Below are 44,130 nucleotides of genomic sequence, written 5' to 3'. Positions count from 1 at the left end.
GAAGGTCTGCGCTTCGCTATCCGCGAAGGTGGCCGTACTGTGGGCGCTGGCGTCGTGGCCAAGATCATTGCTTAATTCATAAGCAGAAAAGGAACTTGCCATGTCCAAGCAAAAAATCCGCATCCGCCTGAAGGCGTTTGACTACAAGCTGATCGATCAGTCCGCTGCCGAGATCGTTGACACCGCCAAGCGCACAGGCGCCATCGTCAAGGGTCCCGTGCCCCTGCCGACACGCATGAAGCGTTTCGACATCCTGCGCTCGCCGCACGTCAACAAGACCAGTCGCGACCAGCTGGAAATCCGCACGCACCAGCGTCTGATGGACATCGTGGACCCAACGGACAAGACCGTGGACGCCCTGATGAAGCTCGACCTGCCAGCCGGCGTGGACGTCGAAATCAAGCTGCAGTGATGTAGCAATGGCTGCTGTGGGGCGGGCTTGCCTGCCTTGCAGTGACTGAAATAACGCGAACTTGCTTGAAAAAGCAGTTCGCGTTATACTTTAGGGCTTCGCTCGATTTGCGCCCGTTAAACGGTGTGCGTCAGCGGAGTTTTATTAACCTTCTTTCATACACGCAAGCGAGAGCCTGCGAAAACGCCGTAGCCAATTGAAGTTGCGGCGGTGAGAGTTTTGGAGAAAACCAATGAGTCTGAGCAACTCCCTCGGGTTGCTGGGTCGCAAAGTGGGCATGATGCGTCTGTTCACCGATGATGGGGACGCAGTGCCTGTCACGGTGGTGGATGTGTCCAACAACCGCGTTACCCAGGTCAAAACCCAAGAGAACGATGGCTACGTGGCCCTGCAGGTCACGTTCGGTTCGCGCAAAGCATCGCGCGTGACCAAGCCAGAAGCCGGCCACCTTGCCAAGGCAGGTGTGGAAGCCGGTGAAATCATCCAGGAATTCCGCGTGACCGCAGAAACCGCTGGCAAGTATGCCGCTGGTGCTGCAGTGCCTGTGGCTGATGTTTTTGCTGTCGGCCAGAAGGTGGACGTGCAAGGCACCTCCATCGGTAAGGGCTACGCCGGTACCATCAAGCGTCACAACATGAGCTCGCAGCGCGCGTCGCACGGTAACAGCCGTTCGCACAACGTGCCTGGCTCGATCGGTATGGCACAAGACCCAGGTCGCGTGTTCCCCGGCAAGCGCATGACGGGCCACCTCGGCGATGTCACCAAGACCACGCAAAACCTCGATGTCATTCGCATCGACGAAGCGCGTCAACTGCTCTTGATCAAGGGTGCAATCCCGGGCTCCAAGGGTGGGTTCGTGACCGTGCGTCCCGCAGTCAAGGCCAAACCTTCTAAAGGAGCGAACTAATGCAGCTCGAACTCCTGAATGACCAAGGCCAGGGCGCATCCAAGTTGGATGTTCCTGAAACCGTGTTCGGTCGTGAATACAACGAAGATCTGGTGCACCAGATCGTGGTGGCCTATCAGGCCAACGCACGCCAAGGCACTCGCGCCCAGAAGGACCGCGAGCAAGTCCGTCACTCGACCAAGAAGCCTTTCAAGCAAAAGGGTACGGGTAACGCACGTGCAGGTATGACTTCCTCGCCTCTGTGGCGTGGGGGTGGTCGGATTTTCCCGAACATGCCTGACGAAAATTTCACGCAGAAGATCAACAAGAAGATGTACCGCGCCGGTATGTCTGCCATCTTGTCGCAGCTGGCCCGCGAAGGCCGTCTGGCTGTGGTCGATTCGCTCAAGCTTGACTCGCCTAAGACCAAGGTCCTGGCTGACAAGTTCAAGGCGATGAACCTGCAATCGGTGATGGTGATTGCCGACGAAGTGGACGAAAACCTGTACCTGGCTTCGCGCAATCTGGTGAACGTGCTCGTCGTTGAGCCCCGTTACGCTGATCCCGTGTCGCTGGTGCGTTTCAAGAAAGTGCTCGTCACCAAGGGTGCAATCGACAAACTCAAGGAGATGTTCGCATGAGCACACTCAAGTTTGACGAAGGTCGTCTGATGCAAGTGCTGGTCGCTCCCATCGTGTCCGAAAAGGCCACCATGGTTGCCGAGAAGTCCAATGCAGTGACGTTCAAGGTGCTGCAGAACGCTACCAAGCCCGAAATCAAGGCCGCTGTGGAATTGATGTTCAAGGTGGAAGTCAAGGGCGTTTCTGTGGTGAACACCAAAGGCAAGACCAAGCGTTTCGGCAAGACCGTCGGCCGCCGCGACAACGTTCGCAAGGCATACGTCACGCTGCAGCCAGGTCAAGAGCTGAACCTCTCCGGGGAGGCCGCGTAATCATGGCTGTCGTTAAGATGAAACCTACCTCGCCCGGCCAACGTGCTGTGGTGAAGGTCACGCGTGACCACCTGTACAAGGGTGAAGCGTACGCCCCCCTGCTGGAGCCACAATTCCAGAAGGCCGGTCGTAACAACAACGGTCACATCACCACCCGTCACAAGGGCGGTGGTCACAAGCACCACTACCGTGTGGTGGACTTCAAGCGCAACAAGGACGGTATTCCGGCCAAGGTTGAGCGCATTGAGTACGATCCCAACCGTACGGCCCACATCGCTCTGGTGTGCTATGCCGACGGCGAGCGTCGCTACATCATCGCTCCCCGCAACCTGGAAGTGGGCGCAACCCTGCTGTCCGGTTCGGAAGCTCCGATCCGCGCAGGCAACACGCTGCCTATCCGCAATATCCCCGTGGGTTCGACCATCCACTGCATCGAGCTCAAGCCCGGTGCCGGTGCTCAGATCGCCCGCTCGGCTGGTGCTTCGGCAACGCTGCTGGCCCGCGAAGGCGTTTACGCTCAAGTGCGTATGCGCTCTGGCGAAGTGCGCAAGATTCACATCGAATGCCGCGCCACCATCGGTGAAGTGGCCAACGAAGAGCACAGCCTGCGCCAACTGGGCAAGGCCGGCGTGAAGCGCTGGATGGGTATTCGCCCTACGGTTCGTGGCGTGGCCATGAACCCTGTGGATCACCCTCACGGTGGTGGCGAAGGCCGCACCGGCGAAGGCCGCCATGCAGTCGATCCTTGGGGCAATCTCACCAAGGGTTATCGCACCCGTAACAACAAGCGCACACAGATCATGATCGTGTCGCGTCGCAAGAAGTAAGGGGTAACAGATGACTCGCTCTCTCAAAAAGGGTCCATTTGTTGACCATCACTTGCTGGCCAAGGTCGAAAAGGCCGTTGCCACCAAGGACAAGAAACCAGTCAAGACCTGGTCGCGTCGCTCCATGGTTCTGCCCGAGTTCATCGGTCTGACCATTGCCGTGCACAACGGCAAGCAACACGTGCCGGTCTATGTCACCGACCAGATGGTGGGCCACAAGCTGGGCGAATTCGCCCTGACGCGCACCTTCAAGGGTCACCCCGCTGACAAAAAAGCGAAGAAGTAAGGAACGACCATGTCTGAAACACGTGCAGTCCTCCGGGGCGTCCGTCTGTCGGTCGACAAGGGCCGTCTGGTCGCCGACCTGATCCGCGGCAAGAAAGTGGACCAGGCTCTGAACATCCTGAACTTCACGCAGAAAAAAGCTGCGGGAATCGTCAAGAAGGTTCTGGAGTCGGCCATCGCCAACGCCGAACACAACGATGGCGCTGACATCGACGAACTGAAGGTCAAGACCATCTACGTCGAACAAGGCACCACGCTCAAGCGCTTCACCGCGCGCGCCAAAGGCCGCGGCAACCGCATCAGCAAGCCCACGTGCCATGTGTACGTGACGGTTGGCAACTAAAGGCTCGGGAAGACTATGGGACAGAAAATCCATCCTACCGGCTTCCGCCTTGCGGTCAGCCGCAACTGGTCCAGCCGTTGGTACGCCAGCAACCGCGATTTCGCGGGCATGCTGGCCGAAGACATCAAGGTGCGCGAGTACCTGAAGGCCAAGCTCAAGAACGCGGCTGTGTCGCGCATCCTGATCGAGCGTCCTGCCAAGAACGCCCGCATCACCATTTACTCGGCACGTCCTGGTGTGGTGATCGGCAAGAAGGGTGAAGACATCGAGAACCTGAAGAAGGAACTCGCTGCTCGCCTGGGCGTGCCGGTCGCAGTGAACATCGAAGAAGTGCGTAAGCCTGAAATCGATGCCAAGCTGATCGCCGACAGCATCACGCAACAGCTCGAAAAGCGCATCATGTTCCGCCGCGCCATGAAGCGCGCCATGCAGAACGCCATGCGTCTGGGTGCCCAGGGCATCAAGATCATGTCGTCCGGTCGTCTGAACGGTATCGAAATCGCTCGCTGCGAGTGGTACCGTGAAGGCCGCGTGCCACTTCACACGCTGCGTGCGGACATCGACTACGGTACCTCTGAAGCCAAGACCACCTACGGTGTGATCGGCGTCAAGGTCTGGGTCTACAAGGGTGACACGCTGGGCCGCAATGACCTGCCCGCCGTGGAAACGCCTCGTCCAGACGAAGAGCGCCGCCCACGCGGCCCACGCCGTGATGGCCGCCCAGGTGGCGATCGTCCAGGCGCAGGCCGTGGCCCACGTCGTCCTGTCGGTGGTAACGCCGCTCCGGCCGACGGCAGCGACAAGCCAGCGGAAGCTGGTGGCGCTGATAACACCGCCGTTAAGCGCGTACGCAAAGTCGCCGCGCCCGCTACAGCAGCGGACGGTAAAGGAGAATAAAGATGCTGCAACCTGCTCGCCGTAAATACCGCAAGGAGCAAAAGGGCCGTAACACTGGCGTCGCAACACGGGGTGCCTCCGTTGCGTTCGGTGATTTCGGTCTGAAGTGCACCGATCGTGGCCGTCTGACGGCCCGCCAGATCGAAGCTGCACGCCGTGCGATTTCCCGTCACGTCAAGCGTGGCGGCCGTATCTGGATCCGTGTGTTCCCGGACAAGCCAATCTCTACCAAGCCCGCAGAAGTGCGTATGGGTAACGGTAAGGGCAACCCCGAGTACTACGTGGCCGAAATCCAGCCCGGCAAGATCGTGTTCGAGATCGTCGGCGTGCCCGAAGAACTGGCCCGCGAAGCGTTCCGCCTGGCTGCTGCCAAGCTGCCGCTGCGCACCACGTTCGTCAGCCGTCACCTTGGCGCGTAATTCAGGAGACCATGAAAATGACCAAAGCTACTGAACTGCGCCAAAAAGACGTTGCCGGCATCGAAGCCGAAATCAAGGCCCTGCAAAAGGCCCATTTCGGCCTGCGCATGCAAAAGGCTACGCAGCAACTGGGTAACACCAACACGCTGCGCACCACCCGCCGTGATATCGCACGTGCCAAGACCATCCTTGCTGAAAAGCAAGCCGCCAAGTAAGGAGCCCATATGACGGAACCTAAAAAATCCCTCAAGCGCACCTTGATTGGCAAGGTGGTCAGCGACAAGCGTCAAAAGACTGTGACCGTGCTCGTCGAGCGTCGTGTGAAGCACGAGCTCTACGGCAAGATCGTTGCGAAGTCGAGCAAGTACCACGCCCATGATGAAAAGGGCGAGTACAAGCTGGGCGACGTGATCGAAATCACCGAGAGCCGTCCGCTCTCCAAGACCAAGAACTGGGTGGCTACCCGTTTGGTGCAAAAGGCTGGCCTGCTGTAAGCAGCAGCCCATGCCTGCTCTGTGGGCGCAAGCCCCTGGGCAGCAAAGCCCTTCAAAACGACCCACAATGTGGGTCGTTTTGCTTTGTGGGCCTCCCTTTTGTGCACACGCTACACAGTGCCCAAGAGAAGCTTGGCGAGGCACGGCGTTCTCGGGTTCCAACACCCCATCCCAACATCCCTAGGAGAAAACAATGATCAAAGTCGGTGACACCCTGCCCGCAGCCACGCTGATGGAATATTCCGAAGTCGAGGGCGAAGGCTGCAGCATTGGGCCAAATCCCGTAGCGGTGGACAAGGCCACGGCAGGCAAGACGATTGCCCTGTTTGCATTGCCTGGCGCCTTCACCCCCACCTGCTCGGCCAAGCATGTTCCCGGCTATGTGGAGAAGGTTGCCGAGTTCAAGGCGGCTGGTGTGGATGAGATCTGGTGCGTGAGCGTGAACGACGCTTTTGTGATGGGCGCCTGGGCGCGTGACCAGAAGACCGATGGCAAGGTGCGCATGCTGGGCGACGGCAGCGCCGCCTTCGCGCAAGCCACGGGCCTGACTCTGGACCTGACCTCCAAGGGCATGGGCCTGCGCAGCAACCGCTATTCGATGCTGGTGCGCGATGGCAAGGTGGTGACGCTCAACGTCGAAGCGCCAGGCAAGTTTGAAGTGAGCGATGCCGACACGCTGCTGGCGCAGGCCAAGGCGTGACATATCACGTTCACTGCTATTGAATAGATAGCTGCCGGCGCATGTAAATCATGCGCTGGCGCCTCAAATGATCAAAAAATATCGACCTTGAGGTAATGCGCCCCCGGTATGGGGTTGTGGTAGTAGGGCGGGATTTCCTCGAAGCCCAGATCGGTATACAGCGCGCGGGCCGACTCCATATCGTCCAGGGTGTCGAGCAATACGCAGGCGTAACCGGCCTGCCGCGCCCGGTCCAGCATGGCCTCGGCCAGTTCGCGGCCCAGGCCAAAGCCCCGAAATGCCTTGCGCACATACAGCCGCTTCATTTCACTGGCGTTGGGGTAATCGGCGTTGTCCAGCGGGCGCAGGGCACAACAGCCGGCCAGGGCGCCTTCCACTTCTGCGACCAGCAGGGCGCCACGGGGTTCGGCGTAGTCGCCAGGCAACTGCGCCAGTTCGGACTCAAAGTCCTGAAAACACAAATCGACGCCCAGCGTGCAGGCGTACTCGCGAAAGATGTCTCTGACCGCGTCCCACTCCGCAGGCGAGGAGGGGGTTCTCAGGGAGATGGAGGGCTTGTCCAAAGCGCAGGGCGTGCAAACGAGGGAGTCGCCAGTGTAGCGACTTCGGTCAGAACGCCGGTGCTGCCAGTGACGACACCCACCAGGCCAGGCCCCCGCTCAGGGCCAGCACCACCAATGCCATGATGCGGCTCAGGGTGTCGTCCCGCGAAGGCGCCGCCGCCTCGGGCAGCGTCTTGTCGCCGTCCAGCATGGGGCGAATGAGCTGCTGCTTGCGCACGCGCACATAAAAGATGATGGCCAGCACGTGCACTGCCACCAGCCCCAGCACCAGAAACTGCCCGATGTCCTTGTGGTAGCTCGTAGCCAGACCCACGACGGCGTTCGAGACATATTGGGTCAACGGTCCGGCAAAGGCGATCTCGTCGTCGCTCAGCAAACCCGTGCCCACCTGGGCTGCCAGCACGGCCAGCAGCACGAACACCGACAACGCGCCCAGCGGGCTGTGTCCGATGCCGTCCTCAGGATGTGGCGCGCCACGCAGGTACCGCAGCAGCCGTGCCGGCGAGTACAGGAATGCCGAAAAGCGCGACCAGCGGCCCCCCACCAACCCCCAGACAGTGCGGAACACGAGCAATGCCAGCACCGTGTAGCCCAGACGGAAGTGCCAGACCATGGCATTGCCCCCCACATTGGCGGTGATGACCAGTGCCACGATGCTGACCGCCAGGGCCCAATGAAAAATGCGGGTTGGTAGGTCCCAGATGCGTACGGTGTGCTGCGTCATGGTGGTCGAAGGCGGTGCGCCGAAGTGAGGGATGGATGAAGAGATATGCGGCATTGTGCGACAGGGCGGCCGGACCTGTAACCTCCCAGCCACAGCACAACTGCGCTCAAACCGGCATACTGCGCAGGCTTGGAAGGCACCATTCTGTTCCACCCACGAAAAAGGAAGTTCCGATGAAAGCATTTGCTGCGTTGACCCTGGCGGCTGCGGCCCTGACCCTGTCCGCCCCCGCCTCCGCCCAATTTGCCAAAGCCGAAGATGCCATCAAATACCGCCAGAGTGCGCTGTTTGTGATGGGCCAGCACTTCGGCCGCCTGGGCGCCATGGCCAACGGCCGTGTGCCTTTCGACGCCAAGGTGGCGCAAGAGAACGCCGATATCGTGGCCCACATGGCAAAGCTGCCATGGGCAGGTTTTGGCCCGGGCACCGACAAGGGCGCACCCACCAAGGCACTGCCAGAAATCTGGACCGAGCAAGCCAAGTTCAAGGACCATGCCGAGAAGCTCGAAGCAGAGGCCGTGAAACTTGCCGCTGCGGCCAAGACGGGTAACCTCGACAATCTCAAGACCGCTTTCGGCGCTACGGCGGGCACCTGCAAGGCCTGCCACGACAGCTTCCGCGCGAAGTGACGGAAACAGCGGGAGAAGCTTGTTGCTCTGCTTTTTGTAGCAATTCAGGCATGAGTCACTAACGCAAAAGGCCAATTTCTTCCGAAATTGGCCTTTTTTGTGCCCGGGGCGGGCTGTGGTCCATGGTGGGGCGTTGTATTCGCCCTGCTTCTCAGGTTTCCGCCAACAGCTTCTCGATCAGCTGGTGCAGCTCCGGGAAATTGGGGGCGCCCACATAGGTCTTCACGATCTCGCCCCGCTTGTTCACGATGAACGTGGAGGGCGTCAGGCGCACATCGCCCCAGGCCTTGGCCACACTGCCGGTGTTGTCGATGGCCACCTGGAAAGGCAGCTTGCGTGTCTCTGCAAAGTTCACCACGTAGCTGGGTGGGTCGTAGCTCATGGCCACAGCCAGGGTATCAAAGCCTTTGCTGTTGTACTTGTTGTAAGTCGCGACGATCTCTGGCATCTCGGCCACACAGGTCGTGCAGCTCGTGGCCCAGAAGTTGACCAGTGTGACCTTGCCTTTCAGGTCGGCGGTGGATTTGCTGGAGCCGTCCAGCAGCACGAAGGTCGATGCAGGCGCTTCGGCGCGGCCCGTGTCCAGGTACACATAGGCGCCCACAGCGGCAAACGCTGCCACCGCCACACCTGCTGCCCAATGCTTGATCGCCATGACTTCACCACCCATCCCAAAAAAACACGGGGCCTGTGCCCCACCCCACATTGTGCCGGAGCCGCCCGCTCGCGGCGCAAGCGGCGCCCGCAACACCAGGGCTGGACTCGACTTTCCCGCAAAAGTTCGCTGCAGAACGCAGGGCAGAGCCGACATCGGGGACTCTGCCGATAATGCCCCGATGAAATGGACATTGACCGGGGCCGCCGCCCTGCTGATTGCGGGCTGCAGCCCCGCACTGAATTGGCGCACCGTGCCGCTGCCCGAGGCGGACCTGACCATCACCCTGCCGTGCAAGCCCGACCACGCCACCCGCACCGTGGAGCTGGCCGGTGCGCCGGTAGAGCTGTCCATGGTGGGCTGCGATGCCGATGGCGCAACCTTTGCCGTATCCCATGCCGCGTTGGCCGACCCTGCCCAGGTGGGCGCAGCACTCACCCACTGGCGGGCTGCCATGCTGGCGCGCCTGGGGGCGGGGGCTGTAGCAGGGGCCCAAGACGTTTCCTATACGCCGCGCGGCACCTTGCCCCTGCCGCAGTCGGTGCGTACCGTGGCCCAGGGTCAGCGCCCCGACGGCACCGCGGTCACGGCGCAGGCCGTGTGGTTTGCACGCGCGGCAGGGCCGCAGGTGCGGCTGTACCACGCCGTCGTCTACAGCGCCAAGCCCCGACCAGAAGTGGCCGACCAATTCTTCGCCGGCCTGGCGCTGCCATGAGCGGCGGCGTGTTGCCACGGCGGGCGGCCGTCATCGTCTTTCTGGCGTTTGCCTTTGCCTACTTTCTGTCCGCGCTGGTGCGTGCTGTCACGGCCACCCTGGCGCCCACGCTGGCCCAGGAGTTCTCGCTGCAGGCGCGGGACCTGGGGCTGCTGGCGGGCGGGTACTTTCTGGGCTTCTCTGCCACGCAGCTGCCTTTGGGCACCTGGCTGGACCGCCACGGCCCCAAGAAGGTCGCGCTGGGGTTCCTGGGCGTGGCCGTGGTGGGCAGCCTCGTGTTCTCAGCGGCCACGGGGTTCTCAGGGTTGCTCGCCGGGCGGGTCTTGTGTGGTGCGGGCGTCAGCGCCTGCCTGATGGCGCCGCTCACGGGCTATCGCCGCTGGCTGGAGCCGGTGGCGCAGATGCGGGCGAACTCGTGGATGCTGATGACGGGCTCGCTGGGCATGGTGGCCTCCACGCTGCCAGTGCAATGGGCGTTGCCGCTGGTGGGCTGGCGGCCACTGTTCTGGGGGCTGGCGGTATTGATCGCGTTGTCGATGGTGGTGATTGCTTTGTGGGTGCCGGTCTGGGGGTCGGCGGGGCAGTCCAAGGCAGCGCCCAACGCCGCAGAGGCCGTGCCCCAGGGCTATGGCGTGGTGTGGCGCCACCCCTACTTCCAGCGCCTCGCGCCGCTGGGGTTCTTCTGCTACGGCGGCATGGTGGCCATGCAGACGTTGTGGGCAGGGCCGTGGATGCAGCGCGTGGCGGGCTACACCGCCCTGGAGTCGGCGACGGGCCTGTTCTGGATCAACGTCTCCATGTTGTGCACCTTCTGGACCTGGGGCATGGTCAACCCCTGGCTGCTGCGCAAGGGGTTTGGTGCCGACCGCCTGATGGCCATGGGCCTGCCGCTGTGCCTGGTGGTGTTGCTGGGCATCATCCTGGCGGGGCCCCAGGCCGGGGGCGGCGCCTGGGCCTTGTTCTGTGTGTCTTGCACCTTTGTGTCGCTGTCGCAGCCTGCCGTGGCCATGGCGTTTCCGCAGGCGCTGGCAGGGCGTGCACTGTCGGCCTACAACCTCGTGATTTTTGCGGGCGTGTTTGTGGTGCAGTGGGGGATCGGCCTGGCGGTGGACGCCTTTGCGGCTGCCGGACTGGCCACGGTGCAGGCCTTTCAGGCGGCCATGGCGGTGTACCTGGCGTGCAACGCCGGCGCCTATGCGTGGTTCGTGTTGCGAGGGCGGCGCCATAATGTGCTGACAACCCCCACACCATGAACACTTGCGCAACCATCGATGCAACCACCGGCGGCCTCTTCATGACCTGCCCTTCGTTGATACCCGCGTGGCGTAAGTCGTGACCATGAGCCCCACCAGCATCCTCATCATTGCCCACGCCCCACTGGCCCACGCGCTGCGTGAATGTGCGCTGCACGTGTTTGCCGACTGCGGCAGCAGCGTGGCTGCGCTCGACGTGCAGCCCAACCAGCCCCCCGAAGAATCGCTGGCCCAGGCTCGCATCATGCTGGACCAGTTGGGCACCGACACCACCCTGGTGCTGACCGATGTGTTCGGCGCCACGCCCTGCAACGTGGCGCAGCGCCTGGTAGACGGCGTGCGCTCGCGCCTGGTGACGGGCGTCAACCTGCCGATGCTGTTGCGCGCCGTGAGTTACCGGGCTGAGCCGCTCGATTCCGTGGTGACCCGCGCCGTGGTGGGGGGCACCCAAGGGGTGATGCAGGTGGCCATTTCCGCGCCGCAGAACCAGAACCGCCGTAACCGACATGATCAAGACTCGTACGACCATCAGCAATAAACTGGGCTTGCACGCCCGCGCTTCGGCCAAGCTCACCAAGCTGGCCGGCAGCTTCCCGTGTGACGTTTTCATGAGCAAGGGAGAGCGCCGCATCAACGCCAAGAGCATCATGGGCGTGATGATGCTGGCCGCCGGCCTGGGCTCCGAGGTGGAGCTGGAAACCAACGGCGACCGCGAACAGGAGGCCATGGACGCTCTGCTGGCGCTCATCGCCGACAAATTTGGCGAGGGTGAGTGAACCTGCCAGCTCCGCCCGAGTTCTGACCCCGTTGAACCTTTGATGACACCACCATGACCTTCTCCGTCCACGGCCTCGCAGTCGCACGCGGCATTGCCATTGGCCGGGCCGTGCTGGTGGCGTCCAGCCGCGTGGATGTGGCGCATTACTTTGTCGAGCCCGCGCAGGTCGAAGGCGAAATCGAGCGCGTACGCCAGGGCCGCAATGCCGTGGTCGAGGAGCTGCAGCGCCTGCAGACCGACATGCCGGCCGACGCGCCGCACGAGCTGACCGCGCTGCTGGACGTGCACCTGATGCTGCTGCAGGACGAAGCTCTCACGGGCGGCGTCAAACACTGGATCACCGAGCGCCTGTACAACGCCGAGTGGGCGCTCACCACCCAGCTTGAGGTGATTGCGCGCCAGTTCGACGAGATGGAGGACGAGTACTTGCGCGAGCGCAAGGCGGACCTGGAGCAGGTGGTTGAACGCATCCTGCGCTACATGAAAGGCGTGGCCAGCCCGGTGGCACCACCGGCCAGCAGCCCGCGCCGCAAGACACAGCAAGATTTGCTGCTGGACGACACGGTGGATGTGCCCCTGGTGCTGGTGGCGCACGACCTCTCGCCCGCCGACATGCTGCAGTTCAAACAAAGCGTGTTCGCGGGCTTTGTGACGGACGTGGGCGGCAAGACCAGCCACACCGCCATCGTCGCGCGCAGCATGGACATCCCCGCCGTGGTGGGCGCGCGTGCCGCCAGCCAGCTGGTGCGCCAGGACGACTGGGTCATCATCGACGGCGATGCGGGCGTGGTCATCGTCGATCCCTCGCCCATCATCCTGGCCGAATACGGATTTCGCCAGCGCCAGGTCGAACTGGAGCGCGAACGCCTGGCGCGCCTGCGCCACACGCCTGCCATCACCATCGACGGCCACAAGATCGAGCTGCTGGCCAACATCGAGCAGCCCGGTGACGCCGCCGCCGCCGTGCGCGCAGGCGCCGTGGGCGTGGGGCTGTTCCGCAGCGAATTTCTGTTCATGGGCAAAAGCGGCAACCTGCCCGGCGAGGACGAGCAGTACCGCGCCTACTGTGAGGCCATCGACGGCATGCAGGGCTTGCCAGTCACCATCCGCACCATTGATGTGGGCGCGGACAAGCCGCTGGACAACAAGGCCCACAAGGACAGCTACCTGAACCCGGCCCTGGGCCTGCGCGCCATTCGCTGGAGCCTGGCCGACCCGGCCATGTTCCGCACCCAGCTGCGCGCCGTGCTGCGGGCCGCTGCACATGGCAAGGTGAACCTGCTGTTTCCGATGCTCGCGCACACGCACGAGATCCAGCAAACCCTGGCCCAGGTGGACCTGGCCCGAGGCGAGCTGGATGCGCGTGGCGAGCCCTACGGTCCGGTGCAGCTGGGCGCGATGATCGAGGTACCTGCCGCCGCACTCATGGTGCGCACCTTCCTCAAGTATTTCGATTTCCTCTCGATCGGCACCAACGACCTGATCCAGTACACCCTGGCCATCGACCGCGCCGACGAGGCCGTGGCCCACCTGTACGACCCGCTGCACCCCGCGGTGTTGCGCTTGGTGAGCGATGTGATCGCCGAGGGCGAACGCCAGGGCAAGAGCGTGTGCGTGTGTGGCGAAACTGCCGGTGACGTGACCATGACCCGCCTGTTGCTAGGTTTGGGCTTGCGCAGCTTTTCGATGCACCCTGCACAGATCCTGGCCGTCAAGCAGGAGGTGTTGCGCGCCGACACGCGCAAGCTCGCACCGTGGGCGCAGCAGGTGCTGGAAGGCGACGAACCTGCCGTGCTGTTGACAGCCTGAGGGTTTGCGGGATCGTTGGCTACTATCAAAATTGATAGCTGCCAAGGCATATTTTTCCAGCGCTACTGGCCAATTGGGCTGATTTTTTCCGTCAGCGTGCCCGCATCCCCATCACGGCCGCGCTGATGATCATTGCGGTGGCGAGTGCAATGCTCCAGGTGAAGGCGCGCCCACTCACCAGAATCAGCAGCGCGGTGGACGCCAGTGGCGTGATGTAGCTCAGGATGCCGATGTGCCGGGCGTCCCCCAGTTTGAGCGCCCTGTCCCACATAAAAAACGACGCCCCCAGCGGCCCCAGGCCCAACACTGCGAGCAGCCCCCAGTCGCGCGGCTGCAGCGCCACAGCGGGCTCCAGCAGCACATGGCACAGCAGCGACAGCACGCCGGACACCAGTCCGAACAGGCCGATGGCCGTGGTCGGGAACGCTGCCACGCGTTTGGTCAGCAGCGAATAGGTGGCCCAGATGAGAGCCGCCGCCAGAGCGGGCAGGTAGCCCCAGGCCAGCGTGCCACTCAGCTCGCGTCCACCCGCAATCGCAATGGCTGCGCCCCCAAAACCCAGCAGCGCCGCCAGCACATGCGGCAGGCGCAGCGCCACACCGGGCAGCACCACCGGCGAGAGCACCACGATGAACAGCGGCCAGAGGTAGTTGACCAGGTTGGCCTCCACCGGCGGGGCATGGCGCAGCGCGATGAACAGCAGGAAGTGGTACGCAAACAGACCGTACACGCCCAGCGCCAGCGTGCGCAGCGGGATGCGCCACTGCGATGGGTCACGCAGCACAAACGGCCAGGCCGGCACGCTGCCAATGATGAGCGCAACACCCGTGAGCAGGAAGGGCGGAATGTGGGTGAGTGACACCCCCAGTGAGGCGAGAGAGGCCCACAGCGCAATGGCGCCCAGGGCGTAGAAGTTGGCTTGCATGGCACCGAGCTTACGCCCGCCCGCCCTCGAAAATCGTCGCGCAACGCTGGTGTACCGTCGCGCGCCAAGGTTGTTGGATGGTCTTCAGCGGTCTGCCTGCGTCATCTGTGATGCTCAGCTCGGCGCAGCGCAGCCGTAAGGGCCGAGGGCGAGCGGTAGCCCGTGCGCCGCGCCACCTCCGCCACTGCCATGCCAGTGCCCCGCAGCAGCCGCGCCTGTGCCAGGCGCTGGCCCCGTAGCCAGGCCATGGCACCCACGCCGTGGTCGTCCCGGCAGCGAGCGGCAAACTGGCTGGGGCTCAGGTGCACCTGCGCCGCCAGGTCGGCCACGGTCAGTTCACGGTGCCACTGCTGCGCCGCCCATTGCTGCAGTGCGGGCCAGTCGATGGTGCGGCGGCGAGTGGGGCCGGGCATGGAAAGGTGGGAACGGGGGCTGCCGAGCCAGGCCTCCAGCAACAGCGCAGAGCCGTAGGTTTGTGCCAGCGGGCGGTCTTGTTGCAGTGCGCTCGCCAGATAGTGCGCCAGTGGTAGTGCATCGGCGGGTGGTTTGGTCGAGCGGCGTTGGCCGGTACAGCGCGCCCAGTCGGGGTGTGCGCTGTCGAGCACCAGGCACAGGCTGCCACGGGACGATTCAAAGTCGTGCCGATCACCCGGGGCAATCACACAGCCGCCGCCGGGTGCCACGCTCACGCAACGGCCAGCCACCTCCAGGTCCAGGGCCCCGGAGAGTCCCAGTAGGATTTGGAAATGGTCATGGCTGTGACTGCCCGGCGACGCGCCGTAGCGGCGCAGGGAGAGTTGGTCTGGAGTGTCCATGGAGGCGGTTCGATTCCGGATTTTGCTGCAAATGGAGTTCAGGCTCAGATTGGTGTCGGCGGCATGCCCTTCGCCAGACCTGCCATTTAGTGCTTCGCGGTTTGAATTTATGTTGCTAGAGTGAATTCGAACATTGAGCAACAAGGAATTCATATGGTTTCAAATGCAGGTGTGGTGCCGCCTGCAGAGCTTGCAGGGGGCAGTCCCGACGAGTTGTTGTCGTGCCTGCTCATCGTGGCCAAGGCCCATGGCTTGCCGTCTACCCCCGAGGCGGTGATGGCAGGCCTGCCTGCGGAGCAGCACCGGCTCACGCCCGGTCTGTTTGCGCGTGCGGCGCGTCGGGCGCACATGAGCAGCCGGATGGTGCGCGAGCCCCTGGCGCGGGTCAAGGATGTTTTGTTGCCGGCGGTTTTGCTGCTGCAGGGCGAGCGCGCCTGCGTGCTGCTGGGCTGGAGCGAGGGGCGCAGCGAGGCGCTGGTGGTGTTGCCCGAGCTGGGCGATGCGCCCATCCAGGTGTCGCGTGCGGCGCTGGAAGCGGACTATCTGGGGACCACGGTGTATGTACGCCCGTCCCAAAGGTTCGATGCGCGGGCGCCGCAGGTGAAGGCGGGGCGGCATGGGCACTGGTTCTGGTCCGTGCTGGCAGAAAACCATGGCCTGTACCGCGATGTGCTGCTGGCCGCGCTGCTGGCCAACCTGTTCGCCCTGGGTATGCCCATATTCACGATGAACGTGTACGACCGCGTGGTGCCCAACAACGCGGTCGATACCCTATGGGTGCTGGCGCTGGGTCTGTCCATCATGCTGGTGGGCGACCTGGTGCTCCGCACCCTGCGGGGCCGGTTTGTGGACCTGGCCAGCAGCCGTGCAGACGTGAAGCTGTCGGCTCACATCATGGAGAAGGTGCTGGGCACGCGCATGGAGCAGCGGCCCGCGTCGGCGGGGTCGTTTGCTTCGAACCTGCGGTCTTTCGAGTCGGTACGGGACTTCATCAGCTCGGCCTCTGTGGTGGCGTTCATCGACCTGCCCTTTGCGTTGATCTTTGTCGTTGTGATTGGCTGGATTTCCTGGCCCATGCTGGTCCCGCTGCTGATCGGGGCCCTGGTGATGCTGCTCTATGCCCTGGCGGTGCAGGGGCGCATGCACGAGCTGTCTGAAACCACCTACCGCGCGGGGGCACAGCGCAACGCCACGCTCGTGGAGGCGCTGGTGGGCTTCGAGACCGTGAAGGCGCTGGGCGCCGAGGCGCCGCTGCAGCGCAAGTGGGAGCGAAGCACGGCGCTGCTGGCGCGGGTAGGTGTGCAGCTGCGCCTGCTCTCGGCCACGGCCAGCAACAGCTCGGCCTTTCTGCAGCAGCTCATCAACCTGGTGATCGTGATCCTGGGCGTGTACATGATTGGCGAGCGCCAGCTGACCATGGGCGGTTTGATTGCCTGCACGATGCTGGCCTCGCGCGCCATGGCGCCGGTGGGGCAGGTAGCGGGACTGCTGGTGCAGTACCACACGGCATCTACTGCGCTGACCTCGCTCAACGAAATGATGAAGCGCGAGGTGGACAGGCCGGAGGGGGCCAATTTCATCAGCCGGGGGCGGCTGCAGGGGGGCATCGAGTTCCGCGACGTGAGCTTTACCTACCCGGGCCAGCAGTCGGCGTCGCTGCGCAATGTGACGCTGAACATCAAACCCGGGGAGCGTGTGGCCATCCTGGGGCGCATCGGCTCGGGCAAGACCACGCTGCAGAAGCTGATCCTGGGGTTGTACCGGCCCACGTCGGGTGCTGTGCTCATCGACGGGATCGACCTGCGCCAGCTGGACCCCGCCGAGCTGCGGCGGCAGATGGGCTATGTGCAGCAGGATGTGATGCTGTTCTATGGCTCGCTGCGCGACAACATTACGCTGGGGGCGCCTCTGGCCGATGACGAGGCGGTAGTGCGCGCGGCCGAGATCGGGGGCATCCTGCCGCTCATCAATGCCCACCCGCAGGGGTTCGACATGCTGGTGGGAGAGCGCGGGGAGTCGCTATCTGGGGGGCAGCGCCAGGGCGTTTCCATTGCCCGCGCCGTGATCAACGATCCGGCCGTTCTGCTGCTGGATGAGCCCACATCGTCCATGGACCATTCGAGCGAAGAAGACATAAAGCGCCGCTTGGCCGATTTCTCCAAGGGTCGCACGTTGGTGCTCATCAGCCACCGCACATCGCTGCTGGAGCTGGTGGACCGCATCATCGTGATGGATGCTGGCCGTGTAGTGGCCGACGGGCCCAAGGAGCAGGTGGTGCAGGCCCTGCGGCAGGGTCGCATCGGAAAGGCGGTGTGATATGGCGGAGCTCAACGAGAAAGCCTTCCACCAGATTGGCCGTGCCGTCAAGACGGGCGGGGTGGCCAGCGACTCCATCTTCGGCCGCATGGTCAAGCGGCTCACGCCTGCAGGGACCGCTGAGTCGCTGGACTGGGCTGATGATGCCGATTGGGCGCGCCTGCAGCAGGAGCCACTGCGCGCGCGCGCGCTGTTGCGGCTCGCAGTTCTGTTTCTGCTGCTGCTGGTGCTCTGGGCCGCGTATGCCGAGTTGGACGAGGTGACGCGGGGCGACGGCAAGGTGGTGCCAACCAGCCAGGTGCAGGTGATCCAGAGCGTGGATGGCGGCATCGTGGAGGAGTTGCCCGTGCGCGAGGGGCAGGTCGTGGAGGCCGGCCAGCTGCTGCTGCGGGTGGATTCCACCCGCTTCATGTCCACCATGCTTGAAAGCCGGGCCAGCCTGCTGGCCCTCCAGGCCAAAGCCTTGCGCCTGCAGGCGCTGACGCAAGGGGGCAGCTTCATCCCGCCGCCCGAGCTTCTGCGTGATGCGCCGGATATCGTGGCGCAGGAGATGCGCTTGTACCGATCGCGGCGTGAAGAGATCAGCGCACAGGTGTCCATTTCGCAGAACCAGCTGATGCAGCGGCAGCAGGAACTCAATGAAGTGCGCGCGCGCAAGGAGCAGGCCGAACGGGGGCTGGAGCTCATGCTGAAGGAACTCAATGCCACCAAACCCATGGTGGCCACGGGTGCCGTTTCTGAAGTGGAGGTGCTGAGGCTCGACCGCGAAGTGGCAAGGCTGCGCGGTGACCGCGAGCAGGCGGATGCGCAGATTTCAAGGGTCCAGGCGGCCATCCAGGAGGCCACCAGGCGCATCGAGGAGGTGCAGCTCACGGCGCGCAACCAGATGAGTGCGGAGCTGTCGGAGACTATGAGCAAGCTCTCGAGCATGTCGGAAGGCGGCCGCGCGCTGGCCGACAAGGTCAAGCACGCCGACATCCGCTCGCCTGTGCGTGGCACGGTCAAGCGCCTTTTGGTCAATACCGTGGGGGGGGTGGTGCAGCCGGGCAAGGAGGTGGTGGAAATCGTGCCATCGGATGACGCGCTGATCCTGGAGGCACAGGTGAGTCCCCGCGATATTGCTTTTTTGCACCCGGGTCAGGAGGCCATGGTCAAGTTCACTGCCTACGATTTCTCTATATATGGAGGGCTGGTGGCTGATGTGGTGAATATCAGTGCCGATTCGGTGGTTGATGAAAAGGGCAACGCCAACTACTTGGTGCGTGTGCGCACGCGCAAGGCCAGTCTCGGGCCGAATCTGCCCATCATTCCCGGGATGGTGGCGCAGGTGGACATTTTGACAGGCAAGAAGACCGTATTGGCCTATCTTCTCAAGCCCGTGCTGCGAGCCAAGGCCAACGCCTTGTCGGAGAGGTGAAATCCATGCGCCACTACTTGGCCAGCGATACAGTACAGCCGTCGGACCGCTGGTGTACGGCGTTCCCTTTTGGGATTTTTTTTGGTAAAGCGGACAGGCCTGCGCTGATGGAGGTTTTACGAAAGGCTGATGGAGCGCCAACCATAGCTTGGCTGAGCACAGAGTATTCCGATTGGCCAGAGCTGCTTCGGGCCGTGCTTGTACAAGCACCCTCCACCCGCGTGGTGGTTGTGTCCGGCATGCCTGACGACCGAGAAGGCTTGCGTGCTATCAATGAGGGAGCTAGGGCGTATTGCCACCTCTTTGCCGTCCCCGAAATGCTGATGGAGGTGGCCGTGGTAGTCCAGCATGGCGGTCTGTGGGTGGGGCCGACGCTGGTGGCACGACTGGCGGCCGCCACCTGGAGCCTGACGGCCTCGCAGGCCTCGCTGCCGTGTCAGGAAGATCTGCAGCGGTTGCTTTCCTCTCGCGAGCTGGAGGTGGCCCAGGCTGTCGCCCGCGGGCTCTCGAACAAGGAAATTGCCGAGAGGCTCTTTATTTCTGAGCGGACGGTAAAGGCCCATCTCGGATCCGCCTTTGAAAAGCTCCATGTGCGTGACCGCGTGCAACTGGTGCTCCGCCTCAATCAAGGGGCCAATGGCCATGTCTGATAAAAACATCCATCCTTTGAGTTCTTCGGACGCGGGGCTGGCCCGCGTCACGGAGGACCTGATCGAATTGTTGATCGCACGGGGCGTCATCCGTTTCACGGACTTGCCACTGGCTGCGCAGAACAAGTTGCTGGAGCGCAAGGAGACCCGTGCGCGGCTTGGTAATAGTCTGGATCTATTGGGCGACGATTCGGGCAACGAAACAATTTGAGCGCCCAGGGGCGTCGAGCTCCAAATGTGGACCTAAGTCCAATGGTGAGCCACAGACCCCGACGGTAGCCTTCACAGCTATCAGTCACATGCCGTTCTTCTGGGCGAAAAGGCGCAGAAGTTTCTGGCTCACCGGAGCACTCTCATGTCTCAAATCGCCACAGTCGTAGCCGTGAACGGCACAGCATTTGCGGTCGATGCCAACGGCAATCGCCGCGCCCTCAAAGCGGGGGACGTTCTGCAAAAAGGAGAAGTCGTCCAGACCCCAGCTGGCTCCAGGGTGGAGCTGCTGATGGACGATGGCAAGGTGCTTGCCGTGGCACCTGAGCAGAACATCAAGCTCGATGAAAGTGTCACGCAGACGGCCGAACGCCCTACAGCGCAGGACGCTAGCGTAGCCCAGGGCACCATTGATACGGTGATCCAAGCGCTAGAGCGTGGTGGTGACCTGAACGAGCAACTGGAAGCTACGGCTGCGGGTCTCGGTGGCGGTGGTGGCGAAGGAGAGGGCAGTAGCTTTGTGCAGCTGCTGCGCATCTTCGAAGGGGTTGATCCCCTGTCCTATCTCTACAGCTTCACGCCCCAGTCGGCCCCGGACATCGATGTCAACCCGCTGGCGGTACTTGCACTTGATGCGTCACCACCGGCGCCAGCACCAGCGCCCGCACCAGCCCCCGCTCCTTTGCCTCCTGCTCCGCCTCCGGCCCCGAATCCGCCGGTGCCGGCGCCTCCTCCGCCTCCGGCTCCCCCGCCACCCGGCCCTCCTCCTGTCTCTCCCCCTCCTCCTCCGCCCGATCCGGTGCGGGTGAGCCTGAGCATCACACTCGAAGAAGAATCCGTCCCTTCCGGTCGCGAGAGCCGCAGTGTGAACGGTGTGATCGGCAACGACGAGGACGAGGGCCTTTACAGCTACCAGCAAGGCATGTTTGACTTGGGTGGCGGTAGCATTTCCTCGATCAGCGTGCCGGGTTTTGCTCCTGTGTTTGTCACAACAGCAGGCGTGACCATCTATTTCAACGCGCAGGGAGAGCCCATTCCCCAGGGCGACCCAACGCCCCCGGCGGTCCTGCTGGTCATCACCTCCAGCGGTGGCTACACATTGACGGTTGTTGGCCCGCTACAGCATGCACCAGGCGGCGGTGAAAACTTCCTGGCGCTGCCCACGGTGACGATCAATGGCGTCACGGGCGAAGGTGGTGCGTTCACGGCCGAGGTGGGCATGTCCGTGCAGGATGACATCCCTGTGATCGACTCCCACACCGACGGTATCCCGACGCTCATGACGTCTGACCGTGGCGTGAACCATGCCAACAACACCGGGTCCGAAGGGACGGAAAACAACCCACAGGGTCCCGACGCGGACACCGACAGCAATACCTTCAATGGCACGGCGTTCGTGGTGTCGTTTGGTGCTGATGGCCCCAAGCTGCACCCCGGTGGTAGCGGTGGGGAAGAGGGTCAAAGCGAGAAGACTCCCGACGGCTACGCTTTCGCCTTCCAGATTGGCAACGGTGGCGCTACGGGGCTCTACGCCACCGGCACCAATACCGAGATCATGTTGAGTGCAACGGGCAACCCTGGCGAAGTGGTCGGTCGTGATGGCAGTGGCAACGTAATTCTCACTCTGCAGATGGATCCGCAGACGGGCGCTGTGGTCATGACCCAGACGGGGGCCATTCGCCATGCCGCGCCCGATGGCGTGGAGGGCGGGCTGGACGAGCTGCAGGCCATTGGCAAGGGCGTGCTTTCCGTAGTGCTGGCCGCCACGGACAACGACGACGACACCGTGATGGCTCAGCTCGACTTGGGCGGGCGGTTGCTGTTTGGCGACGACGTGCCTGTTTATCGCTATGACAACGATGGGGAAGAGTTGCCTGACGAAGGCGACGAAACGCAGTACCTGCGCACAGGATTGGAGCCTAGCCTTTCACTGGAGGCGGAGGAAGAGTCCGTGCGCGTCGATGGCGACAAGATCGGCAACGACGAGAACGACCTACCTCTGACCTCCACGGCCAACGGCGGTCTCACCCAGATCAACGGTGCCATCAACTGGGGTGCCGACGGTTTCGGCCAGCTTACCGGCGTGCGTGTGGGCAGCGGCGAAGGTGCCAGCGTGGTACCTGTCGGCCAGACCGTCTGGTTTGGCGCCGATGGCTCCGTGATTCCTTCAGGCCCCGGCGGTGCTCGGCCCGAAGGTGCCGCAGCCAGCCTGCTGGTGGAAGCCTCGGGCAGCTACACCCTGACCGTGCTGGCCACCATGAACCACGCGGCGGGTGGGGAAGTGGTGCAAGGGGAGGATTGGCTCAACCTTGAAACCGTGCGCCTGATGGGCGAAGACGGTGACGGCGACCCCATCACCGTGGCCTTGGAGACCCGGGTGCAGGACGATGTGCCGGTGCATGTGAAGGTCCTGGGTGTTCCTGTGCCACTGGTTGCTCTGCTGGAAGAAGAGTCCGCATCGAACGGTGAGGGCGGCGTGATAGGCAACGACGAAACTGGGTTCTTCGACCCATTGAGCGCCTCCACGGGCAACCAGTCCATGACCGGTGTCGTGCGCTGGGGGGCCGACCAGTTTGGTGGGGTGGTGGCCGTGCGGATTGCGGGCCAGGAATATGCCGTGGGCAACGCGGGCGCCACGGTGTACCTGGACCGCGACGGCCAGCCCATTGCCGACGGCGACACCACAACGCCCCGCTCTGTGGCGCTGGAGATCGACGGTGCTTCCGGCGGTTACAGCCTGACGGTGATTGGCCCCCTGAACCACGAAGCGGGTTGGGGCGAAAACCTGCTGCTGCTCCCCACGGTGACTTTCGTAGGTGTGGATGGCGACGGTGACCGCATCGGGGTGGACCTCTACGCCAAAATTCAGGACGACGTGCCCGAACACGCCAAGGTGGACGGCAAGGTTGTCAAACTCAGTGTCCTGGTCGAGGAAGAGTCGGTGCCTGTGTCGGGCGGCGGCACGCTGGGCAACAACGAAACCGAGAACCCTGACCTGAGCTATGTGAAGTCGGACGCCACGGGCTTCCAGGGCGCAGTGAAGTGGGGGGCTGACCAGTTCGGCGGCCTCACGGGCATCAAGGTGCAGAACGGGTTCTTCTCCGAAAACAGCTACAGCCCGGTGGGTGGCGTGGTGACGGTGTACTTCGACCAGAACGGCAAGGCGCTGGCGGCGGGCGCCACCAGCGGCGCAGCAGTGCTGACGGTGAACGCAGAAACCGGGGCCTACCAGTTCGAGGTGCTGTCGGCACTCAAGCATTCCTCGCAGGGCGAGGATCTGCTGAACCTGCCCAAGATCACTTTCGTGGGCCAGGACGGCGATGGCGACACCATTGGTGTGGAACTCAATGCGTCGATCAAGGACGATGTGCCCATCGTGACGGTGTCCGAAGCAGTGCCTGTGGCGGCACATGGTTTCACGGTCGAGTACAAGGGGGGCGAGGCGGGCTACAACAACAGCTTTGGCTACTACTTCAAGAACCCCGATGGCATGATCGACCTCTCCAAAGGCGGCATGGTGCTCTGGGACAACGTCAAGACCGAGGGCAATGCGGCGGTGTCGCTGCCCACAGGGGTCACTGCGGACCAGATCGGCTTCTTCATCATCCCCAACGGGGATGGCCGCAACGGTGCCTTGGGCGATGCGCAGACCGTGTCGTTCCAGCAGGTCAATGGAAAGTGGACGGCCTTTGTGAATGGTGTTGCCCTGTCGGGCGATGGCGCGCCGGTCTATTTCTCGGACCAGCGGCTCAACAGCGACGGCCAGTCGCATGTACAGCAGACCCCCTCCGGAACGTCGGCTGGCCAGGGCAGCAAAGGCAACTTCAACTGGGAAGACCTCAAGATTACCTCCACCAGTTCGGACAAGGACTATGACGACGTCAACCTGAACCTGAACTGGAACGTGCCGCTGTTGGTGAAGGATGCCGAGGCCGACGCAGGCACCAGCTCTGACACGGATGGCAAGGCGCTCTCGGGCAGTTTCCAGTTCAGTTTCGGGGCGGACGGCGCTGCCGCCACGGGCAGCAAGACTTTTGGCCTGAGCGTGGGCGCCCAGGGGCAGGCCTCTGCCCTGAAAGACACCGCAACGGGTTCTACCGTGCTGGTGAAGATGGAGGGCGGCGCAGCCGTGGGCTACATCCTCATCGGTGGCGTACAGACCAATGTGTTCAAGGTCGCAGTGGCAGGCGATGCGGCCAACAACGGCCAGGTGACGGTGGAGCAGTTCCGCGCGGTGGTGCACCCCACCAACGATCCGCACGAGATCGTCAACATCGGCGGTGGCGTGATCCAGCTGACGGCGCAGGCCAAGGACGGCGACGGCGACAAGTCCAATGTGGCCACCTACGACATTGGTCGGCAGATCAACTTCCAGGACACCGGGCCGGTGGCTGCGGACGATGCCCGCAATCTGGTGGCCACAGCCGGTGCCACGGGTACCACAAGCCATGCGCTTGGCAGCGTGCTCAGCAACGATTCCTATGAGGCCAAGGCCGACGGCGGTGCTGCCAGCGTGGTGTTCACCCGCGCTGGAGGCGACCGGTCGTACGATACCACCGACCTCACCGGTCCTTCGATGGATGCCACGGGCACCATGGGTGCGCTCAAGATTGCGACCGACGGTACCGTGTCCTACACCCTTGACAACCTCAAGGCCATGGCCCTGGGCGCCGGGGCGACGCTGACCGACCAGTTCAACTACCAGATGAAGGATGCTGACGGCGACACCGATGTGGCCAACGTGCGGGTTACGGTGCAAGGCGTTAACGATGCGCCCGAGTTCGTGACCGGCAACGACCAGACGACCCAGATATGGATCGACAAGGACGGCGATGGCAACAAGGACGAAGGCGAAGTGTCGCGCTACTCCGGGGCGAATGCTGACCAGATTGCAGTGAGCGTCCAGGAAGACGCCCTGGCGCAGGGCAATCGCGATAACCCCGGTCAGAGCACCACGGATTCCGCCGGTTTTGGCGTGGCGGACCCGGACATCGGGGACACCGTGTCGGTGCGCTTTGACACCACGGGCCCCTTGCCTGTGGTGACCTCCGGCGGTGTGGCCATCCAGTGGGTGCCCAATGCCGCTGGCACCGAACTTGTGGGCAAGGTGGGCGACACCACCATCATCAAAGTGACTATTGGCGGCAGCTACGACAGTGGCTACACCAGCAATGTAGTTCTGCTGGGCCCGGTCGATCACGCCCGCCCGGCCGCTGGGGCGAGCACCGACGGCGATGTGAAGGAGCTGAACTTCACCGTCATCGCCAACGACCGGCCCGCCAACCCGGCTACCGGCCTCACGGATTCCATGGCCCTCAAGGTCTCGCTGGAGGATGATGCACCCGTTGCGAAGCTGGTGGAGGGAACCTCACAGGCCGTTGTGCTGACAGCGATGCTGGAGGAAGAGGCCGCCTTGCGCGATGGCGTGAAGATTGGCAACGACGAACGCGATGCCAGCGATTTCGTCAACGGAGCCCAGTTGGAGGCATCGACCGGCGTGCGTGTCATGAACGGGGCCGTCAGCTGGGGGGCGGATGGCTTCGGCAAGGTCACGGGCGTGCAGTTTGGTGGCGTTACCGTGGCCGTGGATGGTGTCTCTGGCGGCAAGGTGTATTTCAATGCAGCCGGCCAGGCGCAAACCGGCGCGATGGGGGCAGCCGCCGTGCTGGAGGTCAAGGCCAACGGTGAATACACACTCACGGTGACCGGTGCACTGACCCACTCTGCGCAGGGAGAGGACACGTTGAACCTGGGCCGTGTGCAGATCGTGGGCGAAGACCGCGACGGCGACTCCATCGGTGTGGAGCTTGCCGCCAGCGTCAAGGACGATATCCCCGTCATCACCACGGTAGAGCCCGACCCCGTGCCAGGCATCACTGTGCAACTGGTGGGCAGCGACGCTGGGTACAACAACACATGGGGCTACTACATCAAAAATGCCAGTGGCGAGCCCACCACTGGCATGGTGGTGTGGGATAACGTGAAGAACCAGCCGGTGACCAGCGTCACCCTGCCGCCTGGCGTGTTGCCCGGCCAGGTGGGTTTCTTCATGATTCCCAATGGCGACAGCCTCAATGGCTCGCTGGGCAACAGCACCCCGGTCAGCTTCTCCAAGGACGGCGGTGGCCAGTGGGTGGCGAATGTAGGGGGCTCGCCGCTCTCGGGCCAGGGGGCTCCCGCGCTGTTCGACAACAGCACGCTCAATCTCGACGGCCTGTCGCATGTGAACACGGTGGCCATGGGCCCTGTCACCGGCAACCAGAACTGGGAAGACATCTACGGTGGGGGTGACCGCGATTACAACGATGTCATGCTCAATGTCTCCATGCCGCTGCTGGTGGACGACAGCTTCCTGGATGTCGATGCGGAGTCCGACCTTGGGGCCACACGCTTCACTGTGAGCTATGGAGCAGATGGTGCTGCAACGCTGAACGGCAAAACGTATGGCCTGGTGCTCAATGGTGGCGAGGGCAGTCCATCGGGCTTCCGCGATACCGCGCTGTTCTCCAATGGCCAGCCCTCGGATGTGCTGCTCAAGAATGGCCCCGGCGGCTCGGTGATCGGCTATGTGGTGGTGGACGGCGTGGAGAAAACCGTCTTCAAACTGTCGATTGATGCCGCCACTGGCGAGGTGACCTTTGACCAGCAGCGCACCGTGGTGCATTCCACGCCGGGTGACTCGAACGAGGTGCAGGCGGGCATGGCGGGCAAGATTGGCCTGCAGCTCACCGCCGTTGACGGCGATGGCGACAAGGTCGATGCCAGCATCGATGTGGGCCGGATGCTGTTCATTGCCGATGATGGCCCGGTGGCCTTGGACGATACCGACGGAACGCAGTGGGTGGTGGACCGCTCCGTGGCCACCGGCAATGTGATATCCGGTGCGGGTACTACCTCGGGCGCTGCTGGCAAGGATGTGCATGAAGGCATGCAGGACGGCGCCAAGGCAGAAGTGGTCCAGGTGCGCGCCGGTGCCGAAGGTGCGGTGTGGACCCCTGGCACGGCTGTCGCCAGCGGCGGCAGCGCCGCGGTGGCCGGCCAGTACGGCACACTCACCATGGAATCCGACGGGGATTACACCTACACTGGCCACCAGACGACCATCCATCTGGGTGGTGGGGCGGCGGTGCCTGCCGGGACCGATGCCTTCGACTACGGCAAGCCATACACCACGAATCTGGGTGAGCAACTGATCACCAGCCCCACCCCAGCGCAGACCGGTGGTGCCGTGGTCACCAGCCAGGGCAATGGTGCGGGCGTGGACGATCCGACCGAGCCCGTGCCGGGCGACGTGGGTGCGAGCACGCCCGAGCAGGTCGGGTACTCGCCTTCTCAGGGCTCCGAGGCCCTGTCGGTGGACCTGGGCAAGATGGCCGTGCGGGCCGTGGTGGACATCTCCAACCTGTTCCAGAACGAATCGGGCCAGACGGGCAACAGTGGCGAAACCGGCCGCTGGGAGGCTTTCGACGCCGCCGGCAACAAGGTGGGCGAAGGGATGATCGGTGGCGTGCTGTTCAACAACGGCGCCAATGGCAGCGACCCGGTGCACCAGGGGCAGGTGGAGATCGAGGTGCTGGGGGCCGATGGCAACCCGATTGCCTTCCAGAACGTGGTGTTCTCTGGGGTGGACTACCTGGCGGGTGACAAGGGCAGCGATAGCTCCGACTATTTCGTCAAGGCGGTCAGCTTTGAGGAATATGTGGAGACCGGCTCCAAGGACCAGTTCAGCTACCAGATGGAGGACGGCGACGGCGACACCGACAGTGCCACGCTGACCATCGACACGGGTCACCAGCTGAGCGACCAGGGCCTGGGCATGGTCTACGAAGACGGCCTTGCCACGGGCAATGTGGACAGCAGCCCGCACACCACCGACACGGCAGGCACGCTGGGCATGGGCAGCGCCACCTACACCCTGGGTGTGCCGGTGCAGAAGATCACCTCGGCAGGCGACGAAGTGCGCTGGACGGTGTCGGGCGAGGGCAAGACGCTGACGGGGGTGGCAGGGGCGGGCGCGGATGTGCGCACGGTGGCCGTGGCCACTATCGACGATAGCGGCCAGTACAAGCTGGAGCTGAAGGGCCAGGTGGACCACGCCTACACCGAAAGTGGTGAAGAGAATCTGTACCTGCAACTGGTTGCCAACAAGACCGAAGGTGGCGAGACCGAGGTGCAGGGCTTCAACGTCAAGATCCAGGACGATGCGCCGGTCTACCTGGGGGGCACGCAAGACACGCTGGTCGCCAACAGCGGTGTGGGCGAGGTCGTCGCTGACCTGGGCGCCCGCGTCGGGGCCGATGTGGTGGGGGCGGATGTGAACATGGCCGCCACCACGACGGCGTCTGTGGGCGGCTCGTCGCTGCGCTATGTGTCTCTGTCCTACATGCAAGGGGGCTCGGTGCAGTCCACGGTGATGACGGTGGGGGGCAACAAGGTGTACTACCAGGCCACCTCCGACGGCACCGTCAAGGCCGTGTACGAAGACTGCGGCGAGATCAAGACGGCCTTCACTGTCGATGGTGTGGTCAATGCCGATGGCACCACGAGTTATGTCACCAATATGATGGCTGTGGCTGACAAAGTGCAGGTGGGAGCAACGGAAGTTCCTGGCGGCACAACAACGGTGACCAAGACGGTGACCTTTGGCGATAGCACTCAGGACAAGGTGTACAAGCCTGACAACTACACACAGTCGTCTGCCGGGGGCAAAGATGACGCGGCGCGGTATGTGGATTCCGCCACGGGCGTCTACATGCAGATTTCCGCCGAGAAGGACAAGACCATCGTCAACGAGGTCGAAAGGCAGCGGGATGGTGATTGGGAGGTGAAGAAAGACGACACCACCTTTGGCCCCTCCACCAGCGGCGAGGACGTCAACTGGTCCTCCACGGGCGGCGGCAACGGTGGTGGGGGCTTTGGTGTGGGAGACAACTACATCGGCAATAAGAGTTACGTAGGCGCAGAGGAAGACTCTCAGTCCGATGCCGTCAAGGAAGGAGATGGTGCCGGAGAGCGGTTGGTCATCGAATTCTTCAAGTCCGATGGCACCCGTATGAATGTGGCCTCTGCGGGCTTCGAGCTGGATCACCTGGGCAAGAAGGAAACCGCCATCGTCACCGCTGCCAACACAACCACGCCGGTGGGGTCGCCGATGGACATCCAGGGGACGACCTCTGGCAACAACACGAACAGCGGGAATGCCAGCGCGGAAACGCCCGTGGGCGTGGACCCCAGCGGCACAACGACCTTCAACACGGTGCAGTTCGCTGCCAAGGACGGGACGGAGTACCGCGTTACGGACGCCATGACCTTGACCTACACCGAAACCGTGACCAAGCCCCCGGTCATTACGCCGGTCTACGCTGACCAGGTATGGATCAACTTCCAGGCTGTGGTGGTGGATGGCGATGGCGACAAATTGGCCAAGCCGATCGACGTGAAGGTGGTGATTGATACTGACACCAAACTCGATGGCGACAAGGTGGTGTTGTCTGATGCGGTGAATGGCGGGCTGGCCGTCAAGGGCGGCGACGCTTCCGAAACCATTGTGGGCAGCGCTGGCCACGACACGGTGCTGGCTGGCAAGGGCGATGATGTGGTCAAGGGCGGCGATGGCGATGACAAGCTCGACGGCCAGGCAGGCAACGATACGCTGGATGGCGGCAAGGGGATCGATACCCTGGTGGGGGGCAAAGGCAGCGACACGCTCACTGGTGGTGATGACGACGACACCATTAAGATCAACTTGGCGGACAGCACCCCGGGCGGCGCCGACAAGGATGTCGTCAAGGACCTGATCGAAGGCGACAAGATCGAAGTGGCCGACCTGCTGGCGGACGATGGCGGCGACCTGCTGGCGAGCCTGCCACCTGCGGCCGACGCTGCGGGTGACACCACCGTCACGCTCGACAGCAACGGGCCTGCGGGCGGCGGCGCGTCGCAGACGGTGGTGGTGCAAGACACCACGCCAGCAGCCTTGGCAGTGGACTTGGCCTTGGGGGTGCCCAGCGTGGCGACCATTGAGGTCAAGCCGAACGACGACTGACCATGCCCCGCGCCTGGGACGGTGTTCCAGGCGGCCTTCGGCCGCTGTGGCCCTTGCCTCCAGGCCCTTGCGCTTCGCAGCGTGAGGGCCTTTTCTATTGAGTTTTCAATAAGAATGGCCGTTTCCGCCCATGGGAGTAAAAGAGTTTGCGATCAGTTTTAAACAATTGATGGGTGTTGACTCCGGGCCCCGATGGTGTACGAACACGTTCGCGGTGGACGGGGCGAGCGCCCCGTCCAGTGCCTTGCCGTTTAGCGGATGCCCGGTCCGGTGGCGCCGTCAAAGCCCAGCGACGCCAGAAGGGGCAGATCGTCCCGCGACTCCACCCCAAGGGCGATGACCTGGATGCCAATCGCGTGAGCGATGTTGCACAGGCCCCGCAGGAACTCCTGGTTGCCCAGGTTGTCGCCAATGCCGCGCACGTAGCTGGGGTGGACCTTGATGTAGTCCAGCCCCAGGTCGGCGAGCTTGTTGCCCTCGGTGAAGCGTTGGCCGAAATACTCGATGCCCACGCGGCAACCCAGTTGCTGCAAGGTGTGCGCCAGCTCCTTGAAGGCATCGAAGGCGCGGAACACGCCGTACTCTGGCACCTCGAACAGCAAGCGCGCGCACATGTCGGGGTAGGTGTGCAGCATCTGGGTGAGTTCGTTGCGGAAGCGGAAGTCCGCGATGGTCTCTGCGGAGAGGTTGACCGCAATGTCTCCGGCCGAGCTGCGCAGGTGCTCGATGGCCAGGCGCACCACACGCAGGTCGATGGGGGCCGTGAGGTTGAGGTGGGCCGCCATGGGCATGAAGTCGCCCGCCGACAGCAGGGCGCCCGAGGCATCGGCCACTAGGCGGATCACGCCTTCCTGGTGGATGGCGCCGTCCCCGCTGCCATTCACCACGGGGTAGAAAGCCAGTTGTAGCCGGCCGCCGCTGACCGCCTCGGTCAGCAGGGTACGCCACTGTTCGGCAGGCCGCGCGTCGGCGGCGTGTTCGCCCTCATCAACATACATGCTGTTGGGCCCGAGGGACGCCGCACGGGCCAGCGCCTCGTCGGCTCGGCTGAAGAGTTCGCCCAGGGGCTCCTGCCTGCGGTATCCCACCGCGCCGATGTGGAACAAATCCGGCACCAACGCCGACCAGTGGGGAAGCCACAGGGAGGACAGGCTGGCGAAGATGTCCTGCGCGGCCTCTTGCGGCGACGGTGTGGAGGGGCACAACACCCCGAACTCGCCGCCCTTGAGCCGACCGGCGCGCTGGCCGGGCTTGCCCTCGCCGCTCTTGTACAGCACGGTGCCCAGGTGCTTGAGCAGCGCGTCGGCCTTCTGGTGCCCCAGTTGGGTGTTCAGCCCTTCGAGATCGGTCAGTTGAAGGATCACCAAGCTGCCCGCTGAGAGGAATTGCTCCCCTTCCAGCGCCTCATGAAGGTGCGACAGGAAGTAGTCCCTGCTAGAGAGCCCGGTCACCGCATCGCGATTGACCTTCTTGCGCAAGCCGTCCAGGCGCGCAGCCTCTTCGCCGAACATCGACCGCAGGCGCGTGACCATGTCGTTCATGCCACGCGCGACACTGCGCAGCTCCGGCGTGTTCGGCTCGGCAATCTTGATGAAGCGCCGGTCCGCGATGGCCTCGGCCTGCGCCACCACATCGCGCAAGGGCTTGGTGATGCGCTTGACGGCCAGGGTGCCAACGCCACCTGCAACGACACTGCCGAGGACAAACCAGGCCAGCAGCTCCAGGGTGCCCGTCCACAGGCTTTGGTAAGCGTACTGGTCGTGGCTGGCGAGGGTGAGGGTGCCGTATTGTTTCCAGCCGTCCTGGATCTGGGCCCGGCCGGGCTCGGCATTCATGGGGATCAGCCGCGCAAACCAGCCCGGCGCGCCCTGCAATGTGCCGGAGAAGCTGCGCTCGACCAATGTCTGGCCGGTGGGCGACACAATGCGGATGAAGCGGTAGTGCCCGGCGTCGAATTGCGCGGCCACCTGCAGTTCGACAGTCACGGGGTCTTTGTCCAGCTGCGACAGGGCCAGAGCCAGCGAGGTTGCGTTGTCGATGTTCTTGACCTGCAGCTGCTGCTGCAGGTAGTGCCGGGCAGACAGCACACTGACCAGCATGCTGCCCCCAAACGCAAGCGCCATGACCAGTCCGATGGCGAGCCAGAGTTGTTTGGTGAGTGACATGGTGCTGTATCTCCGAGAAATGGCGCAGCGCTCAGAAGCCTTCTTGCCGCATGCGTTCGAGGACATCGCGCCAGCGCGACAGGCGGGCCGTCGGGTCTGCCGAGGAGGAGGTGGCGCCGGAGACCCAGAGGCCTTCGTTGTTGAAGCTGAAGACGGGTGAAAGATCGGCCCTGGACGATGCGGGCCGGATGTTGGTGATCAGGTTGTCTAGCACCATGGGCTCGTCCGCAGGGTTGGCGTAGTAGCCCAGCACCATGTGTGCTTCGCTTTTGGTGCTGCCGGCGCCACCGATCCGGGCGCGCACATAGATCATGCGTAGCTTCGCGTTGGGCACGCCCATGTGCAGCAGTGTGATGTACTTGGCGATAGAGAAATCTTCGCAGTCACCGGCATTTCTTCCCATGAACTCCAGGGGCGTCGCCCAGTAGTCATCCTGCTGCCAGACGGCAATATCGCTCTCAAAAAGCATGCGCCGATTGAAGAAATTGTTGACATGGGCAAGCTTCTCGGGCTCGCTCAGGTGGCTTCCCTCGGTCATCATGGCCCGCCAGGCAATGACGAGATCCGCACCTTTTGCGCCATAACGTTGCAATGCCAGCGCCTGGATCTTGTCGAGGTCGGGGGCACTGAAAACCACCCCCAGCGCCAGGGCGATGGTGAACGCCACCAGCACCCGAAGTTGCGCAGTGACCCGGGGTACGTTTTGGAAAAGTGACGGCAGGAAGGGCATGAAACGCGGAAAACGCGGCGGCTACCTTGCTGAAAAGTACCTTGACAGGCCCGCAGTGGCTATTTTGTAAAAAAAAACTGTGCGAGTTTCAAGGTAAATGTTACGTTTCGATTCTGCATCACAAACGATTCGGAGTCGCCATGAAACTGCCTCTTACCCTGATCACTGCCGCTGTTGTTGTCAGCACGAGTGCTTCTGCGCAAGCACTTCCCGAAGGACTTGTTGATGCGGCCAGAAAGGCCGTGACAAGCAATCCGGATGTGCAAGCGCGCTGGTTCGGTTTTCGAGCTGCCGATTCAGAGCGCGGAGTTGCGCGAGCTGGCTTTTTGCCGCAGCTTGATGCGATTGCCAGTACAGGGAGAGAAAGCCGTGTACGTCCGTCAGGGAGCACTGGTTCGTATCAACATACAGGTTCGGCATTGACGCTCAATCAGATGTTGTTTGACGGGTTTTTCACCAGCAACGAAGTCAAGCGTCTGGGGCACGCGAAGTTGACGCGCTACTACGAGTTGGTTGAAGCGTCTGAGACCGCTGCGCTGGAGGCTGTGCGGGCATATGCCGATGTCGCGCGTTACCGCGAGTTGGTCGAGCAGGCGAAGCAAAACTATGTTGAGCACAAGCTGACGACCAACCAGATTGATGAGCGTACTTCGGCTGGAGTGGGTCGTCGAGTTGATCTGGAGCAGGCGACAGGCCGCTTGGCGTTGGCCGAGTCGAATCTCCTGACAGAGGTATCGAACCTGCACGATGTCAGCGCGCGCTACCAGCGGTTAGTTGGTGAGCTGCCCCCTGGCGCATTGGCGCCCTTGCCTGAAGGCTTCAAGCTCTCACAACTTCCTCAAAAAACGGAGGAGGTGATCAGTTTGGCGCTGAACAACAACCCCACCATAAATGCCGCCATTGAGAATATGTTGGCCAGTGAGGCCGGTATTGCGTCGCAGAAGGCGGGCTTCATGCCGCGTCTCGATTTCAGAGCGCGTCAATCGTGGGACCGCAATTTGATTGGGGAGCAGGGACGATCGCGCGATAGCGCGGTGGAACTTGTGCTCACCTATAATTTTTATCGTGGCGGAGCCGACAAGGCGCGCGAGCAGCAGGCTGTGGAGAACAAGTTCCAGGCGCGTGAACTCAAGGAAAAAGCCTGCCGGGATGTGCGCCAGACCACGGCGATTGCGTTCAACGATGTAAAGCGGTTGGTCGAACAGATGACTTATCTGGACCAACATAGGCTATCGACTGAAAAAGCTCGAGAAGCCTATCGTCAGCAGTTCGATCTGGGGCAGCGCACCTTGCTTGATTTGCTCGACACCCAGAACGAAGCGTTCCAAGCCAGCAGGGCTTACATCAATGCCCGGTACGATCAAGTGGTAGCCCAGGCGCGTACATTGAGTGCAATGGGGCAGTTGTTGCCTGCACTGAACGTGACGCGCGCCGATATGCCTTCGCCCGGAGATGCCGGGCAGGTGCGCAGTGGTATTGACCCTGCCGAATTGTGCCCGGCGGAGGCTCCGGTATCTATAGCTGTCGATAAGATCAAAGCCGTGGCGGATACGCCTATTCGGCCACGTGCAGCAACGCCATCGCCATCTCCGGCATCAACAGCCACACCGGAAAAGACGGCTAGGCCTACTGCAAATCGATAGTGGGTTGCATTCGCACCTGGTGGGAGTAGGCGTGCACACCAGGGGCGGTAAGAGTGTTCAAACCCCAGCGGCGTGCGCCTGTTGGTCCGCGTGGTAGCTGGATCGCACCATGGCGCCCACAGCCGCGTGGCTGAAGCCCATCTTGTAGGCCTCTTCCTCGAACATCTTGAAGGTGTCGGGGTGCACGTATCGGCGCACGGGCAGGTGGCTGTTGCTGGGGGCCAGGTACTGGCCGATGGTCAGCATGTCGATGTGGTGTTCGCGCATGTCGCGCATCACCTGCAGGATCTCTTCGTCTGTCTCGCCCAGGCCGACCATGATGCCGCTCTTGGTGGGCACGTTGGGGTGTAAGGCCTTGAACTTCTTGAGCAGGCTCAGGCTGAACTGGTAGTCGGAGCCTGGGCGCGCTTCCTTGTACAGGCGGGGTGCGGTTTCCAGGTTGTGGTTCATCACATCGGGTGGCGCGGACTTCAGGATTTCCAGGGCGCGGTCATCGCGGCCGCGGAAGTCGGGTACCAGGATTTCAATTTGCGTCTGGGGAGACAGCTCGCGGATGTTCTGGATGCATTCCACAAAGTGGCCGCTGCCGCCGTCGCGCAGGTCGTCGCGGTCCACGCTGGTGATCACCACGTACTTGAGCTTGAGCGCGGCAATGGTCTTTGCCAGGTTCAGCGGCTCGTCCTTGTCCAGCGGGTCGGGGCGGCCATGGCCCACATCGCAGAACGGGCAGCGGCGCGTGCACTTGTCGCCCATGATCATGAACGTGGCCGTACCCTTGCCAAAGCATTCGCCAATATTGGGGCAGGAGGCTTCTTCGCACACCGTGTGCAGCTTGTGTTCGCGCAGGATCTCCTTGATCTCGTAGAAGCGCGTGGTGGGGCTGCCCGCCTTCACTCGGATCCATTCGGGCTTTTTGAGCACTTCGCCCTGTTCCACCTTGATCGGAATGCGCGACAGCTTGGCCGCAGCCTTTTGCTTGGCCAGCGGGTTGTAGGCTTCGATGGATTGCGCTTCGCGGACGACTTCAGGGGTGCTCATGGCTGTAGGCAGAGTTCAGGGCGCCAACCGGATGCTGAGCTGCTGGCCCAGCACCTGCGCGGCTTCTTCCCAAGTGGTGTGGACCCCGATTGTAGAAAGGTCCACCGTTTTCAATCCTGCGTAACCGCAAGGGTTGATGCGGCCGTAGGGCTCCAGGTCCATGTTCACGTTCAGCGCCACGCCGTGGTAGGTGCAGTGGCGGCTGACCTTGATGCCCAGGGCTGCGATCTTGCCCAGGCCTTCGAAGCCGGGCGTGGGCGCCTCCGAGCCCGTTCGTTTTTGGGGGCGCTGGGGCAGCATGGAGTGGCTGTGCGGATCATCCAGGCGCACGTAAATGCCGGGTGCGCCGGCAACCCGGTGACCCGTGATGCCGAAGTGCGCCAGCGCGCGGATCACGGACTCTTCGACGCGGTAGACGTATTCCTTGACGAAATAGCCTGCGCGTTGCAGGTCGATCAGCGGGTACGCCACCACCTGGCCCGGGCCGTGGAAGGTCACTTGTCCGCCCCGGTTGGTCGCTATCACGGGGATATCGCCCGGGTGAAGGACATGATCGCTTTTGCCCGCAATGCCTTGCGTGTAAAGCGGCGCATGCTCACAAATCCAAAGCTTATCCGGGTCAGAGGGCGTACGTGTGGTCGTGTAGTCCTGCATGGCCTGCACAGTGCTGGAGTAGTCCACGCGGCCCAGCAGGCGGATGTCAATCGTCATGGTGCAACTTGCAAGGGAGCGGCTACAGCACCACTTTCACCAGCGGATGCGATGACAGTGCACGGTACAGGTCGTCCAGCTGCTCGCGGCTGGTCGCCGTGATGGTGATGGTTACACCGAGGTAATTGCCTGCGCGACTGTCACGCAGTTCAATGGTGGTGGCGTCGAAGGTGGGGTCAAACTGGCGGGCCAGTTCGGTCACCGCGTGCACGAAGCCGTCCACCTTGGCGCCCATGACTTTGATCGGGAACTTGGAGGGGTATTCGATCAGCGAGTCTTTGCGTGGATCTGTTGCCTGCGTATCGAGGCCGTTGGCGGGCGGCGGATTGGAGGATGTCATGGTGGATCGCGGTGGTAGGGATGCTGCAGTTTCAATAGCTAGGCATGCACTGTCATTGTGCGCCACGGGCTGATGAGGGTGTCTGAATTGTGTGTTTGGCGTGCGCCAGATCGGTGCATTGCGCGAGGTTTTTGGAGCGCAAAAGCCGTTGGCGCATCACCACAACAGAGCAGGCGCACACGAAGCCCACAGGCGTGTTTGCGGGTTTTCGTCTGCTGCCATGGGTTTTTACTTATAATTAGAGGCTTTGTAAAAGTTGCGGTCTGTAACGCGGGCGTCATTCATCAATGAAAACAATCCCGCCAGAGACTGAAACTGAGGCTGAAGAATCTGACTTCAAGCCCCTGACGGCCCAAGAGGCGCAGCAGTGGCGCAGTCGCCATCCGCCCCTGTCGGTGTGGAGGGTGGTGGCAGGTCAGGCGCTGGTTGGAATGCTGGTGGCCCTGGTGGCTTGGGTTCTGACGGGCAGGGCGGTGGTGGGCTGGTCAGCAGCCTATGGCGCCCTGGCAGTGGTGGCCCCGGCTGCACTGTTTGCTCGTGGTGTGTTGCGTCACAAGGCGTTATCCAACCCGCGGGCCGCCATGGTGGGGTTCTTTGGGTGGGAAATCGCCAAGATCATGCTGACGGTGGCGCTGCTGGCGGCGGCACCTCGGCTGGTGCCGGGATTGAACTGGATTGCCTTGCTGGTTGGCATGGTGGTCGCAATGAAAACGTACTGGGTGGCACTTTTGGTGCGGCCTGGTGTCCGAAAAACCGATTGATAGAGAGAAGAGTTGTCCGATGGCCGCAGAAGCGCACGCTCCGACTGCAAGTGAATACATCGTTCACCACCTGCAGCATCTTCAAAACGTCAACCAGACCAAGATTGTTGATTTCACCGTCATCAACTACGACTCGATCATCGTAGGTTTGGTTCTGGGTGCGTTGACCCTTTTGATTCTGTGGTCAGCTGCCCGTAAGGCGACCTCTGGCGTGCCTGGCCGCTTCCAAGCGGCGGTCGAGATGCTGGTCGAGATGGTGGACAACCAAGCCAAGGCGAACATCCACAACGCTGAAAGCCGCAAGTTCATTGCACCCCTGGGTCTGACGGTGTTCGTGTGGATCTTTTTGATGAACTTCATGGACATGCTGCCCGTGGACTTGCTGCCTGCCATCTGGGCGCAGATCTATGGCGCCGCTGGCCACGATCCTCACCACGCGTATCTGCGTGTCGTGCCCACGGCCGACCTGTCCACCACGCTGGGTCTCGCTTTTGCCGTGCTGATCCTGCGCTTCTGGTACAGCGTCAAGATCAAGGGCGCCGGCGGCTGGGCGCATGAATTGGTGTCGGCTCCATTTGGCACCAGCAAGAATCCCATCTTCGCCCTGATTCTGGGCGTGGTGAATCTGCTCATGCAGATCATTGAATATGTCGCCAACACCGTGTCCCACGGCATGCGGTTGTTTGGCAACATGTACGCTGGCGAACTGGTGTTCATGCTCATCGCCCTCATGGGCGGAGCTGCGGCCCTGTCGCTGTCGGGTGTGCTGCTGCCTGTGGGCCACGTCATCGCTGGCACCATCTGGACGCTGTTCCACATTTTGGTGATCTCGCTGCAAGCGTTCATTTTCATGATGCTGGCGCTGATTTACCTCGGTCAGGCGCACAACGCGCACTAAGTTTCCCTTTCGTTTTTTCTTTCCTTAACTTTTCTTTTTTAACTCAGGAGTCATCATGGAAAACATTCTCGGTCTCGTCGCTCTGGCTTGTGGTCTGATCGTTGGTCTGGGCGCTATCGGCGCTTCCATCGGCATCGCGCTGATGGGTGGCAAGTTCCTCGAATCTTCGGCACGTCAGCCTGAGCTGATCAACGAACTGCAAACCAAGATGTTCATCTTGGCCGGTCTGATCGACGCTGCGTTCCTGATCGGTGTGGCTATCGCCCTGCTGTTCGCTTTCGCCAACCCCTTCGTTTCCACGCTCTTGGCCAACCTGCCCAAGTAATTCCCGTTCAACGCCACTTTAGAAAGGTGTTGCCGTGAGTATCAATGCGACCCTGTTCGTTCAGGCCATCGTCTTCCTGATCCTCGTGTGGTTCACGATGAAATTCGTGTGGCCTCCGATCGCGAAGGCGCTGGATGAACGAGCCCAGAAAATCGCCGATGGCCTCGCCGCTGCCGACCGTGCCAAATCCGAACTGACCGCTGCCAACCAGCGCGTTGAAAAGGAATTGTCACAGGCGCGCAACGAGACGGCCTCGCGTCTTGCGGACGCCGACCGTCGTGCCCAGGCCATCATCGAAGAAGCCAAGGCCCGTGCCACAGAGGAAGGCAACAAGATTGTTGCTGCTGCCCGCGCTGAAGCCGAGCAGCAGACGGTCCAAGCCCGCGAAGCCCTGCGTGAGCAGGTGGCAGCGCTGGCCGTCAAGGGTGCTGAGCAGATTCTCCGCAAGGAAGTCAATGCTGGCGTCCATGCCGACCTGCTCAACCGCCTGAAGACCGAGCTGTAAGGGGACACACATGGCTGAACTCGCCACCATTGCACGCCCTTACGCCGATGCCTTGTTCAAGGCTGCCACTGCGGGTGCGGGCGTCGATCTGGGCGGCACTGCTGCCTGGATGGACGAACTGGCGGCGATTGCCGCCAACCCCCAGCTGCGTCAGTTGGCGGACAACCCCAAGGTGACGGCAGACCAAGTGTTCGCCGTATTCACCGGGGTCGCTCGCTCGGCCCTGCCGGATATGGCCAAAAATTTCCTGCGCACAGTCATCGACAACGGACGCATTGATGCGCTCCCGGAAGTGGCTGCGCAGTTTCGTGCCCTCGTGAATCGTCGCAACGGATCCTCGGATGCCGTGGTGTACAGCGCATTTCCGATGGACAGTGCTGCACTGTCCGAGGTCAGCGCGGCGCTGGAAAAGCGCTTCGGCCGCAAGCTCAATCTCGCTGTACAGCTGGATGAGTCCCTGATCGGTGGTATTCGCGTAGTGGTGGGTGACGAGGTGCTGGACACTTCGGTCAAGGCCCGTCTTGAACAAATGAAAGCGGCCCTCATCGCGTAATGCGCGACGAGGACAGCGAACCAAAGAAAGAAGGAAAGAGTCATGCAACTCAATCCCGCAGAAATTTCTGAACTCATCAAGAGCCGCATCGAAGGTCTGGCAGCCAGCAGCGATATCCGTAACCAGGGCACCGTGGTGTCCGTGTCAGACGGTATCGTGCGCGTTCATGGCCTGTCGGACGTGATGCAGGGCGAAATGCTCGAGTTCCCCGCCACCAAGGACGGTCAGCCTTCCTACGGTCTGGCGCTGAATCTTGAGCGCGACTCCGTGGGCGCCGTGATTCTGGGCGAGTACGAGCACATCTCCGAAGGCGATACCGTCAAGTGCACGGGCCGCATTCTGGAAGTGCCCGTTGGTCCCGAACTGATCGGCCGCGTGGTGAACGCCCTGGGTCAGCCTATCGACGGCAAGGGCCCTATTAACGCCAAGCTCACCGACGTGATTGAAAAGGTCGCTCCTGGCGTGATCGCCCGCAAATCGGTGGATCAGCCCCTGCAGACCGGCCTGAAGTCCATCGATTCGATGGTGCCCGTGGGCCGTGGCCAGCGCGAGCTGATCATTGGCGACCGCCAGACCGGCAAGACCGCTGTGGCCATCGACGCCATCATCGCCCAGAAGGGCCAGGGCGTGACGTGTATCTACGTCGCCATTGGTCAGAAGGCTTCTTCGATCAAGAACGTGGTGCGCGCTCTGGAACAAGCCGGTGCCATGGAGTACACGATTGTGGTGGCCGCATCGGCTTCCGAATCGGCCGCTATGCAGTACGTGTCTGCCTACTCTGGCTGCACGATGGGCGAGTACTTCCGCGATCGTGGCGAAGACGCCCTGATCGTGTACGACGACCTGTCCAAGCAAGCCGTTGCCTACCGCCAAGTGTCGCTGCTGCTGCGCCGCCCACCAGGCCGCGAAGCCTACCCTGGCGACGTGTTCTATCTCCACAGCCGTCTGCTTGAGCGCGCAGCCCGTGTGAACGCCGATTACGTTGAAGCCTTCACCAAGGGTGAAGTCAAGGGCAAGACGGGTTCGCTGACGGCACTGCCCATCATCGAAACGCAAGCCGGCGACGTGTCCGCTTTCGTGCCTACCAACGTGATTTCGATCACCGACGGTCAGATCTTCCTGGAAACCAGCCTGTTCAACGCCGGTATCCGCCCCGCCATCAACGCCGGTATCTCGGTGTCGCGCGTCGGTGGTGCTGCCCAGACCAAGCTGGTGAAGAACCTGTCCGGTGGTATCCGTACCGACCTGGCCCAGTACCGTGAACTGGCTGCCTTCGCGCAGTTTGCTTCCGATCTGGATGAAGCCACCCGCAAGCAGCTGGACCGTGGTGCCCGCGTGACCGAATTGCTCAAGCAAGCACAGTACAGCCCACTGTCCATCTCGTTGATGGCTTCCACGCTGTTCGCTGTGAACAAGGGTTTCATGGACGACATCGACGTCAAGAAGGTGCTCGACTTCGAACACGGCCTGCACCAGTTCCTGAAGACCAGCCACGCCGCTTTGCTGGCCAAGCTGGAGCAGGCCAAGGCCATGGACAAGGACGCAGAAGCCGAATTGACCGCAGCGATCGCCGCGTTCAAGAAGTCGTTCGCTTAAACCGGACGAGGAGCCATCATGGCAGCAGGCAAGGAAATACGCGGCAAGATCAAATCGGTGGAAAACACCAAGAAGATCACCAAAGCCATGGAAATGGTGGCTGCATCCAAAATGCGCAAGGCGCAGGACCGGATGCGGGCTGCCCGCCCATACAGCGAGAAGATCCGCAACATTGCAGCCAACCTCGGCAAGGCCAATCCAGAGTACGTGCATCCGTTCATGAAAGTGAACGATGCCAAGACCGCTGGCGTCATCGTCATCACCACAGACAAGGGTCTGTGCGGCGGCATGAACACCAACGTGTTGCGTGCCGTGACGACCAAGCTGCGTGAATTGCAAGGTGCTGGCGTCTCGACCGAAGCCGTGGCGATTGGCAACAAGGGCCTGGGTTTCCTGAACCGTGTGGGCGCCAAGGTGGTTTCGCACGTGACGGGTCTGGGCGACACCCCCCACTTGGACAAGCTGATTGGCCCGGTGAAGGTGCTGCTCGATGCATACGCAGAAGGCAAGATCAACGCGGTGTACCTGAGCTACACCAAGTTCATCAACACCATGAAGCAGGAATCGGTGGTGGAGCAGCTGCTCCCCCTGTCCTCCGAGCGGATGCAGGCTGAGAAGACGGAACACGGCTGGGACTACATCTATGAGCCCGATGCGCAAAGCGTCATCGACGAGCTGCTGGTCCGTTATGTCGAGTCCCTAATCTACCAGGCGGTTGCGGAAAACATGGCGTCCGAGCAGTCGGCACGCATGGTGGCCATGAAGGCCGCCACCGACAACGCCGGCAGCGTCATTGGCGAGTTGAAGCTGGTCTACAACAAGACGCGCCAGGCAGCGATCACGAAAGAACTTTCGGAAATCGTGGCTGGCGCCGCTGCTGTGTAAGCAGCTCAACAAACTACTTTATTGGAGCGAAAAATGGCTCAAGTGCAAGGCAAGATTGTTCAATGTATCGGCGCTGTGGTGGACGTTGAGTTCCCCCGCGACCAGATGCCCAAGATTTATGACGCCCTGAAGCTCGAAGGCTCGTCGCTGACGCTGGAAGTGCAACAGCAGCTGGGCGACGGCGTGGTGCGTACCATTGCCCTGGGTTCGTCCGACGGCCTGCGCCGCGGCATCATGGTGACCAACACCGGCAACTCCATCACCGTGCCTGTGGGCAAGGCGACGCTGGGCCGCATCATGGACGTGCTGGGTGCGCCCATCGACGAACGTGGTCCCGTGAGCCAGGAGCTGACGGCCTCCATCCACCGCAAGGCCCCTGCGTACGACGAACTGTCGCCGTCGCAAGAGCTGCTGGAAACCGGCATCAAGGTGATTGACTTGGTCTGCCCGTTCGCCAAGGGCGGTAAGGTCGGCCTGTTCGGTGGCGCCGGCGTGGGCAAGACGGTGAACATGATGGAACTCATCAACAACATCGCGAAGGCCCACAGCGGTCTGTCGGTGTTCGCTGGTGTGGGCGAGCGTACCCGTGAAGGGAACGACTTCTATCACGAAATGGCCGATTCCGGCGTGGTGAACCTGGAGAAGCTCGAGGAGTCCAAGGTAGCCATGGTGTACGGCCAGATGAACGAGCCCCCAGGCAACCGTCTGCGCGTGGCCCTGACCGGTCTGACCATTGCGGAATCCTTCCGTGACGAAGGCCGTGACGTGCTGTTCTTCGTGGACAACATCTACCGCTACACGCTGGCCGGTACCGAAGTGTCCGCTCTGCTGGGCCGTATGCCTTCCGCCGTGGGTTACCAGCCTACGCTGGCTGAAGAAATGGGCCGTCTGCAAGAGCGTATTACGTCCACCAAGGTCGGTTCGATCACTTCCATCCAGGCCGTGTACGTGCCAGCGGATGACTTGACCGACCCATCGCCTGCTACGACGTTCGCCCACTTGGACTCTACCGTCGTGCTGTCGCGTGACATCGCTTCGCTGGGTATCTACCCCGCTGTGGATCCTCTGGACTCCACCAGCCGCCAGCTGGACCCTAACGTTGTGGGCGAAGACCACTACACCACGGCCCGCGCCGTGCAGGGCACGCTGCAGCGCTACAAGGAACTGCGCGACATCATCGCCATTCTGGGCATGGACGAACTGGCTCCTGAAGACAAGCTGGCCGTGGCCCGCGCTCGCAAGATCCAGCGTTTCCTGTCGCAGCCTTTCCACGTGGCCGAAGTGTTCACGGGCTCCCCAGGCAAGTACGTTCCCCTGTCGGAAACCATCCGTGGTTTCAAGATGATCGTCAACGGCGAATGCGATCACCTGCCAGAGCAAGCGTTCTACATGGTGGGCACCATTGACGAAGCCTTCGAAAAGGCCAAGAAGGTGGCCTGATGAGCCGTCGGCCGGGCTGTCCATGGCGGCTCGGCCTTCAGCAATCAAGCAACCCACCTTTTCCTAGGAGCAATGATGAACACTATCCACGTTGATGTGGTCAGTGCCGAAGAGTCCATCTTCTCCGGTGAAGCGCGCTTTGTCGCTCTGCCCGGCGAAGCTGGCGAACTGGGCATTTACCCCCGCCACACCCCGCTGATCACTCGCATCAAGCCGGGCTCGGTGCGCATCGAAATGGCTGACGGTGGCGAAGAGTTCGTTTTCGTGGCCGGTGGCATTCTGGAAGTGCAACCCAACTGCGTGACCGTGCTGTCCGACACCGCCATCCGTGGCAAGGACCTGGACGACGAGAAGGCCAACGCAGCCAAGTCTGCCGCCGAAGAAGCGCTCAAGAACGCCAAGAGCGACATCGATCTGGCCAAGGCCCAGTCCGAGCTGGCTGTTATGGCTGCCCAGATTGCGGCATTGCGCAAGTTCCGCCAAAAGAAGTGATCCTTCGCGGGCATCGCGGTGCTGAACAAAAAACCCGGCGATGCCGGGTTTTTTTATTTCCGGCGCCCGAGCATAGCTTGCAGCGGGTGCCTGAAGTGATGGGTACGTGTCGCCTCACCACCATGACTACCAACTGGCTTTGGAGACGTGGCTGGTGGCGCTATCTCCGCTCAGAAGCTGATGTCTGTCAGACAAAAAAGGCCGGGGCCCCTCACAGGGCCCCGGCCTTTTGCATTGGCACTTTTCACAAAGCCCTCATGCAGTCCGCATGGGGCCTCTGGCAATTACATCGCGTTGCCGATTTCGCCAGCAGAGATCTGGCCGGTGCG

44 protein-coding genes are annotated in these 44,130 nt (G+C 62.3%); 34 read left to right on the top strand and 10 right to left on the bottom strand.

All coding sequences use genetic code 11. The features are described 5' to 3' along the window. The 13 genes from AC1Q64_RS23670 to AC1Q64_RS23610 all read left to right on the top strand — a co-directional run. The coding region (locus AC1Q64_RS23670) for an EF-Tu C-terminal domain-related protein (RefSeq protein WP_198556962.1) at positions 1–75 on the top strand (75 nt) is incomplete at its 5' end. A 25-nt stretch (positions 76–100) separates the two neighbouring features. Continuing rightward, positions 101–412, top strand: a complete 312-nt coding sequence (gene rpsJ / locus AC1Q64_RS23665) for a 30S ribosomal protein S10 (protein WP_005796953.1) — start codon at positions 101–103, stop codon at positions 410–412. 232 nt (positions 413–644) lie between these two features. Then, on the top strand, positions 645–1,319 hold the full coding sequence (gene rplC, locus AC1Q64_RS23660; RefSeq protein WP_291436614.1) for a 50S ribosomal protein L3: 675 nt from the start codon (positions 645–647) through the stop codon (positions 1,317–1,319). Further along, positions 1,319–1,939, top strand: coding sequence for a 50S ribosomal protein L4 (rplD, locus tag AC1Q64_RS23655; RefSeq protein WP_008906425.1), 621 nt, complete (start codon positions 1,319–1,321; stop codon positions 1,937–1,939). The genes rplC and rplD overlap by 1 nt, the downstream gene beginning before the upstream one ends. Continuing rightward, positions 1,936–2,250 carry a 50S ribosomal protein L23 gene (gene rplW / locus AC1Q64_RS23650; protein WP_007847815.1) on the top strand — a complete coding sequence of 105 codons (315 nt, stop codon included), beginning with the start codon at positions 1,936–1,938 and terminating at the stop codon, positions 2,248–2,250. Before rplD ends, rplW begins: the two co-directional genes overlap by 4 nt. Before the next feature lie 2 nt (positions 2,251–2,252). Then, positions 2,253–3,077 (top strand): 50S ribosomal protein L2, encoded by an 825-nt coding sequence (gene rplB / locus AC1Q64_RS23645; protein WP_008906426.1) that lies wholly within the window; start codon positions 2,253–2,255, stop codon positions 3,075–3,077. 10 nt (positions 3,078–3,087) lie between these two features. After that, a complete protein-coding gene (gene rpsS, locus AC1Q64_RS23640; protein ID WP_010467177.1) occupies positions 3,088–3,363 on the top strand; it encodes a 30S ribosomal protein S19 in 276 nt (91 codons plus the stop codon). A 9-nt stretch (positions 3,364–3,372) separates the two neighbouring features. Further along, positions 3,373–3,705 (top strand): 50S ribosomal protein L22, encoded by a 333-nt coding sequence (gene rplV / locus AC1Q64_RS23635; RefSeq protein WP_007847806.1) that lies wholly within the window; start codon positions 3,373–3,375, stop codon positions 3,703–3,705. 15 nt (positions 3,706–3,720) lie between these two features. Next, the gene (rpsC, locus tag AC1Q64_RS23630; RefSeq protein WP_291436593.1) at positions 3,721–4,602 is read left to right on the top strand and encodes a 30S ribosomal protein S3; all 882 of its coding nucleotides are present in this window, start codon (positions 3,721–3,723) and stop codon (positions 4,600–4,602) included. A gap of 2 nt (positions 4,603–4,604) precedes the next feature. Then, positions 4,605–5,021, top strand: a complete 417-nt coding sequence (gene rplP / locus AC1Q64_RS23625; RefSeq protein ID WP_015012190.1) for a 50S ribosomal protein L16 — start codon at positions 4,605–4,607, stop codon at positions 5,019–5,021. 17 nt (positions 5,022–5,038) lie between these two features. Then, entirely contained in the window at positions 5,039–5,236 is a 198-nt protein-coding gene (gene rpmC / locus AC1Q64_RS23620; RefSeq protein WP_015012191.1) for a 50S ribosomal protein L29, read from the top strand. A gap of 9 nt (positions 5,237–5,245) precedes the next feature. Then, positions 5,246–5,515 (top strand): 30S ribosomal protein S17, encoded by a 270-nt coding sequence (rpsQ, locus tag AC1Q64_RS23615; RefSeq protein ID WP_015012192.1) that lies wholly within the window; start codon positions 5,246–5,248, stop codon positions 5,513–5,515. Positions 5,516–5,708: 193 nt separating this feature from the next. After that, complete coding sequence (locus tag AC1Q64_RS23610; protein ID WP_492252980.1) at positions 5,709–6,215, top strand: peroxiredoxin; 507 nt, start codon at positions 5,709–5,711, stop codon at positions 6,213–6,215. 71 nt (positions 6,216–6,286) lie between these two features. Here the strand turns inward: AC1Q64_RS23610 and AC1Q64_RS23605 are convergent, their stop codons facing one another. Then, positions 6,287–6,778: a GNAT family N-acetyltransferase gene (locus AC1Q64_RS23605; protein WP_291436579.1), complete on the bottom strand. Its 492-nt coding sequence runs from the start codon at positions 6,776–6,778 to the stop codon at positions 6,287–6,289. A 46-nt stretch (positions 6,779–6,824) separates the two neighbouring features. After that, on the bottom strand, positions 6,825–7,502 hold the full coding sequence (locus AC1Q64_RS23600) for a cytochrome b/b6 domain-containing protein (RefSeq protein WP_492252979.1): 678 nt from the start codon (positions 7,500–7,502) through the stop codon (positions 6,825–6,827). 173 nt (positions 7,503–7,675) lie between these two features. Between AC1Q64_RS23600 and AC1Q64_RS23595 the strand changes: the two genes are divergently transcribed. Further along, positions 7,676–8,131, top strand: coding sequence for a c-type cytochrome (locus tag AC1Q64_RS23595; protein WP_492252978.1), 456 nt, complete (start codon positions 7,676–7,678; stop codon positions 8,129–8,131). A 151-nt stretch (positions 8,132–8,282) separates the two neighbouring features. Here the strand turns inward: AC1Q64_RS23595 and AC1Q64_RS23590 are convergent, their stop codons facing one another. After that, complete coding sequence (locus AC1Q64_RS23590; RefSeq protein WP_291436573.1) at positions 8,283–8,786, bottom strand: TlpA disulfide reductase family protein; 504 nt, start codon at positions 8,784–8,786, stop codon at positions 8,283–8,285. 181 nt (positions 8,787–8,967) lie between these two features. Between AC1Q64_RS23590 and AC1Q64_RS23585 the strand changes: the two genes are divergently transcribed. The 5 genes from AC1Q64_RS23585 to ptsP all read left to right on the top strand — a co-directional run bounded on the left by AC1Q64_RS23585 (position 8,968) and on the right by ptsP (position 13,341). Continuing rightward, positions 8,968–9,501: a hypothetical protein gene (locus AC1Q64_RS23585; protein ID WP_291436572.1), complete on the top strand. Its 534-nt coding sequence runs from the start codon at positions 8,968–8,970 to the stop codon at positions 9,499–9,501. Further along, complete coding sequence (locus AC1Q64_RS23580) at positions 9,498–10,754, top strand: MFS transporter (protein ID WP_291436570.1); 1,257 nt, start codon at positions 9,498–9,500, stop codon at positions 10,752–10,754. The genes AC1Q64_RS23585 and AC1Q64_RS23580 overlap by 4 nt, the downstream gene beginning before the upstream one ends. Positions 10,755–10,839: 85 nt before the next feature. Further along, positions 10,840–11,292 (top strand): PTS sugar transporter subunit IIA, encoded by a 453-nt coding sequence (locus tag AC1Q64_RS23575; RefSeq protein ID WP_291436569.1) that lies wholly within the window; start codon positions 10,840–10,842, stop codon positions 11,290–11,292. Beyond that, positions 11,261–11,530, top strand: coding sequence for an HPr family phosphocarrier protein (locus tag AC1Q64_RS23570; RefSeq protein WP_056058887.1), 270 nt, complete (start codon positions 11,261–11,263; stop codon positions 11,528–11,530). The genes AC1Q64_RS23575 and AC1Q64_RS23570 overlap by 32 nt, the downstream gene beginning before the upstream one ends. 53 nt (positions 11,531–11,583) lie before the next feature. Next, positions 11,584–13,341: a phosphoenolpyruvate--protein phosphotransferase gene (gene ptsP, locus AC1Q64_RS23565; protein WP_492252977.1), complete on the top strand. Its 1,758-nt coding sequence runs from the start codon at positions 11,584–11,586 to the stop codon at positions 13,339–13,341. 91 nt (positions 13,342–13,432) lie between these two features. Here the strand turns inward: ptsP and AC1Q64_RS23560 are convergent, their stop codons facing one another. After that, positions 13,433–14,266 (bottom strand): DMT family transporter, encoded by an 834-nt coding sequence (locus AC1Q64_RS23560; protein WP_492252976.1) that lies wholly within the window; start codon positions 14,264–14,266, stop codon positions 13,433–13,435. A 101-nt stretch (positions 14,267–14,367) separates the two neighbouring features. Then, positions 14,368–15,081: a helix-turn-helix domain-containing protein gene (locus AC1Q64_RS23555; protein ID WP_492252975.1), complete on the bottom strand. Its 714-nt coding sequence runs from the start codon at positions 15,079–15,081 to the stop codon at positions 14,368–14,370. A 153-nt stretch (positions 15,082–15,234) separates the two neighbouring features. Here AC1Q64_RS23555 and AC1Q64_RS23550 point away from each other — a divergent pair, with 153 nt between their 5' ends. The 5 genes from AC1Q64_RS23550 to AC1Q64_RS23530 all read left to right on the top strand — a co-directional run bounded on the left by AC1Q64_RS23550 (position 15,235) and on the right by AC1Q64_RS23530 (position 29,719). Further along, positions 15,235–17,397 carry a type I secretion system permease/ATPase gene (locus AC1Q64_RS23550; RefSeq protein ID WP_492252974.1) on the top strand — a complete coding sequence of 721 codons (2,163 nt, stop codon included), beginning with the start codon at positions 15,235–15,237 and terminating at the stop codon, positions 17,395–17,397. A gap of 1 nt (position 17,398) precedes the next feature. Further along, positions 17,399–18,814 carry an HlyD family type I secretion periplasmic adaptor subunit gene (locus AC1Q64_RS23545; protein WP_291436559.1) on the top strand — a complete coding sequence of 472 codons (1,416 nt, stop codon included), beginning with the start codon at positions 17,399–17,401 and terminating at the stop codon, positions 18,812–18,814. A gap of 5 nt (positions 18,815–18,819) precedes the next feature. Then, the gene (locus AC1Q64_RS23540; RefSeq protein ID WP_291436557.1) at positions 18,820–19,464 is read left to right on the top strand and encodes a response regulator transcription factor; all 645 of its coding nucleotides are present in this window, start codon (positions 18,820–18,822) and stop codon (positions 19,462–19,464) included. Next, on the top strand, positions 19,457–19,675 hold the full coding sequence (locus AC1Q64_RS23535; protein ID WP_291436555.1) for a hypothetical protein: 219 nt from the start codon (positions 19,457–19,459) through the stop codon (positions 19,673–19,675). The genes AC1Q64_RS23540 and AC1Q64_RS23535 overlap by 8 nt, the downstream gene beginning before the upstream one ends. Positions 19,676–19,819: 144 nt before the next feature. Further along, positions 19,820–29,719, top strand: coding sequence for a retention module-containing protein (locus tag AC1Q64_RS23530; protein WP_492252973.1), 9,900 nt, complete (start codon positions 19,820–19,822; stop codon positions 29,717–29,719). Between the two features lie 251 nt (positions 29,720–29,970). Here AC1Q64_RS23530 and AC1Q64_RS23525 read toward each other — a convergent pair whose 3' ends face one another. Both AC1Q64_RS23525 and AC1Q64_RS23520 read right to left on the bottom strand, forming a co-directional pair. Further along, positions 29,971–31,884, bottom strand: coding sequence for a bifunctional diguanylate cyclase/phosphodiesterase (locus AC1Q64_RS23525; protein WP_492252972.1), 1,914 nt, complete (start codon positions 31,882–31,884; stop codon positions 29,971–29,973). A 31-nt stretch (positions 31,885–31,915) separates the two neighbouring features. Continuing rightward, a complete protein-coding gene (locus AC1Q64_RS23520) occupies positions 31,916–32,614 on the bottom strand; it encodes a transglutaminase-like cysteine peptidase (RefSeq protein WP_291438248.1) in 699 nt (232 codons plus the stop codon). Positions 32,615–32,754: 140 nt separating this feature from the next. Here AC1Q64_RS23520 and AC1Q64_RS23515 point away from each other — a divergent pair, with 140 nt between their 5' ends. Then, complete coding sequence (locus AC1Q64_RS23515) at positions 32,755–34,257, top strand: TolC family outer membrane protein (protein ID WP_492252971.1); 1,503 nt, start codon at positions 32,755–32,757, stop codon at positions 34,255–34,257. 57 nt (positions 34,258–34,314) lie between these two features. Here AC1Q64_RS23515 and lipA read toward each other — a convergent pair whose 3' ends face one another. The 3 genes from lipA to AC1Q64_RS23500 are packed head-to-tail and all read right to left on the bottom strand — an operon-like array spanning position 34,315 to position 36,346. Beyond that, positions 34,315–35,295, bottom strand: a complete 981-nt coding sequence (gene lipA, locus AC1Q64_RS23510; protein ID WP_291438246.1) for a lipoyl synthase — start codon at positions 35,293–35,295, stop codon at positions 34,315–34,317. Positions 35,296–35,310: 15 nt separating this feature from the next. Next, positions 35,311–36,006, bottom strand: a complete 696-nt coding sequence (gene lipB / locus AC1Q64_RS23505; RefSeq protein ID WP_492252970.1) for a lipoyl(octanoyl) transferase LipB — start codon at positions 36,004–36,006, stop codon at positions 35,311–35,313. A 22-nt stretch (positions 36,007–36,028) separates the two neighbouring features. Next, positions 36,029–36,346: a YbeD family protein gene (locus AC1Q64_RS23500; RefSeq protein ID WP_291438244.1), complete on the bottom strand. Its 318-nt coding sequence runs from the start codon at positions 36,344–36,346 to the stop codon at positions 36,029–36,031. A gap of 287 nt (positions 36,347–36,633) precedes the next feature. Here AC1Q64_RS23500 and AC1Q64_RS23495 point away from each other — a divergent pair, with 287 nt between their 5' ends. The 9 genes from AC1Q64_RS23495 to AC1Q64_RS23455 all read left to right on the top strand — a co-directional run bounded on the left by AC1Q64_RS23495 (position 36,634) and on the right by AC1Q64_RS23455 (position 43,801). Next, the gene (locus AC1Q64_RS23495; protein WP_291438243.1) at positions 36,634–37,107 is read left to right on the top strand and encodes an ATP synthase subunit I; all 474 of its coding nucleotides are present in this window, start codon (positions 36,634–36,636) and stop codon (positions 37,105–37,107) included. Positions 37,108–37,126: 19 nt separating this feature from the next. Further along, complete coding sequence (gene atpB / locus AC1Q64_RS23490) at positions 37,127–38,005, top strand: F0F1 ATP synthase subunit A (RefSeq protein ID WP_291438242.1); 879 nt, start codon at positions 37,127–37,129, stop codon at positions 38,003–38,005. A gap of 55 nt (positions 38,006–38,060) precedes the next feature. Further along, positions 38,061–38,330, top strand: a complete 270-nt coding sequence (gene atpE, locus AC1Q64_RS23485) for a F0F1 ATP synthase subunit C (RefSeq protein WP_015012210.1) — start codon at positions 38,061–38,063, stop codon at positions 38,328–38,330. A gap of 34 nt (positions 38,331–38,364) precedes the next feature. Next, on the top strand, positions 38,365–38,835 hold the full coding sequence (locus AC1Q64_RS23480) for a F0F1 ATP synthase subunit B (RefSeq protein ID WP_056058864.1): 471 nt from the start codon (positions 38,365–38,367) through the stop codon (positions 38,833–38,835). Positions 38,836–38,845: 10 nt separating this feature from the next. Next, a complete protein-coding gene (locus AC1Q64_RS23475; RefSeq protein ID WP_492252969.1) occupies positions 38,846–39,388 on the top strand; it encodes a F0F1 ATP synthase subunit delta in 543 nt (180 codons plus the stop codon). A 42-nt stretch (positions 39,389–39,430) separates the two neighbouring features. Beyond that, positions 39,431–40,984 (top strand): F0F1 ATP synthase subunit alpha, encoded by a 1,554-nt coding sequence (atpA, locus tag AC1Q64_RS23470; RefSeq protein ID WP_055396240.1) that lies wholly within the window; start codon positions 39,431–39,433, stop codon positions 40,982–40,984. An 18-nt stretch (positions 40,985–41,002) separates the two neighbouring features. Beyond that, the gene (gene atpG, locus AC1Q64_RS23465) at positions 41,003–41,869 is read left to right on the top strand and encodes a F0F1 ATP synthase subunit gamma (RefSeq protein ID WP_291438239.1); all 867 of its coding nucleotides are present in this window, start codon (positions 41,003–41,005) and stop codon (positions 41,867–41,869) included. A gap of 33 nt (positions 41,870–41,902) precedes the next feature. Further along, positions 41,903–43,309, top strand: a complete 1,407-nt coding sequence (gene atpD, locus AC1Q64_RS23460; protein WP_291438238.1) for a F0F1 ATP synthase subunit beta — start codon at positions 41,903–41,905, stop codon at positions 43,307–43,309. A 75-nt stretch (positions 43,310–43,384) separates the two neighbouring features. After that, complete coding sequence (locus AC1Q64_RS23455) at positions 43,385–43,801, top strand: F0F1 ATP synthase subunit epsilon (RefSeq protein WP_015012216.1); 417 nt, start codon at positions 43,385–43,387, stop codon at positions 43,799–43,801. Positions 43,802–44,130 lie beyond the last annotated feature (329 nt).

It is taken from the genome of Acidovorax sp. GW835-FHT14G06, assembly GCF_058793595.1.
The sequence above is the reverse complement of the archived record's forward strand: the minus strand, read 5'-3'. Positions and strand labels throughout refer to the sequence as shown.

Bases quoted from the DNA above. Each gene is read 5' to 3' on its own strand.
- AC1Q64_RS23600 (WP_492252979.1), bottom strand. From the start codon at position 7,502: ATGACGCAGCACACCGTACGCATCTGGGACCTACCAACCCGCATTTTT.
- atpD (WP_291438238.1), top strand. From the start codon at position 41,903: ATGGCTCAAGTGCAAGGCAAGATTGTTCAATGTATCGGCGCTGTGGTG.
- rpsQ (WP_015012192.1), top strand. From the start codon at position 5,246: ATGACGGAACCTAAAAAATCCCTCAAGCGCACCTTGATTGGCAAGGTG.
- AC1Q64_RS23580 (WP_291436570.1), top strand. From the start codon at position 9,498: ATGAGCGGCGGCGTGTTGCCACGGCGGGCGGCCGTCATCGTCTTTCTG.
- rplV (WP_007847806.1), top strand. From the start codon at position 3,373: ATGTCTGAAACACGTGCAGTCCTCCGGGGCGTCCGTCTGTCGGTCGAC.
- lipB (WP_492252970.1), bottom strand. From the start codon at position 36,006: ATGACGATTGACATCCGCCTGCTGGGCCGCGTGGACTACTCCAGCACT.
- AC1Q64_RS23550 (WP_492252974.1), top strand. From the start codon at position 15,235: ATGGTTTCAAATGCAGGTGTGGTGCCGCCTGCAGAGCTTGCAGGGGGC.
- AC1Q64_RS23590 (WP_291436573.1), bottom strand. From the start codon at position 8,786: ATGGCGATCAAGCATTGGGCAGCAGGTGTGGCGGTGGCAGCGTTTGCC.
- lipA (WP_291438246.1), bottom strand. From the start codon at position 35,295: ATGAGCACCCCTGAAGTCGTCCGCGAAGCGCAATCCATCGAAGCCTAC.
- atpE (WP_015012210.1), top strand. From the start codon at position 38,061: ATGGAAAACATTCTCGGTCTCGTCGCTCTGGCTTGTGGTCTGATCGTT.
- ptsP (WP_492252977.1), top strand. From the start codon at position 11,584: ATGACCTTCTCCGTCCACGGCCTCGCAGTCGCACGCGGCATTGCCATT.
- rpsC (WP_291436593.1), top strand. From the start codon at position 3,721: ATGGGACAGAAAATCCATCCTACCGGCTTCCGCCTTGCGGTCAGCCGC.
- AC1Q64_RS23610 (WP_492252980.1), top strand. From the start codon at position 5,709: ATGATCAAAGTCGGTGACACCCTGCCCGCAGCCACGCTGATGGAATAT.
- rpmC (WP_015012191.1), top strand. From the start codon at position 5,039: ATGACCAAAGCTACTGAACTGCGCCAAAAAGACGTTGCCGGCATCGAA.
- AC1Q64_RS23520 (WP_291438248.1), bottom strand. From the start codon at position 32,614: ATGCCCTTCCTGCCGTCACTTTTCCAAAACGTACCCCGGGTCACTGCG.
- AC1Q64_RS23535 (WP_291436555.1), top strand. From the start codon at position 19,457: ATGTCTGATAAAAACATCCATCCTTTGAGTTCTTCGGACGCGGGGCTG.
- AC1Q64_RS23495 (WP_291438243.1), top strand. From the start codon at position 36,634: ATGAAAACAATCCCGCCAGAGACTGAAACTGAGGCTGAAGAATCTGAC.
- AC1Q64_RS23585 (WP_291436572.1), top strand. From the start codon at position 8,968: ATGAAATGGACATTGACCGGGGCCGCCGCCCTGCTGATTGCGGGCTGC.
- AC1Q64_RS23515 (WP_492252971.1), top strand. From the start codon at position 32,755: ATGAAACTGCCTCTTACCCTGATCACTGCCGCTGTTGTTGTCAGCACG.
- AC1Q64_RS23545 (WP_291436559.1), top strand. From the start codon at position 17,399: ATGGCGGAGCTCAACGAGAAAGCCTTCCACCAGATTGGCCGTGCCGTC.
- rplB (WP_008906426.1), top strand. From the start codon at position 2,253: ATGGCTGTCGTTAAGATGAAACCTACCTCGCCCGGCCAACGTGCTGTG.
- rpsS (WP_010467177.1), top strand. From the start codon at position 3,088: ATGACTCGCTCTCTCAAAAAGGGTCCATTTGTTGACCATCACTTGCTG.
- AC1Q64_RS23555 (WP_492252975.1), bottom strand. From the start codon at position 15,081: ATGGACACTCCAGACCAACTCTCCCTGCGCCGCTACGGCGCGTCGCCG.
- AC1Q64_RS23475 (WP_492252969.1), top strand. From the start codon at position 38,846: ATGGCTGAACTCGCCACCATTGCACGCCCTTACGCCGATGCCTTGTTC.
- AC1Q64_RS23455 (WP_015012216.1), top strand. From the start codon at position 43,385: ATGAACACTATCCACGTTGATGTGGTCAGTGCCGAAGAGTCCATCTTC.
- rplD (WP_008906425.1), top strand. From the start codon at position 1,319: ATGCAGCTCGAACTCCTGAATGACCAAGGCCAGGGCGCATCCAAGTTG.
- AC1Q64_RS23560 (WP_492252976.1), bottom strand. From the start codon at position 14,266: ATGCAAGCCAACTTCTACGCCCTGGGCGCCATTGCGCTGTGGGCCTCT.
- atpB (WP_291438242.1), top strand. From the start codon at position 37,127: ATGGCCGCAGAAGCGCACGCTCCGACTGCAAGTGAATACATCGTTCAC.
- AC1Q64_RS23540 (WP_291436557.1), top strand. From the start codon at position 18,820: ATGCGCCACTACTTGGCCAGCGATACAGTACAGCCGTCGGACCGCTGG.
- AC1Q64_RS23595 (WP_492252978.1), top strand. From the start codon at position 7,676: ATGAAAGCATTTGCTGCGTTGACCCTGGCGGCTGCGGCCCTGACCCTG.
- AC1Q64_RS23525 (WP_492252972.1), bottom strand. From the start codon at position 31,884: ATGTCACTCACCAAACAACTCTGGCTCGCCATCGGACTGGTCATGGCG.
- AC1Q64_RS23575 (WP_291436569.1), top strand. From the start codon at position 10,840: ATGAGCCCCACCAGCATCCTCATCATTGCCCACGCCCCACTGGCCCAC.
- rplC (WP_291436614.1), top strand. From the start codon at position 645: ATGAGTCTGAGCAACTCCCTCGGGTTGCTGGGTCGCAAAGTGGGCATG.
- AC1Q64_RS23500 (WP_291438244.1), bottom strand. From the start codon at position 36,346: ATGACATCCTCCAATCCGCCGCCCGCCAACGGCCTCGATACGCAGGCA.
- atpA (WP_055396240.1), top strand. From the start codon at position 39,431: ATGCAACTCAATCCCGCAGAAATTTCTGAACTCATCAAGAGCCGCATC.
- rplP (WP_015012190.1), top strand. From the start codon at position 4,605: ATGCTGCAACCTGCTCGCCGTAAATACCGCAAGGAGCAAAAGGGCCGT.
- AC1Q64_RS23570 (WP_056058887.1), top strand. From the start codon at position 11,261: ATGATCAAGACTCGTACGACCATCAGCAATAAACTGGGCTTGCACGCC.
- atpG (WP_291438239.1), top strand. From the start codon at position 41,003: ATGGCAGCAGGCAAGGAAATACGCGGCAAGATCAAATCGGTGGAAAAC.
- AC1Q64_RS23530 (WP_492252973.1), top strand. From the start codon at position 19,820: ATGTCTCAAATCGCCACAGTCGTAGCCGTGAACGGCACAGCATTTGCG.
- rpsJ (WP_005796953.1), top strand. From the start codon at position 101: ATGTCCAAGCAAAAAATCCGCATCCGCCTGAAGGCGTTTGACTACAAG.
- rplW (WP_007847815.1), top strand. From the start codon at position 1,936: ATGAGCACACTCAAGTTTGACGAAGGTCGTCTGATGCAAGTGCTGGTC.